General features: G+C 71.9%; 49 protein-coding genes and 1 tRNA gene (2 of these 50 cut by a window edge). 22 read left to right on the top strand and 28 right to left on the bottom strand.

The genetic code is table 11. The features are described 5' to 3' along the window. The 4 genes from ACLBYG_RS06660 to ACLBYG_RS06675 all read right to left on the bottom strand — a co-directional run. On the bottom strand, positions 1–1,672 hold the 5' portion of the coding sequence (locus tag ACLBYG_RS06660; protein ID WP_447680945.1) for a valine--tRNA ligase. The gene continues 1,046 nt to the left of window position 1, outside the view; 1,672 of the gene's 2,718 nt are visible here — the first part of the coding sequence; its start codon is at positions 1,670–1,672; the stop codon falls past the left edge of the window. A 113-nt stretch (positions 1,673–1,785) separates the two neighbouring features. Further along, the gene (locus ACLBYG_RS06665; RefSeq protein WP_447680946.1) at positions 1,786–2,328 is read right to left on the bottom strand and encodes a PopZ family protein; all 543 of its coding nucleotides are present in this window, start codon (positions 2,326–2,328) and stop codon (positions 1,786–1,788) included. 197 nt (positions 2,329–2,525) lie between these two features. Further along, on the bottom strand, positions 2,526–4,139 hold the full coding sequence (locus tag ACLBYG_RS06670; RefSeq protein WP_091679122.1) for a TolC family outer membrane protein: 1,614 nt from the start codon (positions 4,137–4,139) through the stop codon (positions 2,526–2,528). A 413-nt stretch (positions 4,140–4,552) separates the two neighbouring features. After that, entirely contained in the window at positions 4,553–5,311 is a 759-nt protein-coding gene (locus tag ACLBYG_RS06675) for a collagen-like protein (RefSeq protein ID WP_447680947.1), read from the bottom strand. 279 nt (positions 5,312–5,590) lie between these two features. Between ACLBYG_RS06675 and ACLBYG_RS06680 the strand changes: the two genes are divergently transcribed. Continuing rightward, a complete protein-coding gene (locus ACLBYG_RS06680) occupies positions 5,591–5,815 on the top strand; it encodes a hypothetical protein (RefSeq protein ID WP_447680948.1) in 225 nt (74 codons plus the stop codon). A 21-nt stretch (positions 5,816–5,836) separates the two neighbouring features. Here the strand turns inward: ACLBYG_RS06680 and ACLBYG_RS06685 are convergent, their stop codons facing one another. Continuing rightward, complete coding sequence (locus tag ACLBYG_RS06685) at positions 5,837–7,750, bottom strand: putative bifunctional diguanylate cyclase/phosphodiesterase (protein ID WP_447680949.1); 1,914 nt, start codon at positions 7,748–7,750, stop codon at positions 5,837–5,839. A gap of 306 nt (positions 7,751–8,056) precedes the next feature. Here ACLBYG_RS06685 and ACLBYG_RS06690 point away from each other — a divergent pair, with 306 nt between their 5' ends. Further along, positions 8,057–9,124 (top strand): spore photoproduct lyase family protein, encoded by a 1,068-nt coding sequence (locus ACLBYG_RS06690; protein ID WP_020090617.1) that lies wholly within the window; start codon positions 8,057–8,059, stop codon positions 9,122–9,124. A gap of 93 nt (positions 9,125–9,217) precedes the next feature. Continuing rightward, positions 9,218–9,676 (top strand): nucleoside deaminase, encoded by a 459-nt coding sequence (locus ACLBYG_RS06695; RefSeq protein ID WP_091925371.1) that lies wholly within the window; start codon positions 9,218–9,220, stop codon positions 9,674–9,676. A 16-nt stretch (positions 9,677–9,692) separates the two neighbouring features. Here the strand turns inward: ACLBYG_RS06695 and ACLBYG_RS06700 are convergent, their stop codons facing one another. Further along, on the bottom strand, positions 9,693–10,004 hold the full coding sequence (locus ACLBYG_RS06700; RefSeq protein WP_020090615.1) for an ETC complex I subunit: 312 nt from the start codon (positions 10,002–10,004) through the stop codon (positions 9,693–9,695). A 25-nt stretch (positions 10,005–10,029) separates the two neighbouring features. After that, positions 10,030–10,106 (bottom strand) — tRNA-Pro (locus tag ACLBYG_RS06705). A gap of 391 nt (positions 10,107–10,497) precedes the next feature. Between ACLBYG_RS06705 and ACLBYG_RS06710 the strand changes: the two genes are divergently transcribed. The 4 genes from ACLBYG_RS06710 (at position 10,498) to ACLBYG_RS06725 (ending at position 13,735) form a co-directional block, all read left to right on the top strand. Next, a complete protein-coding gene (locus ACLBYG_RS06710; protein ID WP_056531771.1) occupies positions 10,498–11,436 on the top strand; it encodes an SMP-30/gluconolactonase/LRE family protein in 939 nt (312 codons plus the stop codon). 115 nt (positions 11,437–11,551) lie between these two features. Beyond that, complete coding sequence (locus tag ACLBYG_RS06715) at positions 11,552–12,259, top strand: glutathione binding-like protein (RefSeq protein WP_132366017.1); 708 nt, start codon at positions 11,552–11,554, stop codon at positions 12,257–12,259. A 7-nt stretch (positions 12,260–12,266) separates the two neighbouring features. After that, positions 12,267–12,842: an NUDIX domain-containing protein gene (locus ACLBYG_RS06720; protein ID WP_082558041.1), complete on the top strand. Its 576-nt coding sequence runs from the start codon at positions 12,267–12,269 to the stop codon at positions 12,840–12,842. Beyond that, on the top strand, positions 12,839–13,735 hold the full coding sequence (locus ACLBYG_RS06725; protein ID WP_447680950.1) for an inositol monophosphatase family protein: 897 nt from the start codon (positions 12,839–12,841) through the stop codon (positions 13,733–13,735). Before ACLBYG_RS06720 ends, ACLBYG_RS06725 begins: the two co-directional genes overlap by 4 nt. Positions 13,736–13,829: 94 nt before the next feature. Here ACLBYG_RS06725 and ACLBYG_RS06730 read toward each other — a convergent pair whose 3' ends face one another. The 4 genes from ACLBYG_RS06730 to clpB form a co-directional block, all read right to left on the bottom strand. After that, the gene (locus tag ACLBYG_RS06730) at positions 13,830–15,779 is read right to left on the bottom strand and encodes a DUF4139 domain-containing protein (protein ID WP_447680951.1); all 1,950 of its coding nucleotides are present in this window, start codon (positions 15,777–15,779) and stop codon (positions 13,830–13,832) included. A 258-nt stretch (positions 15,780–16,037) separates the two neighbouring features. After that, positions 16,038–16,499: a hypothetical protein gene (locus ACLBYG_RS06735; protein ID WP_447680952.1), complete on the bottom strand. Its 462-nt coding sequence runs from the start codon at positions 16,497–16,499 to the stop codon at positions 16,038–16,040. 334 nt (positions 16,500–16,833) lie between these two features. After that, on the bottom strand, positions 16,834–17,283 hold the full coding sequence (locus ACLBYG_RS06740; RefSeq protein WP_447680953.1) for a hypothetical protein: 450 nt from the start codon (positions 17,281–17,283) through the stop codon (positions 16,834–16,836). A 182-nt stretch (positions 17,284–17,465) separates the two neighbouring features. Further along, positions 17,466–20,090 (bottom strand): ATP-dependent chaperone ClpB, encoded by a 2,625-nt coding sequence (clpB, locus tag ACLBYG_RS06745; protein ID WP_447680954.1) that lies wholly within the window; start codon positions 20,088–20,090, stop codon positions 17,466–17,468. A 199-nt stretch (positions 20,091–20,289) separates the two neighbouring features. On the opposite strand from clpB, the gene ACLBYG_RS06750 reads away from it, so the two are divergent. Next, positions 20,290–21,060, top strand: a complete 771-nt coding sequence (locus tag ACLBYG_RS06750; RefSeq protein WP_447680955.1) for an MOSC domain-containing protein — start codon at positions 20,290–20,292, stop codon at positions 21,058–21,060. A 144-nt stretch (positions 21,061–21,204) separates the two neighbouring features. Here ACLBYG_RS06750 and ACLBYG_RS06755 read toward each other — a convergent pair whose 3' ends face one another. Beyond that, the gene (locus ACLBYG_RS06755) at positions 21,205–21,795 is read right to left on the bottom strand and encodes a c-type cytochrome (RefSeq protein WP_447680956.1); all 591 of its coding nucleotides are present in this window, start codon (positions 21,793–21,795) and stop codon (positions 21,205–21,207) included. Further along, positions 21,795–23,069: a PQQ-dependent sugar dehydrogenase gene (locus ACLBYG_RS06760; RefSeq protein ID WP_447680957.1), complete on the bottom strand. Its 1,275-nt coding sequence runs from the start codon at positions 23,067–23,069 to the stop codon at positions 21,795–21,797. The genes ACLBYG_RS06755 and ACLBYG_RS06760 overlap by 1 nt, the downstream gene beginning before the upstream one ends. Positions 23,070–23,382: 313 nt before the next feature. Between ACLBYG_RS06760 and ACLBYG_RS06765 the strand changes: the two genes are divergently transcribed. Then, positions 23,383–24,036, top strand: coding sequence for a protein-L-isoaspartate O-methyltransferase family protein (locus tag ACLBYG_RS06765; protein WP_447680958.1), 654 nt, complete (start codon positions 23,383–23,385; stop codon positions 24,034–24,036). A 68-nt stretch (positions 24,037–24,104) separates the two neighbouring features. Here the strand turns inward: ACLBYG_RS06765 and ACLBYG_RS06770 are convergent, their stop codons facing one another. Genes ACLBYG_RS06770 through ACLBYG_RS06780 form a run of 3 tightly spaced genes read right to left on the bottom strand, consistent with a single transcriptional unit; the run spans position 24,105 to position 27,317 of the window. After that, on the bottom strand, positions 24,105–25,571 hold the full coding sequence (locus ACLBYG_RS06770) for a flavin-containing monooxygenase (protein ID WP_447680959.1): 1,467 nt from the start codon (positions 25,569–25,571) through the stop codon (positions 24,105–24,107). Further along, positions 25,568–26,470 carry an alpha/beta hydrolase gene (locus ACLBYG_RS06775; protein ID WP_091679093.1) on the bottom strand — a complete coding sequence of 301 codons (903 nt, stop codon included), beginning with the start codon at positions 26,468–26,470 and terminating at the stop codon, positions 25,568–25,570. The genes ACLBYG_RS06770 and ACLBYG_RS06775 overlap by 4 nt, the downstream gene beginning before the upstream one ends. 1 nt (position 26,471) lies before the next feature. Beyond that, a complete protein-coding gene (locus ACLBYG_RS06780; RefSeq protein ID WP_447680960.1) occupies positions 26,472–27,317 on the bottom strand; it encodes an SDR family NAD(P)-dependent oxidoreductase in 846 nt (281 codons plus the stop codon). Positions 27,318–27,391: 74 nt separating this feature from the next. Here ACLBYG_RS06780 and ACLBYG_RS06785 point away from each other — a divergent pair, with 74 nt between their 5' ends. Together ACLBYG_RS06785 and ACLBYG_RS06790 are read left to right on the top strand one after the other, a co-directional pair. After that, complete coding sequence (locus ACLBYG_RS06785) at positions 27,392–28,081, top strand: TetR/AcrR family transcriptional regulator (protein ID WP_447680961.1); 690 nt, start codon at positions 27,392–27,394, stop codon at positions 28,079–28,081. 57 nt (positions 28,082–28,138) lie between these two features. Next, the gene (locus ACLBYG_RS06790; protein WP_447680962.1) at positions 28,139–29,386 is read left to right on the top strand and encodes a NupC/NupG family nucleoside CNT transporter; all 1,248 of its coding nucleotides are present in this window, start codon (positions 28,139–28,141) and stop codon (positions 29,384–29,386) included. A 4-nt stretch (positions 29,387–29,390) separates the two neighbouring features. Here the strand turns inward: ACLBYG_RS06790 and ACLBYG_RS06795 are convergent, their stop codons facing one another. The 3 genes from ACLBYG_RS06795 to pqqA (ACLBYG_RS06805) form a co-directional block, all read right to left on the bottom strand. Continuing rightward, complete coding sequence (locus ACLBYG_RS06795; RefSeq protein WP_447680963.1) at positions 29,391–30,344, bottom strand: class I SAM-dependent methyltransferase; 954 nt, start codon at positions 30,342–30,344, stop codon at positions 29,391–29,393. Positions 30,345–30,503: 159 nt separating this feature from the next. Next, positions 30,504–30,593, bottom strand: coding sequence for a pyrroloquinoline quinone precursor peptide PqqA (gene pqqA / locus ACLBYG_RS06800; RefSeq protein WP_020090597.1), 90 nt, complete (start codon positions 30,591–30,593; stop codon positions 30,504–30,506). A gap of 80 nt (positions 30,594–30,673) precedes the next feature. Then, entirely contained in the window at positions 30,674–30,763 is a 90-nt protein-coding gene (gene pqqA / locus ACLBYG_RS06805) for a pyrroloquinoline quinone precursor peptide PqqA (RefSeq protein ID WP_007559223.1), read from the bottom strand. 393 nt (positions 30,764–31,156) lie between these two features. Here pqqA (ACLBYG_RS06805) and mgtE point away from each other — a divergent pair, with 393 nt between their 5' ends. Continuing rightward, positions 31,157–32,569, top strand: coding sequence for a magnesium transporter (mgtE, locus tag ACLBYG_RS06810; protein WP_447680964.1), 1,413 nt, complete (start codon positions 31,157–31,159; stop codon positions 32,567–32,569). A 15-nt stretch (positions 32,570–32,584) separates the two neighbouring features. Here mgtE and ACLBYG_RS06815 read toward each other — a convergent pair whose 3' ends face one another. The 4 genes from ACLBYG_RS06815 to paoA all read right to left on the bottom strand — a co-directional run bounded on the left by ACLBYG_RS06815 (position 32,585) and on the right by paoA (position 38,120). Further along, positions 32,585–34,126 carry an acyl-CoA synthetase gene (locus ACLBYG_RS06815; protein WP_447680965.1) on the bottom strand — a complete coding sequence of 514 codons (1,542 nt, stop codon included), beginning with the start codon at positions 34,124–34,126 and terminating at the stop codon, positions 32,585–32,587. Positions 34,127–34,234: 108 nt separating this feature from the next. After that, complete coding sequence (locus ACLBYG_RS06820; RefSeq protein ID WP_447680966.1) at positions 34,235–36,457, bottom strand: molybdopterin cofactor-binding domain-containing protein; 2,223 nt, start codon at positions 36,455–36,457, stop codon at positions 34,235–34,237. 21 nt (positions 36,458–36,478) lie between these two features. Beyond that, on the bottom strand, positions 36,479–37,453 hold the full coding sequence (locus ACLBYG_RS06825; RefSeq protein ID WP_447680967.1) for an FAD binding domain-containing protein: 975 nt from the start codon (positions 37,451–37,453) through the stop codon (positions 36,479–36,481). A gap of 10 nt (positions 37,454–37,463) precedes the next feature. After that, the gene (gene paoA, locus ACLBYG_RS06830) at positions 37,464–38,120 is read right to left on the bottom strand and encodes an aldehyde dehydrogenase iron-sulfur subunit PaoA (protein WP_091977717.1); all 657 of its coding nucleotides are present in this window, start codon (positions 38,118–38,120) and stop codon (positions 37,464–37,466) included. Between the two features lie 260 nt (positions 38,121–38,380). Between paoA and ACLBYG_RS06835 the strand changes: the two genes are divergently transcribed. The 9 genes from ACLBYG_RS06835 (at position 38,381) to lptB (ending at position 49,344) form a co-directional block, all read left to right on the top strand. Then, positions 38,381–39,205 carry an aldo/keto reductase gene (locus tag ACLBYG_RS06835; RefSeq protein ID WP_447680968.1) on the top strand — a complete coding sequence of 275 codons (825 nt, stop codon included), beginning with the start codon at positions 38,381–38,383 and terminating at the stop codon, positions 39,203–39,205. Positions 39,206–39,343: 138 nt separating this feature from the next. Continuing rightward, positions 39,344–40,360: a quinolinate synthase NadA gene (nadA, locus tag ACLBYG_RS06840; RefSeq protein ID WP_447680969.1), complete on the top strand. Its 1,017-nt coding sequence runs from the start codon at positions 39,344–39,346 to the stop codon at positions 40,358–40,360. After that, on the top strand, positions 40,357–41,871 hold the full coding sequence (locus ACLBYG_RS06845; RefSeq protein WP_447680970.1) for an L-aspartate oxidase: 1,515 nt from the start codon (positions 40,357–40,359) through the stop codon (positions 41,869–41,871). Before nadA ends, ACLBYG_RS06845 begins: the two co-directional genes overlap by 4 nt. Beyond that, complete coding sequence (gene nadC, locus ACLBYG_RS06850) at positions 41,868–42,740, top strand: carboxylating nicotinate-nucleotide diphosphorylase (RefSeq protein WP_447680971.1); 873 nt, start codon at positions 41,868–41,870, stop codon at positions 42,738–42,740. The genes ACLBYG_RS06845 and nadC overlap by 4 nt, the downstream gene beginning before the upstream one ends. A gap of 174 nt (positions 42,741–42,914) precedes the next feature. Next, complete coding sequence (locus ACLBYG_RS06855; protein ID WP_447680972.1) at positions 42,915–44,903, top strand: potassium transporter Kup; 1,989 nt, start codon at positions 42,915–42,917, stop codon at positions 44,901–44,903. A 131-nt stretch (positions 44,904–45,034) separates the two neighbouring features. Beyond that, positions 45,035–46,867 (top strand): molecular chaperone HtpG, encoded by a 1,833-nt coding sequence (gene htpG, locus ACLBYG_RS06860; RefSeq protein WP_447680973.1) that lies wholly within the window; start codon positions 45,035–45,037, stop codon positions 46,865–46,867. A gap of 229 nt (positions 46,868–47,096) precedes the next feature. Then, on the top strand, positions 47,097–47,816 hold the full coding sequence (gene lptC, locus ACLBYG_RS06865; RefSeq protein ID WP_042671243.1) for an LPS export ABC transporter periplasmic protein LptC: 720 nt from the start codon (positions 47,097–47,099) through the stop codon (positions 47,814–47,816). Next, complete coding sequence (locus tag ACLBYG_RS06870; protein WP_447680974.1) at positions 47,813–48,484, top strand: LptA/OstA family protein; 672 nt, start codon at positions 47,813–47,815, stop codon at positions 48,482–48,484. Before lptC ends, ACLBYG_RS06870 begins: the two co-directional genes overlap by 4 nt. Positions 48,485–48,492: 8 nt before the next feature. Continuing rightward, positions 48,493–49,344, top strand: coding sequence for an LPS export ABC transporter ATP-binding protein (lptB, locus tag ACLBYG_RS06875; RefSeq protein WP_419149853.1), 852 nt, complete (start codon positions 48,493–48,495; stop codon positions 49,342–49,344). Between the two features lie 39 nt (positions 49,345–49,383). On the opposite strand, the gene ACLBYG_RS06880 is transcribed toward lptB, so the two are convergent. Further along, positions 49,384–50,535: a dimethylmenaquinone methyltransferase gene (locus ACLBYG_RS06880; protein WP_447680975.1), complete on the bottom strand. Its 1,152-nt coding sequence runs from the start codon at positions 50,533–50,535 to the stop codon at positions 49,384–49,386. 179 nt (positions 50,536–50,714) lie between these two features. On the opposite strand from ACLBYG_RS06880, the gene ACLBYG_RS06885 reads away from it, so the two are divergent. After that, positions 50,715–52,028 carry an MFS transporter gene (locus ACLBYG_RS06885; protein ID WP_447680976.1) on the top strand — a complete coding sequence of 438 codons (1,314 nt, stop codon included), beginning with the start codon at positions 50,715–50,717 and terminating at the stop codon, positions 52,026–52,028. A 50-nt stretch (positions 52,029–52,078) separates the two neighbouring features. Here the strand turns inward: ACLBYG_RS06885 and ACLBYG_RS06890 are convergent, their stop codons facing one another. The 4 genes in view from ACLBYG_RS06890 to ACLBYG_RS06905 are tightly spaced (at most 1 nt apart) and all read right to left on the bottom strand, a layout consistent with a single transcriptional unit that may run on beyond the window. After that, the gene (locus tag ACLBYG_RS06890; protein WP_020090581.1) at positions 52,079–53,206 is read right to left on the bottom strand and encodes a glycosyltransferase family 4 protein; all 1,128 of its coding nucleotides are present in this window, start codon (positions 53,204–53,206) and stop codon (positions 52,079–52,081) included. Position 53,207: 1 nt separating this feature from the next. After that, the gene (locus ACLBYG_RS06895; protein WP_447680977.1) at positions 53,208–54,587 is read right to left on the bottom strand and encodes a right-handed parallel beta-helix repeat-containing protein; all 1,380 of its coding nucleotides are present in this window, start codon (positions 54,585–54,587) and stop codon (positions 53,208–53,210) included. After that, positions 54,584–55,525 carry a glycosyltransferase family 2 protein gene (locus ACLBYG_RS06900; RefSeq protein ID WP_447680978.1) on the bottom strand — a complete coding sequence of 314 codons (942 nt, stop codon included), beginning with the start codon at positions 55,523–55,525 and terminating at the stop codon, positions 54,584–54,586. The genes ACLBYG_RS06895 and ACLBYG_RS06900 overlap by 4 nt, the downstream gene beginning before the upstream one ends. After that, a protein-coding gene (locus tag ACLBYG_RS06905) for a lipopolysaccharide biosynthesis protein (RefSeq protein ID WP_447680979.1) crosses the window boundary here: on the bottom strand, positions 55,522–56,098 show its end. The gene runs 881 nt beyond the window's last position; 577 of the gene's 1,458 nt are visible here — the last part of the coding sequence; its start codon lies off the right edge, out of view — the gene reads right to left on this strand; it ends in the stop codon at positions 55,522–55,524. Before ACLBYG_RS06905 ends, ACLBYG_RS06900 begins: the two co-directional genes overlap by 4 nt.

Below are 56,098 nucleotides of genomic sequence, written 5' to 3' on the forward strand. Positions count from 1 at the left end.
CGACGACGTTCCCCTTCGACTTCGACATCTTCGCGCCCGACGCGTCCCGCACCAGGGTGTGCAGGTAGACCGTGTCGAAGGGCGCCCGGTCGGTGAGGTGCAGGCCCATCATCATCATCCGGGCGACCCAGAAGAACAGGATGTCCTTGCCGGTCACCAGGGTGTTGGTCGGGTAGAAGCGCGCGAGTTCCGGGGTCGAGTCGGGCCAGCCCAGCGTCGAGAACGGCCAGAGCGCCGAGGAGAACCACGTGTCGAGGACGTCCGCGTCGCGGGTGAGCGCGACCGGCCGGCCGTGCTGCGCCTCGGCCGCCGCCTGCGCCTCGGCCTCGCTCTCGGCGACGAAGATGCCGCCGGCGTCGTCGTACCAGACCGGGATCTGGTGGCCCCACCAGAGCTGGCGCGAGATGCACCACGGCTCGATGTTGGTGAGCCACTGGAAGAAGATCTTCTCGTAGTTCTCCGGCACGAACTTGGTCTGCCCGTCGCGCACCGCCTGGAGGGCGCGCTCCGCGAGCGGCTTGACGTTCACGTACCACTGGTCGGTCAGGTAGGGCTCGATGACCACGCCCGAGCGGTCGCCGTGCGGGACCGCGTGGGTGTTCGGCTCGATCGCGCGCAGCCGACCGCGCGCCTCCATCAGCGCGACGACCTCCTTGCGGGCCTGCGCCCGGTCGAGGCCGTGGAGCGCCAGGGCCTCCGGCTCGGGCGCGACGCCGTCGAGGAACTCGGCGTTGCCGTCGAGCAGCATCCGGCCCTCGGGGTCGAGGACGTTGATCAGGCCGAGCCCGTGGCGGCGGCCGACGTCGAAGTCGTTGAAGTCGTGGGCGGGCGTGATCTTGACCGCGCCCGTGCCCTTCTCGGGATCCGAGTAGGTGTCGGCCACGATCGGGATCAGCCGCCCGACCAGCGGCAGGCGCACGCGCTGGCCGACGAGCGCGGTGTAGCGCGCGTCCTCGGGATGGACCGCGATGCCGGTGTCGCCCAGCATCGTCTCGGGGCGGGTGGTGGCCACCGTGATGACGGCGCCGGTCTCGGCGCCGGCCTCGTCCACCACCGGGTAGTCGAAGTGCCAGAGATGGCCCCTGGTCTCGACCTGCTGGACCTCCAGGTCCGAGATCGCGGTCTGAAACTTCGGGTCCCAGTTCACCAGCCGCTTGTCGCGATAGATCAGGCCCTGCCGGTGCAGGTCGACGAAGGTCTTGAGCACGGCGCGGCTCAGCCCCTCGTCCATGGTGAAGCGCTCGCGGGACCAGTCGCAGGAGGCGCCCAGCCGCTTCAGCTGGTTGACGATCGCGCCGCCGGATTCCGCCTTCCAGGCCCAGACCTTCTCGACGAACGCCGCGCGGCCGATCTCGCGCCGGCCGGGCTCCTGGCGCTCCATCATCCGCCGCTCGACCACCATCTGGGTGGCGATGCCGGCATGGTCCGTCCCCGGCTGCCAGAGCACGTCCTTGCCGCGCATGCGCTCGAAGCGGCAGAGGATGTCCTGCAGCGTGTTGTTGAGGGCGTGGCCCATGTGCAGCGAGCCCGTCACGTTCGGCGGCGGGATCACGATGCAGTACGGCGGGGCCCCGGCGCGCTCGGGCCGGCCGGCACGGAAGGCGTCCGCCTCGGCCCAGGCGGCGGAGATCCGCGCCTCGACGGAGGTGGGCTCGAAGGTCTTGTCCATCATCGCGGGTACGGGCCGGCGCTTGTCCAAACGGGGGTGGCCCCGCTTTCGACCGTCACGCCGCTCCCGTCAACACGCGGACGGCGGCCCGCGGCCGCCGTACCCAGGCCGCCGGCTCAGCGGCCGCGCGACACCCGCTCGATCTCGGCGCGCACGAGGCGCTCGACCACGGCCGGGAGGTTGTCGTCGAGCCAGGATTTCAGCATCGGCCGGAGCATCTCCTTGACGAGATCCTCCAGGGTCCGGGCGTTCTGCGTCAGCACGGTGTGGGCCAGCAGGTTGAACGCGCCGCTGACGCTGGCATCCGTGGCCGGAGAGACCAGGGCCTCGGGCTCCGGCTCGGGCGAGCGGGCAGCCTGGAGCACGGGCTGCGGGGGCGGAGGCGGCGGCTCCGGGGCCGGCTCGGGCTCGGGCTCGGGCTCCGGTTCGGGCGCGGCGGTCACCGGGTCCTCGAAGTCGATCGCGTCGAAGTCGAGCAGATCCGGGGCCGGCTCGGGTTCCGGCTCCGGCTCGACGACGCGCGGGCGCATCACCGGCTCGGCGACCTCCGCGAGGTCGAGCACGTCGTCGGGCTCCGGAGCGGGCGCCGCGACCTCGGCCGGCTTGGCGGCCTGATCGTCGGCGATGATCCTCCGGATCGACGCGAGGATCTCTTCCATCGAAGGCTCGTGCGCCTTATCGGCAGCCTTGTCCTGGAATTTCGAGTCCGGGATCTTGGGGCTTGCTGCACTCATCGGCAGGCGCACTCGGGCATGGGAGACTGGAAAGCGACCCGAATGGATCGATGTTCAATCAGTATTCCATGCCGTTTCGTGACGGCAAGCGCGCCCACAACACACTCCCCGTGGAAAAGCCGTCAGCGACCGTCCGGGGTGCGCAGGCCGAACCAGAGATCCTTGACCTGATCGTAGTGAACCTTGGCGCTGTAGTATTCGACCGGGAGCGCCGTGAAGCGCGCGGTCAACTGTCCGATCGCCTGGACCACCCCGTAGGAGAAGATGACCCGGTCACGCTGGGCGACGATGAGGTTCACCCGGGAATTCAGCAGTTCCTGCTGCGCGTTGAGCACGTCGAGGGTCGTGCGCTGGCCGACGCGCGCTTCCTCGCGCACGCCGTTCAGCGCCACCTCGTTGGCCTGGACCTGGGCCTGGGCGGCGATGACCTGCGCCTTGGCGGCCTCGAGCCGGCCCCAGAAATCGACGATCTGGGCGCGGACCTGATCGCGGATCTGGTCGACCTGGATGCGGGCCTGGCCGACCGATTCCTTGGCCTGCCGGATCTGCGCGTAGGTCTGGCCGCCCTCGTAGATCGGGATCGAGAGCCGTCCGCCGACGAAGCCGACGAAGAAGCTCTGGTTCGGTCCGTTCTGGTCGTAGAGCTGGCTGAGCGAGCCCTGCAGGCTGAGCTGCGGGGCGAGCTGGCCTTCCAGGACTTTCACCTGGGCCTCGCTCGCGTCGACGTTGTGGATGGCCGAGACGACCTGCGGGTGCTCGCGCAGGCCGACGGCGATCGCCTGATCGAGGCTGCGCGGCACGAACCGGTCCAACGGCCGACCCGGCGCGAGCTGGCGCGGCTCGACACCGATATTCTGCCGGTAGACGCCGATGCTCGTGCGGAGAGTCGACTCGGCCTGGGCGACCTGCGATCGCGCGCCGGCCAGTCGGGCCTCGGCCTGGGCGACGTCGGTCCGGGTCACCTCGCCGACGTTGAAGCGGTCCCGGGTCTGGCGGAGCTGCTCTTCCAGAACCTCGACGTTGTTCCGGTTCAGCTCCAGCGTCGCCGTGTTGCTGAGCACGTTCATGTACGCCTGGACGGCGCTGTACAGAACCGACAGCTCGGTGAAGCGCAGGCTCTCGCGCTGGCTGTAGACCTGCGACTCCGCGCGCCGGACCGTGTTGTCGGTCTGGAAGCCGTTGAAGATCGTCTGCGTGACGTTCAGGCTGGCGGAGCTCGGCAGGTAGGTGGTGCGCGTCGTCCGCCGGGAGGTGATGACCTGGCTCGCGATGTCGGAGGTCGCGCCGCCGGACAGGCCCTCGCCGCCGGTCGCGGATCCCGCCGCCCCGGCACCTGAGGTTCCGATGCCGGTGGTGCCGCCCGCGGTCCCGATCCCCGTCGTCCCGATCCCCGTGGTCGTTCCGGTCCCGGTCGTCCCGGCGCCCGCCGTTCCGCCCAGGCCGCCGCCCGTCGTCCCGAGGGCCGATCCGGCGGTGGTCGCGGCCGTGCCGCCGGTGGCCGCCGACGCGACCGTGCTGGACGAGCGCGTCTGAAGGTACTGGACGCCGATCGCGGCGTTGACGTTGACGGTCGGCCGGTAGCCCGACTGCGCGATCGCCACGTTCTCGTCGATAGCGCGCACGCCCGCACGGCTGGCGTTCAGGCTCGGATTGCCCTGATAGGCCTTCGCGAGAGCGCTCTCCAGAGTCTCGGCCGATGCCGGCATGGCAGCCAGCATCGCGAGTCCGGACACCATCCCGGCCAGGCGGAACGTCGGGCAACTCGCTGGTGGACGTCGTGTCACGATGAACAAGCCCTTGCGGTCTCTTTCGGTCCGGAAGTCCGAGACGAAAACGGCCAAGGTACGGCGTTTCGCTCGTCTCCGATCAAGCCCGCCCCACCGTCACGCTTAGCGCAAACCGGGCGCTTTGGCTCGCCTCGGTGCGGGTCTGGCGGCGGAATGTGCGGCGTTGGGGCATTAAGGTGACACACCCGGCGCGGACAGCGCGGCACGCGAGCGAATTGAGTTGTTAAGTCGCATAAATACGCTCTTCCAAAGACTATTGCCGGCGTGCAGCCACGCGAGACTTGGGAGCCGACGCGTCGCCCCCGGCCGGGCACAGGGCGGCCCGTTCCGCGGCTGGCCCTGCGGTCGACACCGGTCCGCGCCTAGTAGCGGTCCATCCCGCCGCCACCGGCGTCGGGCTCCAGATCCAGCGGTCCCTCCGGCGCGGATTCCGGCTCGGGTGCGCGGCGCGCCCGCGCCGGCGGCCGCGGCTTCGGCGCCGGCCCCGCCAGCGCGGCCGACGGGTTCGGTTTCGGCGCGGCGCTCGGGGAAGTCGGCTGCCCGCGGGTGCTGCCGGGCGGCCCGGGCGGGCCGGGCGGGCCCATGGCACCCATCAGCCCCGGTGCGCCGGCCATGCCGATGGGTCCGCGCTCGCCCGGCGGGCCCGGCGGTCCGGCGACGCCCTCCGCGCCGGCTGGCCCCTGGGGTCCGGGCGGCCCGGGCGGTCCCATCGCGCCCCGCTCGCCGGGAGGTCCGGCCTCGCCCCGCGGACCCGTCTCGCCGCGCGGGCCGGCCGGGCCGGGGAGCCCGGGCGCCTGCGGCCCCTGCTGGCCGCACTCGCCGACCACGATGCTGCGGGTCTGTTTCGGCGTCCGCAGCGTCGCGATGCAGGTGGCCGGATGGTAGACGACGCGAAACTCGAAATAGCCGCGGCTGTCGGTCCGGTGGGGGAACTGGCCGTCGAGCGTGATCTCCACCCCCGGATCGTCGGCGTAACCGATGATCCAGAGATCACCGCCGGTGATCTTGGCGGCCTCGATGCGCATGTCCGCCGCCCGCGCCGGCAGCCCGCAGGCGGCCGACAGGGCCAGCATCGAACACAGCGCCCAGCGCTCGCGCCACAGGCGCTTGGCAGATCTCATGGCAGGTCACGCAGTCTTTTAGACGGTCAGAATGCCATAGCCCGCAAACTAAGCAATAAATTGCGGAGAAAGTTGGATGTGGAAAAGCGCGGCCGGTGGAAGGCCGTAGTCCGAAATGGGTATTCGAAGGGCGCGCGGCGGGGCCTGTAGCGTGACCGCGCTGGACCCGGTCAGGCGTGTGCGGACCGGGCCGGCAGAGGAGTGACGCGGACCGATTCACCGGTCACCGCCGCGCGAGCGCCCCGGGCCGCATTCGGACCCGCGGTGGAGGGTTCTGCCGTGGACAACGACGATCCGCCCTGGGACACGGACCCGCTCTGGTACGACCGGACCGAGTCCGGAACGCCGCCGGGACCCATCCTCGAGGCGCTGGCCTGGCTGTTCCTGCTGGCGATCGCCGGGTGCGCGGCGCTCGTGTGGCTCTACGGAATGCCGGACCGCCTGTGGCGCGCGGCGGCGCGCCGGCTGATGCGCCGCGATCCGGCGGATGCCGGGCGGTTCTGAGCCGCGCGCGCCGGCACCGGCTCAGGCCGCGGCGATGCGCGTGCTGAGCAGGGTGGCTTCCAGATCTTCCACCGGCATCGGGCGGCCGAGATGGTAGCCCTGCAGGAACGGGCAGCCCATCGCCTGCAGGATATTCAGGTCCTCGGCCGACTCGACGCCTTCCGCCACCACGTCGAGCCCGAGCAGCCGGCCGAGGCCGAGGACGGCGAGGACGAGCCCACGCTTGTCGTCGCTCGCCCCGAGGCCGGTGACGAAGCTCCGGTCGATCTTGATCCGGTCCGCCTTGAGCTGGCGCAGCGAGGAGAGCGACGAGTAGCCGATGCCGAAATCGTCCAGGGCGACCCGGATGCCGGCGCGGGACAGCGCCTGTAGCTTGCCCTGCACCGCGCCGATGTCGAGGGCCGTCTCCTCGGTGATCTCGATCTCCAGCATGGTGGGCGGCAGGCCGAGGAGGTTCAGGCGCCCGATGACGATCTCGTCCACGGGGACCTGCGCCATCTCCCGGGGTGAGACGTTCATCGCCACGCGCACGCCGCTCAGGCCGCGGCGATGCAGGATCTCCAGCATCGCGCAGACCTGCTCGAGGATGTAGCGGAGCAGCGATTCGGTCAGGCCGGCCATCGCGGCGGCGGCGATCAGGTCCGGGGGCGCGATCCAGCCGAGCCGCGGATGCTCCCAGCGGATCAGGGCCTCCAGCCCGACCAGGGTCCGGCCATCGGCGGCGTAGATCGGCTGGAACCAGACCTTCGGGGCGTTCTCGACCAGGGCCTGCGACAGGTCGCGCTCCAGGTCCCGCCGCATCTGCAGCCCCTCGCGCAGGCCCGAATCGAACACCCGGTAGCGGTTCCGCCCGGCGGCCTTCGCGGCGTAGAGCGCCTCGTCGGCGCAGCTCAGCATCTCGGTGAAGCTCGGCTCCGCGCTCGCGTGGACGCCGATGCTGACCCCGAGGCGACCCGCGTCGAAGCCGTCGAACGGCTGGGATACCGCGGCGATGAGGTTCGCCGCCATGACATCGTCGGGCACGCCCGACGTCACGGGATCGTACAGCACCGCGAACTCGTCGCCGCCCAGCCGGGCCGCGAGACCGTTCTCCGGCAGCGCGTCCTTCAGCCGGCGCGCCACCTCGACGAGCACCCGGTCGCCCGCCTTGTGGCCGTAGACGTCGTTGACGAACTTGAACCCGTCGAGGTCGAGCATCAGCAGGCTGAGGGTCCCGGTGCGGAGCCGGTTCTCCGTCGCCTGGAGGAAGCCCGCGCGGTTCAGCAGGCCGGTGAGATCGTCGTGCGTGGCGCGCCACCGCATCTCGTCCACGAGGGCGCTGGCGCTGGCATGGGCCTCGGCGCGGGACCGGGCGAGGGCGTGGGCCTCGTTCTTGAGCCGGCTCGCCTCGCGAAACACGGACTCGCTGCGGAACGCCGTGTGCGTCAGGGCGAGGAAGTAGAGCAGCACGCAGGCCGCGAGGCAGTTCCGGTCGAAGTCGCCAGCATAGGCGAGGCAGGCCACGACGGACAGCAGCGGAAGGGCGATGAAGGCGAGGGGGATGCGCGCGTACGCGATCCCGTGCGTCACCGCCCCCGCGGTCACGCCGCAAGTGATCGTCAGGTAGAACAGGGTCTCGGCGGTCGTGTAGCCGTCGCATAGGAGCGGCTGGCAGGCCCAGACCAGTCCGGAGAGGAACGCCGCGACCGTGAAGACGCACAGGTGCCGGTCGACAGAGCGCGCGGCGGCCGCGGCGAGGCTCGGCGTCATGTCGGCGGTCAGCGCCAGGCCGAGGCAGGGGATCCGGCAGAGGGCGATTCGCAGGAGGTTGACGCTGGTCGACGCCGCGAACCAGATGGCCCCCACGGTGCCGTGCCCGCTCCTGTATGCGACGAGCATGCTCGCCACGCCGAGCAGCATGTTGACCGGGATGGCCGCCAGCACGCTCCCGCGCATGGCCTCCAGCTGATCCCGCCGGATCAGCGCGCCCCACCTCGGATCTGCAGGGTCGAGAGATTCACCGGAGCCGGGTGAGCCCGGCTCGGATCTCTCCTGGTCCCGAACGATCATCGCACGTCCACTCGAAGATGAGGGACTCATGGCACCGAATCGTAAGATATCGTTGAACGATCAACGCGCGCCGCGCCCGATCCCGAGCTTTTCGCGCGCCGCGCGAAGAGAGACTCCGGGTCGCAAGGCATTCCGGCCGCGTCGCCGCGCACCATATCGGGTCCCGGGCCGCTCCCGGGCCCCGGATCGTCCATGGCCCTGACCCGCGACCTGCTCGATATCCGGACGATCTATCACGAGCCCACCGTCGGCGACTTCCCGCTGGGCCGGGACATCCTGGCGCGCTTTCCCGACGCCGCGCGCATCGTCGTGCCGTCGCACTGGAACATCCCGGAACTCCACGGCAACGCCGGCTCGGTGGAGGATTGGGTGCGGATCAAGCGCTCGACGCTGGTCCTCGGCGTGAAGAAGGGGCTGGCGATGCGCCCCAACGGCCGCAGCGCCCACTTCATCGCGCCCTCGACCTCCAACGGCTGCGCCATGGCCTGCGCCTATTGCTACGTGCCGCGCCGCAAGGGCTTCTCCAACCCGATCTCGCTGTTCGTGAACCTCGAGCAGGCCTGCGCGGCGATCGCCCGCCACGCCGGCCGCCAGGGGCGCCTGCCGGAGCCGGACCCGATCGATCCGGAGCACTGGGTCTACGATATCGGCGAGAACGGCGACCTCTCGGTCGACGCGGCAGTCAGCGACGGCGTGCGCGCCCTGGTCGCGCTGTTCCGCACCCTGCCCAACGCCAAGGCCTCCTTCGCCACCAAGGCCGTCAACCGCGACCTCCTCGCCTACGATCCGCAGGGCAAGACGCGCGTCCGCTTCTCGCTCATGCCGGCGCGGATCGCCCGGATCGTGGACGTGCGCACCGCCCCGATCGCCGAGCGGATCGCCGCCATCGACGAGTTCGTGGCCGCCGGCTACGAGGTCCACGCCAACTTCTCGCCCGTGATCCTCTACGAGGGCTGGGAGGCCGACTGGCGGGCGCTGTTCGCCGAGATCGACGCGACGCTGTCCGACGCCGCCAAGGCGCAGCTCAAGTGCGAGATCATCATGCTGACCCACAACGCGGATCTGCACGCGGTCAATCTCGGCTGGCACCCGAAGGCCGAGGACCTGCTCTGGCGGCCGGACATCCAGGAGGCGAAGGTCTCGGAGGGCGGGGGCACCAACCTGCGCTACCGGGCCGGCTGGAAGGGCCGCTGGCTCACCCGCTTCAAGGCCCTGCTCGCCGAGACGATGCCCTATTGCACGGTGCGCTACGCGTTCTGAGCGCGGAGCGCTGAACTTCCGGCCGCGCGCGGCGTTGGCGCGCCAGCGGAGGAAAGCTCAGCCATGTCGAGCCCGTCCATGTCGAGCCCATCCATGTCGACGCACGAGGACCATATCGGCGAGGCGGTGGCCCTCGCCGCCGCCAATGTCGAGGCGGGCGGTGCGCCCTACGGCGCGGTCATCGTGCGGGAGGGGACCGTGCTGGTCCGCGCGGCCAACACCGTGCACGCGACCAACGACCCCAGCGCCCATGCCGAGATGGTGGCGCTGCGCGAGGCCAGCCGCCTCCTCGGCCGCCGCGACCTCGGCGACTGCGTGATGTACGCGAGCGGCCGCCCGTGCCCGATGTGCCACGCCGCGATGCGCCTGGCCGGCTTCAAGGAGGGCTACTTCGCCTTCTCGGCCGAGGAGGCCGAGACCTACGGCGCCGGCAGCGCGTCGATCTACGCCGAGCTCTGCCAGCCCCTCGACGCGCAGCCGATGCGCGTCACGCAGCTGCGTCCGCCGGGCGATTCGCCCTACCCGGCGTGGAAGGCGCGCCGCGAGGCCTGACGCGGCGGCGACGGCCTCAATGGGTCCAGGGCGCCGTGCGGTTGAACTTGAAATTGTCCGAGTAGGACAGGCCCTTGCGCTGGACGGGCTTGGCCGGCTGCTCGACGCGGTAGGCGATCCCCTCGCGCTTCGCGTAGGCCACGGCCTCCTCCTCGGTGTCGAATTCCAGGCGCACCTGCTGGAGCATGTCCGAGGACCCGTTCCACCCCATCAGCGGATCGATCTCGCGCGGGCTGGTCCGGTCGAACTCCAGGATCCACTGCTTGGTCCGGGCGAGGCCCGACTGCGTGGCGTCCCGAGACGGACGGAAGATGCGGGCGCTCGGCATCTGACTCGACAAGCTCCTGATCGAATGGTCGGGGCGATAGGATTCGAACCTACGACCCCCTGGTCCCAAACCAGGTGCGCTACCAGACTGCGCCACACCCCGACTGCCACACGGCCTCAATGCCGTAGCGGTTCCGCCGTTCCCCCGCAAGGCGCGGCGCGGTGCGCGCCGACGCTTCCGGGATCGGCCCTTCGCGGCGGCCTGGCCGTCGCGTACCACTTGTCAGACAAATCAGGGCGCGGTAGCGTTCGGGCTGGGACGAGGACCGGGCCGCCCCGCTGTCGAACCGGCGCCTGCCATCACTGGGGGGTGGAGGATGGTGCGCCCGGATCGACGTGCCGGGCGGTTCCGGCCCTCGTCGCCGCAGCGTCGCCGCAGCGTCGCCGCAGCGTCGCCGCAGCGTCGCCGCGGTGCTGCGCCTGCGTCCGCGCGGCGGGCCTTGCCGGCCCGCGCCGGAACGGTGACGATCGCCGCGAGTGACAGGGACCTGCCCGTGTGGACACCGAGCCCGCGCTACCCGGACCCAGCGGTCGAGATTCTCGACGCCGCCTTCGCCCGCTACCGGGTGTTCAACGCGGCGGTCGAGCGCCTCGCGACCGGCTTCCGCTGGTGCGAGGGGCCGGTCTGGTTCGGCGACGGACGCTACCTGCTCTGGAGCGACATCCCCAACGACCGCATCCTGCGCTGGGACGAGGAGAGCGGGGCAGTCGGCCTCTACCGACGGCCGTCGGGCTTCGCCAACGGCAACACCCGCGACCGGCAGGGGCGGCTCGTCACCTGCGAGCACGGCGGCCGTCGGGTCACCCGGACCGAGCATGACGGCGCGATCACCGTCCTGGCGGACGCGTTCGAGGGCCGCCGGCTCAACTCGCCCAACGACGTGGTGACCGCGGCCGACGGCGCGGTCTGGTTCACCGACCCACCCTTCGGGATCGGCGGGTTCTACGAAGGCGTGCGCGCCGAGCCCGAACTGCCGCAGAACGTCTACCGACTCGACCCGGTCACCGGTGCGCTGGAGGCCGTGGCCACCGACCTCGCCGGCCCCAACGGCCTGTGCTTCTCCCCCGACGGCCGCGTGCTCTACCTCGTGGAATCGCGCGGGCAGCCGACCCGGCGGATCGTCGCCTACGACGTGGTCGCCGGCCGCACGCTCCGCGACCGGCGGGTCCTGATCGATGCCGGGCCGGGCACGCCGGACGGGCTGCGCTGCGACGTCGACGGCAATCTCTGGTGCGGGTGGGGCATGGGCGACGACGCCCTGGACGGCGTCATGGTGTTCAACCCCGACGGCCGGCCGATCGGCCGCATCCGGCTGCCGGAGCGCTGCGCCAATCTCTGCTTCGGCGGCCGGCACCGCAACCGCCTGTTCATGGCGGCGAGCCAGTCGCTCTACGCCGTCCACGTCGACGTCCAGGGCTGCGCCGGCGGGTGAGGCCCGGATGCCCAGCCCTGCATGCGCCGCCGGCGTCGTCGCCGGCACCATGCTTGACCGGAGCGGCGCGCCGACCCACTTCCCGTCCGCCGGGGGCATAGCGGGACACCAGCCGATGATCGAACTCCATTACTGGCCGACGCCGAACGGCCATAAGATCACGATGTTTCTCGAAGAAGCGGGCGTTCCTTACCGCATTCATCCCGTCAATATTGGCAAGGGTGAGCAGTTCAACCCGGATTTCCTCAAGATCGCGCCCAACAATAGGATGCCGGCGATCGTCGACGACGAGCCGGCGGGCGGCGGCGCGCCGGTCACGCTGTTCGAGTCGGGGGCGATCCTGCTCTACCTCGCCGAGAAGACCGGGCGCTTCATCCCGGGTGACGCGCGCGGCCGGGCCGAGGTGCTGCAATGGCTGTTCTGGCAGATGGGCGGCCTCGGCCCGATGCTCGGCCAGAACCACCACTTCTCGCAGTACGCGCCCGAGAAGATCGACTACGCGATCAAGCGCTACGTCAACGAGACCAACCGGCTCTACGGCGTCCTCGACCGGCGGCTGGCCGACCGCGCCTTCGTCGCCGGGCCGGACTACTCCATCGCCGACATGGCCTGCTATCCCTGGATCGTACCGTGGGAGAAGCAGGGGCAGAACCTCGACGAGCACCCGAACCTCAAGCGCTGGTTCACGGCGATCGCCGAGCGGCCCGCCACCAAGGCGGCCTATGCCCGCGCCCCGGAGGTCAATCCCGATTTCGGCAAGACCATGAGCGAGGATGCCAAGAAGGTGATGTTCGGCCAGACCGCCGCCAGCACCAAGCGCTGACCGGATCATGGTCGAGATCCCGCCCGCCCTGCCGCTGCAGGTGATCCACCGCGGCTGGAACACCTTCGGCATCGCCACGCTGACGCTGCAGGACGGCAGCACCGTGCGGCGGGCGCTGGAGGACCACGGGCAGGCGGCCTGCGTGCTGCCCTACGATCCCGAGCGGCGCGTGGCGCTGCTCGTCCGTCAGGCGCGGGTCGGGCCCGCCTTCTGGGGTGAGTCGGCCGAGTTCGACGAAGCCCCGGCGGGCGGCCTCGACGGGGGCGCCCCCGAGGCGACGGCGATCCGGGAGGCGATGGAGGAGGCGGGCGTCCGGCTGACCCGGCTGGAGCCGGTCGCCCACGCCTACAGCATGCCGAGCGTGTCCTCGGAGCGCCTCTGGCTCTACCTGGCACCCTACGCCGCGGCCGACCGGGTCGGCCCCGGCGGGGGTCTGCACGCGGAGGGCGAGCAGGTGGTGGCCGTGGAGATGCCGCTGGCCGCGCTGGCGGAACAGGCCCGGGCCGGCCGCCTGCCCGATCTCAAGACCCTGGTTCTCGTCCAGGCCCTGATGCTCCGAAGCCCCGAACTGTTCGCCGCATGACCCTCTCGCCCACCGCACCCGCGCCGGATGTCCTCGCGGCGATGCTCGCCTTCGCCGAGGAGGCGGCCCCGCTGGCCCTCGCCATGCGGGCGGGAGGCCTCGCGATGAGCAACAAGGGTCCGGATCTCGGCCAGGCGCTGACCGAGGCCGACCTCGCCGTCAGCCGGTTGATGCACGCGCGGTTCGGCCCCGACCTGATCGAGGAGGAGACCGCCGAGGATCTCGGACAGGCGGCGGCCCGGGCGCTGCTCGCCCGCGACGCCTGGACCTTCGTGGGCGACCCGATCGACGGGACCCGGCCCTTCGCGGGCGGCCTGTCGGGCTGGGGCGTGATGGTGGCGGCCTGCCGCGGTGGCTGGCCCCGGGCCTGCGTCATGAGCCTGCCGGCCTGGAACGAGGACCGCTCCGCACCGGCCGGGGGCGTACCGGCGGAAGCCACGGAGGGTCTCCTGCTGGCGGCGAGCGAGGGCCGCGCCTACTGGGCCCCGACCCGCGGCGGCCGCACGACGACGGCGCTGCGCCCGCTCGAGCGCCCGGAGCGCCGGACCGGCCATGTCGGCTGGCTGTCGGTGACGGCGCAGCGCTACACCCTGGATTACGGCCGCGGCTGGTTCCCCTGGAGCGAGGGCGGGGCGATCTCGGACGCCGCGCTCCTGGCCACCGGGCGCCTCGACGCGACCCTGAGCAACAACCGATTGTGGGACCTGGGCCCGATCCTCCCGCTGTTCGAGGCGCTGGGCTTCCGCCTGTTCCACTGGCCCGATCTCGGGGATCCGCCGGCGGACTTCGTGGACCTGTTCGACGCCGAGCTGTCGGCCCACGACGACCTCTGGCTGGTGTGCCGGGATCGCGCGCAGGCCGCCGATCTGGCGACGGCCATCCGCCCCGCCTAGGACAGGGCCCTGCCGGGCCGCGTCCGGGACGCGTCCGGGCCGGGATGGCCGTCGATCGGGCGGTCCCGGATCGCGCGGGGATCCGGGACCGCTCTCAGAGCGCCGCGATCAGCGACCGGATCCGCGCCTGCGACGCCCTGAGCCCGTCCTCGGCCTGGGTCCGGGCGGCATCGAGCTTCGCCAGCTCGTCCTCCTGGGCACTCATGCGGCTGAGATAGCGGCGCGCCAGCTCGCTGTCCTTCGGAACGGCGCCGAGATTGCTGCGGATGCGCTCCTGCTCCGCCTGCACCTTCGCCGCGCGCTCGCCGATCTCCTCGACGGTCCGGGTCGCCGCGGCGACCTCGGCGCGGGCCTGGGAGAGGGTCTTGAGCTTGCCGCCCAGCTCCGGGTCGGTCGCCAGGGAGGCCCACCGGACGAGCAGCGCCTCGTCGGCGTCGACGAGGTCGTAGGCGTCGATCCGGACGCGCTCGAGCACGGCCCGGGTCTCGGCCGTCCCGCCGGCGGGAACCGCGACCTTGAGGCGATAGGCCGTGGGGGTCTCGCTGTCGCGAGCGGACGCGGTGAGGGTCCAGCCATCCCGTCGGGGATGCTCGATGATCACGGAGCGGGCGGCGTCCGGCGCACCCTTGATCGTGTAGGTCGTGACCTCCCGGGCGATCACCGTCGCGCGCGCCACGCCGTCGACCACGGTGATCTTGGTCAGGGCGTCGCTCGGCGCGGTCTCCGCCTGGACGGCGACCTTGCGGTCGAGGGCGAAGCTGGCGAGCCGCTGCTCGCCGACGGGCGTCGCGGGCAGGCGGGCGTCCCCCAGGTAGCCGGCCTTGCGGTCGTAGAGGGTGATGAGGCCCGCCGGCAGGGTCGCGCCGGCGCTGTTGCGGATCCGGAGGGCCGCGATCGGGTGAACCCCCTGGCCTGGCTTCCAGAGGGCGACCCGCTCGGCCTCGATCTCGGTATCGAGGAACGGCACCGACAGCGTGCCGCCGGCGCGCAGATCGACCGGATGCGGCAGCGTGAAGTTCGCCGCGACATCCCCCTCGCTGGCGGCGGCGCCCGCGGTGGCGGCCGCGGCGTCGTAGCTCGGTTCCGCGGCCTCCATGCGGCTGTCGCGGGTGTCCATCCGCGCCATCGGGGCCGGAAGAGGCGCGGCGGCGGGGGCCGGGGCGCGCAGGCGCGCGACCGACTTCGACGCGACCGTGCCCGGGTCGAGGTCCGGCATGCCGACATCCTCGACCATCACCGGCGCCTCCGGTCTCTTGCGCCAGTAGCGCTTGTGCAGGCGCTGGAGGAGCGCCACCGGCGACCCGGACGAGAGGGTGACGTCGACGCCCGTCCAGTCGGCGCCCAGCGCGTTCTCGATGATGGCCCAGGCCTGCAGGTTCGCGCGGCCGCCGCCGCCATCGACGATGCGGTAGCTCGTCTTCCAGACGGGCGCGGCGACGACGTAGGTCAACCGGACCTCGCGCTGGCCCTGCCCGGAGACGGCGATCTCGACCCGGTGGGCGTCGCCGACCTTGGTCTTCCCGGCCGCCGCGATAGCCTCGGCGATCTTGGCCGCCATGGCCGGGTCGAGGATCGTCACGGAGGCGCCGTCCTCGATCGGCACGGATTCGAGCGTGCCGGTCGCGGTCAGGACGGTCAGGATCGAGACGTCGCCGGTCTCAGTCCCGGCATTCCGCTCGGAGACGCCGAGCACCCGCCCTTCGAGCGTGCGCCCGCCGCTCTGGACCCGGATCGGGACGCCCTGCAGCTTGCCCACGAGGCGGGTCGGCGCGGACAGGTCGTCCGCGGTGAACGGCATCGTCCGCAGGGTCTCGTCGGCCTGATCCACCCCGTCCAGGCGCAGGGCGCCGACGGTTCCGACGGGATCGCGCACGACGAGGCTCTTGAGGATGTCGTCGATCTGCTCGGGCCGGACGCTGAGCCCGATCGTCCCGTCGCCGTCGACGGCATGGACCAGGGTCACTTCGGCCAGGCCGCCGCTCGACAAGGTCACCGCGCGGATGCCGTCGGGCGCTGCCATCAGGGGCGGTGCGGCTGCAATCATGGACACGAGGACTCCGGCTAAGGTCAGATGCGATCGGATCAATTCGTCTGGCTCCAGTCAGGGCGCGCCCGCCGCACGCGGTCCCACCCTGGCCGACCGCGCGCCGTCCGGCAAAGGCTTCGTGACGCGCGCGGGCGTGAACCGATCGCGGGCGCCCCTCCCGTGCTGTCCGCGCCGGGGCGCGCCGGGTCGCGGCGCCGATGCGGCGGGACGGGAACGGCGGCGCGATGGGGGAAGGCTGCGGTCCGCGGATGCACCCTACCGTGTCCGGCCGAATGTCCTGCCGTTCCAGACGGCGATCGCGCCGCACGGATCCTGCCCGGATCGTCCGCACGTCGCCCCGGTCATATCGACGATGACCGCCGGGCGGCCTCCCACCGTGCGGAATCGGAGGTCGTGGGCGACGGCGTCGAAGGCGTCCACGAACCCGTCCGTCGTCGAGGCGAAGACCTGCATCTCGCAGGCCGCGGTGCCGCACGCGGCGGACTCGTCATCGCCGCATTGGACGGCCGCGAAATCCAGGATGAAGTCCGGTACAGCGTCGCCGTTCACGACCTGGCGGGTGATGAAGCCCGGCTTGAATGTGGTCGGCTCGGACCCGCAGGACGCCTCGGCCCGCGCGGCCGCCGCCGCGACCGGCTGCGGGAGATCGTCAGCCGCGGCGGTGAGCGGGACGGCGGGCGGGAGGGCGAGAGCCAGGGCGGCGAGGGCGCGACGCATGCGGCCAGGATCCTCAGGCCCGTCCGCCCTGTCCAGCGCACTAGCTCATCGCGGCCCCGATGGAGGCTACGCCCCGGGCCTTCCTCCGACCCAGGCGCGCAGCGCGTTCGCGCCGTCCGGACGGATGGTGACCGCGACGCTGTGGGCACGGTCGACAGCGGGAATGAGGGCGCCGCTCGACAGGGCGACGTCACCGGCGAGGGCGCCGAAGCCGTATCGGACATCCGCGCATCCAGCGAGGGTGGGCGACCGGTCCTGTGCTCTCCCGGCGCTTCCCGAAGCGTCGACCCGGGGAGCGACGGCCTGCGAGCGGCGCCGGAGAGCCAGACAACCTCTACTCGGCGCAGGCGAAGCGCGTCCCGTCCCACAGGAAGGTCGTGCGGCCCGGCCCCCTCCGGACCGAGCCGCAAGTCCATCCCTCGTCGTTCGCCGAAGCCGCCGGCCGGCCATTCAGCGCGCGAAACCGGAGGTCGTGCGCGTAGATGTCCAGCACCACGACGAACCCGTTCTTCGAGGATGCGAGGACGATCTTCGGGCATCCCATGAGGCCGCACTGGGAGACTTCTTCGTCGCCGCATCGGAGGCCGCCGACGTTGAGGATGAAGTCCGGCACCCCGTCACCGTTCACGTCCTGCCGGTCAATGACGAACGGATCGATCCTCGCCGGCGCGGATCCGCAGGCGGCCTCGACCTCGGCGATGGCCGCGGCCACCGGCGGCGGGAGATCGTCCGCCGCTGCGGCGAGCGGCACGGCGACGAGAAGGGCGGCGACGGCAGGGCGCATGGCGCCAGGATTCGGGCACCCGTCCGCCCTGTCCAGCGCACTAGCTCATCCCGGCCTCGACGGTCGGTGCCGCGCGCCCGTCCTCCCGCGGGGGCCGCCTCGTGAGGGCCCGTGTCCGAGAGGCGCGACGGACCGGGCGGCGCACCGAGTGCCGGTGCGCCACCCCTCGACCGTCCGGCCGATCAGTTCAGCGTCGCGTTGACCGGGCGGCGCTCGGCCCCGACCGTCACGTCGCCGATCATCAGGCCCATCGGCCCGAGGCGGACCGGCACCGTCTCGCCGTCGTGGACCTTGCCGGAGAGCACCAGCTCGGCCAGCGGATCCTGGACGTTCTTCTGGATCACCCGCTTCAGCGGCCGCGCCCCGTAGGCCGGGTCGTAGCCCTTGTCGGCGAGCCAGTTCTTGGCCTCCTCGTCGACCTCCAGGGTGATCTTACGATCGTCCAGGAGCTTCTGCAGGCGCCCGAGCTGGATCTCGACGATCGCACCCATCTCCGACCGCGCGAGGCGGTGGAACAGGATGATCTCGTCGACTCGGTTCAGGAATTCCGGCCGGAAGTGCCCCCGCACCACGCCCATCACCTCCTCGCGGACCGCGTCGGTGTCCTGGCCCGCGGGCTGGTTCACCAGATACTCGGCCCCGAGATTCGAGGTCATGATCAGCAGCGTGTTGCGGAAGTCGACCGTCCGCCCCTGGCCGTCGGTTAGCCGCCCGTCGTCGAGAACCTGCAGCAGGACGTTGAACACGTCCGGGTGCGCCTTCTCGACCTCGTCGAACAGCACGACCTGGTAAGGCCGGCGCCGCACGGCCTCGGTGAGGGCGCCGCCCTCCTCGTAGCCGACGTAGCCCGGAGGCGCGCCGATCAGCCGGGCGACCGCGTGCTTCTCCATGTACTCGGACATGTCGATGCGCACGAGCGCCGTGTCGTCGTCGAACAGGAAGCCGGCGAGCGCCTTGGTCAGCTCGGTCTTGCCGACGCCGGTCGGGCCCAGGAACATGAACGAGCCGATCGGTCGGTTCGGGTCCTGAAGCCCGGCGCGGGCGCGCCGGACTGCGGTCGAGACCGCCTCCACCGCCTCGCGCTGGCCGACGACGCGCTTGGACAGCGCCTCTTCCATGGCCAGCAGCTTCTCGCGCTCGCCCTCCAGCATCTTGTCCACCGGCACGCCGGTCCAGCGGGAGACGACCCCGGCGACGTGGGCGGGCGTGACCGCCTCCTCCATCATCGCGTCGCGGCCGTTCTCCGCCTTCGCCTCGATCTCGGCGAGCTGCTTCTCAAGGCCTGGGATGACCCCATAGGCCAGCTCGCCCGCGCGCTGGTACTGGCCCTGGCGCTGCGCCGCGGCGAGGTCGTTGCGGGCCTCGTCGAGCTTCTTCTTGAGGCCGGCCGCCGTGCCGAGCTTGTCCTTCTCGGCCTTCCAGCGGGCGGTGATCGCCGCCGAGCGCTCCTCCAGGTCGCCGAGTTCCTTCTCCAGCCGGACCAACCGGTCGCGGGAGGCGGAATCGGTCTCCTTCTTGAGCGCCTCGCCCTCGATCTTCAGCCGGACGATCTCGCGGTCGATGTTGTCGAGCTCCTCGGGCTTCGAATCGACCTGCATGCGGAGGCGCGAGCCGGCCTCGTCCACGAGGTCGATCGCCTTGTCGGGCAGGAACCGGTCGGTGATGTAGCGGTTCGACAGCGTCGCGGCCGCGACCAGGGCCGAATCCTGGATGCGCACGCCGTGGTGCTGCTCGTACTTCTCCTTCAAGCCGCGCAGGATCGAGACCGTGTCCTCCACGGTCGGCTCCGACACGAAGACCGGCTGGAAGCGCCGGGCAAGCGCCGCGTCCTTCTCGACGTGCTTGCGGTACTCGTCGAGCGTGGTCGCGCCGACGCAGTGCAGTTCGCCGCGGGCGAGGGCGGGCTTCAGGAGGTTCGAGGCGTCCATGGCGCCGTCCGCCTTCCCGGCGCCGACCAGCGTGTGCATCTCGTCGATGAACAGGATGATGCCGCCCTCGGCCGCCGTGACCTCGGAGAGCACACCTTTAAGCCGCTCCTCGAACTCGCCGCGATACTTCGCGCCGGCGATCAGCGCGCCCATGTCGAGGGCGAGCAGGCTCTTGTCCCGCAGGGACTCGGGCACGTCGCCGTTGACGATGCGCAGGGCCAGACCCTCGACGATCGCGGTCTTGCCGACGCCGGGCTCGCCGATCAGGACGGGATTGTTCTTGGTGCGCCGGGACAGGACCTGGATAGTCCGCCGGATCTCCTCGTCGCGGCCGATCACCGGGTCGAGTTTACCCTCCCGGGCGGCCTCGGTGAGGTCGCGGGCATACTTCTTCAGCGCGTCGTAGGCGTTCTCGGCCGAGGCGTTGTCGGCGGTACGGCCCTTGCGCAGGGCGTTGATCGCGGCGTTGAGGGAAGCCGGGGTGACGCCCGCCGCCTGGAGCGCGCGGCCGGCCTCGGAATCCTTCTCGACCGCCAGGGCAAGGAGCAGCCGCTCCACCGTCACGTAGGAATCGCCCGCCTTCTCGGCGGCCTTCTCGGCGGTGTCAAACAGGCGCATCAGCTCGCGCGTCGCCTGCGGGGCGGCCGCGTTGCCGGAGACCTTCGGCTGCTTTGCGAGCCACTGCTCGGTCTGTGCGAGCGCCACGCGCGACTGGCCGCCCGCGCGGTCGATCAGGCCGGCGCAGAGGCCTTCCGGATCGTCGAGCAGCACCTTGAGCAGGTGGCCCGGCTGAAGCTGGGGATGTCCCTCGCGCATCGCGAGGTTCTGAGCCGCCTGCACGAAGCCGCGGGCGCGCTCGGTGTACTTCTCGAAGTTCATGCACAACCCTCCCGTACCGGCATCCGCCGCCCGATGAGAGGCGCGGCGCCACCGAAACGTCGCCCTCCGGCTATCCGCCGCGCGAGGGCCCCGGCGCCGCTGGTGGCCGCCGGTAGACCCGATGTGGTGTTGCAATTGAGCACCACAAGGGGCGGCGAAGCTCTTGCGCGCCGGATCATTTCAGGGCCACGCTCCGCGCATGACCGCATTGATTCATGTCAGCGCCCTGTATCGCTACCCGGTGAAGGGCCTGAGCCCCGAACCCGTCGAGCGGGCGGCGCTCGAGACCAGCGGCCACTTCCCGGGCGACCGGCTCTACGCCATCGAGAACGGTCCATCGGGCTTCAACGCGGTTGCGCCCCGCCACCAGCCCAAGACCAAGTACCTGATGCTCATGCGCGACGAGGCGCTCGCCCGCCTGCGCACCCGCTACGACGATGCCACGGCGACGCTGACCGTGGAGGGGTACGGCGAACCGCAGGCCTTCCGGCTCGTCACCGAGTCCGGCCGCGAGGGGCTCGCGGAGCTGATGCGGCGCTACGTCCCCGAGAGCCTCCGGGGCGAGCCGAAGGTGCTGGCCGCGCCGCCGCAGTACCGGTTCACCGACTCGCCGACCGGCTACGTATCGCTGATCAACCGGGCGAGCGTGGCCGCGGTGGAGGATTACCTCGGCGCGCCCGTGGACCCGCTGCGCTTCCGCGGCAACCTGCTGGTCGAGGGGCTCGAACCCTTCGCCGAGCTGGAGATGGTCGGGCAGGTGGTCGAGGCGCCGAGCGGGCTGCGGCTCAAGATCACCAAGCGGACCGTGCGCTGCGCCGCCACCAACGTCGACCCGGTCAGTGGCGTGCGCGACTGCGACATCCCCTGGACCCTCGACGCGCGCCTTGGGCACCGCGACCTCGGCGTCTACGCGGAGGTGATCGCCGGCGGGCCGCTGGCGCGGGGCGACGCGCTGCGCGTGGTGGGATGACGCGCGACGGGTGATCCCAGCGCTGCCGTTGTTGCGAGAGCAGCGAAGCGAGCCAGGCAGCGCCACGCTGACACGCCGCGCGCCGCCCTGTGTCACTTCGCTGCGCTGGTGATGACGGGTGGACGCGGTCCAACGGATGTCATCTCAGAGCCGCGACACGTAGGCCGCGAGATCCTTGATGTCCGCCTCGCTCAGGCCCTGCGCGACCTCGTTCATGGCGGGGTCGTAGCCGGGCCGGGCGTTCGACTTGTAGCCGGCGAGCGCCTTGGCGAGATACTCCTCCCGCTGCGCGCGGATCCGCGGGATCGCGTCCCGGCCCGCGAGATCCGGCCCGTGGCAGGAATTGCACTGGTGCTTCGCCACCAGCGCCTGCGCGCGCTCCGTCAGAGCCGCGTCGGCCGGCGGCCCGGAGCGGTCGGGCGGCGGCAGCGTCGCCACCGCGTCAGCGTAGGCGCGCAGGTCGTCGTCGGAGAATCCGGCAGCGACCTCGTTCATCGGCGGCGCCTCCCGCTGCTTCTCCCGGAACTGGAAGAGCTGCGTGACCACGTAGTCCGGGAGCTGCCCGCCGAGCGAGGGCACGCCCTCCGTCGCCGACGTGCCGGCCCCGTGGCAGCCGATGCAGGGGGCGAGGCGCTCCTGCATCGCCGCGTCCGGGGCGGCGAGCGCCGCGCCCGCCAGCAGCAGCCCGCCGAGGGCGGGGACCAGTCCGCGGGCTGCCCGGGTGGGGCGGCGCATCACCGGCCGTAGCTGACGCGGTAGATCGCGCCGTTGTAGTCGTCGGAGACGAGCAGCGATCCGTCCTTGGCGACCAGCACGTCGACGGGCCGGCCGACATACTTGTTGTCCTGGAGGAAGCCGGTCAGGAACGGCTCAACCGCGGCGGTCTTGCCGTCCGGTCCGGGCTTGGCCACGACCACGTCGCCGCCGAGCTTGGTCGTGCGGTTCCACGAGCCGTGCCGGGCGACGAACATCGCGTCGCGGTAAGCCTCCGGGAACTGCGTTCCGGTGTAGAACCGCAGACCGAGCGAGGCCGTGTGCGGGCCGAGGAGCGCCGCCGGCGCGGTGAATTCCGAGCAGGCATGGCCCCAGCCGTATTCCGGATCCGTGAACGTGCCCTGGTGGCAGTACGGATAGCCGAAATGCTGCTTGCCCGGCTCCGTGAGCACGTTCAGCTCGTCGTTCGGGATGTCCTCGGAGACCCAGTCGCGGCCGTTATCGGTGAACCAGAGCTGCTTGGTCTTCGGGTTCCAGTCGAACCCGACGGTGTTGCGCACGCCGCGGGCGACCACTTCGGCGTTCTTGCCGTCGAGGTCCATGCGCCGGATCTGCGCGTGCGTGTCCGGCGGCATCACGATGTTACCCGGCGCGCCGACCGGGACGTAGAGCTTGTTGTCCGGGCCGATGGCGATGAACTTCCAGCCATGGGCCTCGTCCTTCGGCAGGTCGTCGTAGACCAGGGTCGGCTTCGCCGCGCCGTCGAGATGGTTCGCGATGTCGTCGTAGCGCCAGATCTTCGAGAGTTCGGCGACGTAGAGGGCGCCGTCGTGGTACGCGACGCCATTCGGCCGGTGCAGGCCCGTCGCGATGGTCTTCACCTCGCGCTTCCCGTCGCCGTCCGCCTTCGGCAGCACCGCGTAGACCTTCCCCACCGTCCGGGTGCCCACGTACAGCGTGCCGTCCGGCGCCTGGGTCATCTCGCGGGCGTTGGCGAGGCCGCTGGCGTAGACCTCGATCTTGAAACCCTCCGGGACCTTCAGCTTGTCGAGCGGCAGCTTGGCGGCCGCGGTCGCCAGAGGCGGTCCGGCCACCGGCGCGAGCTTGGCCGCGGCGCCGCCCTCGGGCCGGCCGTAGAGCGCCGAGCCGCGATCGACCTGGACGCTGGGCGGCGGGGCGGCGGTCGCGGGCGTCTCCTGCGCGACGACCGGGCCGGATCCCATCAGGCCGAGACTGAGTCCGGCGAGGGCGGCGGCGAGGCCGCGGGTCAGGATCGGCTGGCTGATCGGCGTCATGATGTCTCCCGGTGGCGGCGGCCTCGCGGACCGCCCGCTCTGCACTCTTTATTCAACGGTCCGCCGGGGAGTGCGACCGGCCCGGGCGGCAGGGAGGCGACACTCCGCGGCCACCGTAACGTCGGCCGGGATTCGGTGCACCGCCGCGTCCTCCGGGGCCATCTTCGGCTGTCGCGTCGGCTCACCTTGCGTTTTGGGCAATGATCTCCGAAAACGCCCCCCGTCCGGGAAGCTTAGGCTTGGCCGGGGCTGCCGGCCGTCCGCTGGAGCCCGGCCGACGCGGCGTTCCGATCCGGTTCGAGGACACGTATCGATGATCGATTACGCGCAGGCGCGGCGGATGATGGTCGACTGCCAGTTGCGGACCTTCGACGTGAACGACAACACGGTGCTCGACGCGTTCGACACCGTGCCGCGCGAGGCCTTCGTGCCGAAGGGCCGCGAGCCCTTCGCGTATATCGACCAGACCCTGAACCTGGGCGAGGCCGGCGGCGAGACCCGCTGCATGCCGGCCCCGATGGTCGTAGCCCGGATGATCCAGGCCCTGCGGGTCCGGCCGGGCGTCGCCGCCCTCGACGTCGCCACCGGCTACGGCTACGCCGCCGCCGTCATGACGGAACTCGGCGCGCAGGTGACGGCGCTGGAATCGGTGCCCGATCTCGCCGCGGCGGCGCGCACCCGGCTCGGCGCCGCCGCCCAGGTGATCGAAGGCCCGATCGCCGACGGTGCGCCCAAGCAGGGCCCCTTCGACGTCATCCTGATCAACGGCCGGGTCGAGGTCCGGCCGCAGGCGCTGCTGAACCAGCTCAAGGACGACGGTCGCCTGGTCTGCGTGTTCGGTCCGCACCGCAACGCCAAGGTCACGCTCTTCGTGCGTGCCGGCGACGCGTTCGGCGCTCGGCCGCTGTTCGACGCGTCGCTGCCCGGTCTCGAGGCCTTCGCGGCGGAGGCGGGCTTCGCGTTCTGACAGCGCGCGCCGGATCGCGTCCGCCCCCGTCGGCGCGGGCGGATCCGTGACGGCGCCGCAGGCCCCGATCAGCCGAGCCTGTAATCCCCCAGCCGGGCCCGGCGGGCGCTCCGGCGATAGGCCATCACCGAGTCGGGCCAGAGGGTGTTGTTGCGCCCGGTCGCGTCGAGGTACCAGCTGCGGCAACCGCCGGCCTGCCAGATGCTGTCGGCCATGCGGCTGTGGATCCGGTCCACGAACCGGGCCTGGGCCTCCGGCCGGACCTCGATGGTCTGCCTCCCGCGGCGCAGCGCCTTCAGGCAGTCGAGGACGTGCTGCACCTGGATCTCGATCATCGAGATGACCGAGTTGTGGCCCAGCCCGGTATTGGGCCCGAGCAGCATGAAGAAATTGGGGAATCCCGCGACCGTGATGCCCTGGTAGGCGCCCACGCCGCCGGACCAGGCCTCGGTCAGGCTCCGGCCGTCGCGGCCGACGAGGTGCATCCGCGCGAAGGTCGCGGCCACGTCGAAGCCCGTGGCGTAGACGATCACGTCGAGGTCGTGATGCCGCCCGGCCTCGGTGGTCACGCCGGTCTCGGTGATCCGGGCGATGCCGTCCGTCTCCAGGGTGACGTTCGGACGCTGGAGCGCGGGGTAGTACTCGTCGGAGATCAGCACCCGCTTGCAGCCGAGGCGGTAATTCGGCGTCAGCTTCGCCCGCAGGGCCTTGTCGGGGACCGCCTTGGCGAGATGGTGCCGCGCCAGGGACTCGGCCTGGCCGGTGAGCTTCGAGACCTTGGTGAAGCCGAGCAGCGCCCGCACCTCGTGCAGCCAGAACAGCCGCGCCCGCTCGAGCCGCCGGCTGAGCGGCAGGCGCCGGTAGCGCTCCCGGGCCCGCTCCGCGATGGCGTGGTCGTTCTTGGGCATGATCCAGGGCGGGGTGCGCTGGAACAGCGTCAGGTGCGACGCGACGGCGGCGAGTTCCGGCACCACCTGGATCGCGCTGGCGCCGGTGCCGATCACCCCGACCCGCTTGCCGGCCAGCGCCACGGAGTGGTCCCAGGCCGCCGTGTGGAAGGCGGGGCCGGCGAACGCGTCGCGGCCGGGGATATCCGGGTAGGCCGGATGGTGGAGCCCGCCCATGCCCGCGACGATCGCGCGCGCCGTGATCGGGCCCCGGTCGGTCTCCACGTGCCACAGGGCGCGCGCCGCGTCCCAGGTGGCGCCGGTGAAGGTCGTCCCGAGCTGGATCAGGGGTGTCAGGCCGTTCCGCTCGGCGGTGTCCCGGAGATAGGCCAGGATCTCCGGCTGCGGCGCGTACATCCGGCTCCAGTCGGCCTTCGGCGCGAAGGACAGCGAGTAGAGGTGCGAGGGGACGTCGCAGGCCGCCCCCGGGTATGTGTTGTCGTGCCACGTGCCGCCGATGCCGTCGGCCTTCTCGATCACCCGCAGCGGGCCGATTCCCGCCTGCCGGGAGCGGATCGCCATCGCGAGCCCCGAGAATCCGGCGCCGATGATCAGGACGGCCAGGGTCTCGTCCGCGGGCTCGGTCATCGCTGGGTGCTCCCGGACGGGGCGTGCGGCGCGTGCGCCGTCAGGAAGGCCGCGGCCTCATCGAGGGAGGTCCGCGCCTCCGGCAGCATGCTGGCGGCGAACTGCCATGCGTGGGACACGACCGGGAACAGCTTGAGCTCCGTCTCGACGCCGGCCCTGCGGGCCCGCTCCGCCATGCGCACGGAATCGTCGCGCAGGACCTCGCGGGCGCCGACATGGAACAGCAGCGGCGGGAAGCCGGTCGGGTCGCCGTAGAGCGGCGAGACCCGCGGATCGGCCGGATCGGCCGCGCCCAGATACATCGGCCGGATCGCCGCGAGCGCCTGCGGGTCGAACATGGCGTCGCGCCACGCATTGGTCACCCGCGATCCGTCCTCGGACATGAAGTCCGTGGCCGGCGAGAACAGGGCCGCCGCCCAGGGCATCGGCAGGCCGCGGGCGCGGGCCTCGCCCATCAGCACGAGGGCGAGGTTGCCGCCGGCCGACTCGCCCGCCACGCAGGCGGCGCCCTCGGCGCTGAACGCCGCCCAGACGGCGGTCACGTCGTCGACCGCCGCGGGGAAAGGGTGCTCGGGGGCGAGGCGGTACTCGGGCGCGAAGATCGTGAAGCCCCGGTTCGCCAGCGCGCCGGTGACGGGACGGTGCGTACGGGGCGAGCAGGCGATGAAGCCGCCGCCGTGGATGTAGAGCATCCGCCGACCGGGGCCCGCTTTCGGCCGGACCCACTCGCCCTTCACGCCACCGACGATGCCCGGCTCGTAGGTGACGCCCTTGGGGTCGGGGAAGGTCGGCGCCTCGAAGATCCGGCGGAACGCGGCCGCGTCCCGCGCCCGGGACAGGGGGCCGCGGACCCGGCTGCGGACCATGTAGGCCCCGAGATACGCGCGCAGGCTCGCCATCTCAGAGCGTCCCGCCGGACAGGCGCACGATCGTCTTCCAGTAGCCCACCGGCATCAGCCGCTGGATCAGCGCGGCGTTCTTCGCGTCCTTGCCGATGACGATCCGGGGCGCCCGGGCCTCGATGCCGCGGATGATGGCGGCGGCCGCGTCGGCGGGCGCCAGGGTCAGGAGCTTGCCGAACGCCTCCCGCGCCTCCTCGTCCTCTACGGCCGCGCGCTTCGCAGCCTCCGGATCGCTCGGCGGCCGCCGGCCGCGGGCGTTCCGGGAGATGGCGGTGGCGACGCCGCCCGGGTGGACCACCGTCACCCCGAGGCCGGTGCCGGCGTACTCGTGCCGCAGCGCCTCCGAGAAGCCACGCACGCCGAACTTGCTGGTGCAGTAGGCGACCTGGCCGGGCGGTGCGATCAGACCGAACAAGCTCGACAGGTTGACGATCTGCGCCGCCGGCCGGGCGCGGAGCATCGGCAGGAAGGCGTGGCACATCCGCACGACGGCGCGCAGGTTGATGTCGAGCAGCCACTCGAAATCGTCGAGATGCGTCTCGTCGAACCGGCCGCCCAGGGCGACGCCGGCATTGTTGATGAGGAGGTCGAGATGCCCGGACCGCTCCGCGACCCAGGCGGGCAGCGCGCGGATCCCCGCGGCATCCGTGAGGTCGAGGACGCGCGTCTCCACCGTGACGCCGCGGATCTTCGCGGCGACGGAAGCGAGGCCAGTCTCGTCTCGGTCCACCAAGAGAAGGGTGCAGCCCCTCGCGGCGAGGCCCTCGGCCAGCGCCGCGCCGATGCCGCTCGCCGCCCCGGTGATCAGGGCCACCGCGCCCGCGAGTTGGAACCGCTGTGCCAAACCGCGCCCCCCGTGCCGCCGATCTGGATCGGATCGTCCACGGGGGATAGGCCCCGTCGGCCGGATTGTCTAGGGTGGGCACCCTAGACGGGGACGGGGTCATGTCGCGGGGCGAGGGTCGGAGGGTCGAGCGCGAGCGGGAGGTCGGCCGGGAGCCCGGTCCCGCGGCCGCGTCGCCCGACACGCGCACCCGGATCCTCGCCGTCAGCCTCGCGCTGTTCAATGCCCGCGGCCTCGGCCACGTCACGACGGCGGAGATCGCGGCCGCGGCGGGGATCCGCGAGGGCAATCTGCAGTACCATTTCCCGCGCAAGCGCGGCCTCGTCGAAGCCCTGTTCGCGGCCTTCGAGACCGAGGCCGTGGCGGTGGCGGGCCGGATGCCCGCCGACCCCGCGGCGCCGGAGGCGCTGCTCGCCTACCAGAGGGCGTGGTTCGACCTGATGTGGCGCTACCGCTGCGTCTACCGCGACGGTATCGCCATGGTGGAGATCGCGCCGGCCCTGCGCGCCCGGGTGCACGCGCTGCGGGCCGAGACCCAGGCGCTGGCCCGCGCCGTGTTCGAGGCGGCCGTGCGGGCGGGGCGGCTGCGCGTTTCCCCGGACGCGCTCGGGCGACTCATCGACAACGCCTGGATCGTGTCGAGCCACTGGATGAGCCATCGTCTCCAGGGCGGCACCGCCCTGACGGAAGCGGATCGGGACTGGGGCTTCGCGCAGGTCCGCGACCTCTTCGCGCCCTATCTCGCGCCCGAGAGCCCTACTTGACGGCCACTGGCCCGATCCTTCCATGCGCTCCGGCCAAGCTCGGACCCGAAGGACGCGATGCTCGACCGCCTGACCCATGCCGGCCTCAGCCTGCTCGTGCTGCTCGCGGTCGCGTTCCTGTTCTCGACGGACCGGCGGGCGATCAGTCCCCGCATGGTCCTCACGGGACTGGCTTTGCAGGTCGGCCTCGGCGCGCTGGTCCTGTTCCTGCCCGCCGGGCAGGCCGCGCTGCGCGCCGCCGCGGACGCGGTCGTGACCGTGCTGTCCTACGGCGACCGCGGCACGGCCTTCCTGTTCGGCGGCCTCGTCGAGCCGAAGATGTTCGAGCTGTTCGGCGGCTCAGGCTTCATCCTGGCGCTGCGGGTCCTGCCGCAGATCCTCTACGTCTCCGCGCTGATCGGCGTGCTATACCATCTCGGCGTGATGCAGGCGCTCGCCCGCGGGCTCGGCGCCGTGCTCCGGCGGATCCTCGGCACCTCGCCGATCGAGTCGTTCTCGGCGGTGATCACGATCGCCATCGGCCAGAGCGAGATCGCCGTCGCCCTGCGCCCGTTCCTTGCCCTGCTGACCGGCGCCGAGCTGTTCGCCGTCATGTCGAGCGGCGCCGCGTCGACGGCGGGCTCGATCCTGGCCGGCTACGCGGCGCTCGGCGTGCCCATGACCTACCTGCTCGCGGCCTCCGTGATGGCGATCCCGGGGGGCCTCGTCTACGCCAAGATCCTGATGCCCTCGACGGAGCCGACCCGGATCGCCACCACCCGGGTGGAGTTCGGCGAGACGCGGGCGGCCAACATCATCGAGGCGGCGGCCGACGGCACTCAGAAGGGGCTCGCGGTGGCGGTCTCGGTGGGGGCCATGCTGATCGCCTTCGTCGGGCTGATCGCGCTGGCGGACGGCCTGTTCGCCACCCTCGGCGGCTGGATCGGCTACCCGTCCGCCTCGTTCGAGGGCGTTCTCGGCTGGGCGCTCGCCCCGCTGGCGTGGCTGCTCGGCGTGCCCTGGGACCAGGCGACCCTGGTCGGCGGGGCGATCGGCCAGAAGCTCGCCTTCAACGAGTTCCTGGCCTACGCCAACCTGTCGCCGGTCCTGAAAGCCGGAACCCTCGAGCCGCGGGCGCAGGCCATCGTCTGCTTCGCCCTGTGCGGCTTCGCGAATCTCGCGTCGATCGCGATCCAGCTCGCGAGCTTCTCCAGCCTCGTCCCGGAGCGGCGCTCGGAGGTCGCCCGATACGGCCTGCGGGCCATCCTCGCGGGGACGCTGTCGAACCTCACGAGCGCGACGATCGCGGGGCTGTTCGTGGCGTGACGGGTCAGGCCGCCTTGCGCGCCGCGAGCAGCAGCGCGTTCGGGCGGGTCCGCTTCGGCACCGGCAGGACGCGGTCGAGGACGGCGCCGACGCCGTACGCGAAGGCGAGCGCCGCCGCCCAGGACCATGTCCGCCGGAAGAAGCGGTCGCGGCAGCGGACGGGGCTGACCTTGGCCATCCAGTGGATCAGCGAATCGTGCCGGTCCATGCCGATGGCGTGGACGGCCTCGGGCGTGCAGCCGAGCGTCCCGGCCAGCGCCTCCAGGGCTCTGGGCGTCCACCACGTCAGGTGGTGGGGCGGCGCGTTGATGACGAAATTCGGGACCGTGGTGTTGGGCGAGGGCCAGAGCGGCGTGCCGATCAGGACCACGCCGCCCGGCTTGACGCAGGCCGCGAGAGCCCGGGCGAAACCCAGCGGGTCCGCCACGTGCTCGATCACTTGGAATGCGCAGGCGACGTCGTAGACCGGCCCGACGCGCGCCGCGTGCGCCTCCACGGTCTCGTTGAGGATCGCGCCAGTCGGGTCCTCGGCGGAGAAGTTCGGATCGAGGCCGGTATAGGTGGCGTCCGGCACGTAGGCGCGGAACCCGCCGTGGCCGCAGCCGACATCGAGCACCCGGGCTCCGGACGGGACGTGCGCGGCGGCCTGGCGGAATTCCAGGCGCTCCGTCTCCGGGCCGGCGAGCTTATCGTGCGCGGCGATCCGGCCGTAGAACGCCCGGTAGAAGGCCGCGTCGCCGGCCACCGGCGGATCGAAGAAGATCAGTCCCGTAGGAGATTCCCAGAGCCGGAACGTGCCGGCGGGGCGGAGCAGCGGCCCGACATCGACGCGGCCGGAATAGTGCCAGAGGAGCGTCAGGAAGCCGGCGTCCAGGCGCTCGACGCAGCGCAGAGCGGGGGCACCGGTGATCGGGCAGGGGGGGATCGACCGGTCGGCCGTGTGCGCGCTGTCCGCCAAACTGGTCCTCGCTCGCTCCGCAGGCCCGGCTGGTCCGGGGCGCCGCAGCGGCACAGGTTTGGTGCGGCCCGTCAAGCCGAGGCGCGGCGCGTGGCGAGCGCGCAAAGAAAAAGGCGCCGCTTCGGATGAAGCAGCGCCCGGAAACGTCAGAGCGACGTCTTAGTGGAACGTGTCGATCTCAGCGGACTCGTAGCTGGTGACTTCCATGCCGACGCAGATCTCGGAGACGACGGGGGCGGACCAAGCCATGATTTCCTCCAGGTAAGTTGATGCGATGGATAGAGAGGCCACGAACGCCGGAGCGAACCGCGCTCCGGACCGCGCGCGACTTAGTTGAACGTGTCGATCTCGGCGGACTCGTAGCTTGTGACTTCCATGCCGACGCAGATCTCGGACACGATCGGGGCAGACCAAGCCATGGCGTTTCTCCTCGCTGTTGCTGCGATCCATATAGGCAATATCTTGGACGCAATACAAGCGAGCACAACACTTATATTTCTCATAGGGAGCCTGGCCGTGGGCGGCGCGGGGTCGTTCCGTGGCCGCGCGGCCACCCGCCGGAGCCCTGTTCGGCATCGGCTGCGGATGGGCGCGGTTTCGGCTTGACGGGCCCCGCGCCCGGGCGCACGACGCACCCGCGCGACGGTGTCCTCGACGGTGTCGCGCTCCCATTCCAGCAGCGACCCGCGAAGCGACGTGCCCGACCGATCGTGCCTGCCGTGCCTGGCCCCGTGCCGTCGTTCCGCCTGAGCCGCTGAGAGGCCCGGCCGCGGGGCGACCGACGCGGCGGCCGGCCACGGCCCAGACCCAGGATGACCGGCGCCGCGTCGCCTCGTAACCCACGAGGCGAGGCCATGAACGAGATCGCCCCCTTCGATACGCGCGTCGATCCCTCCGTGCTGGCCGCCCGCCTGTCGGACGAACGGGCGCCCGACATCGTCGAGGCCCTGAACGACGAAGCACCCGAGGTCGCCGCCGCCATCCTGCTCGGCCTGCCGCTGGAGCGGGCGATCGAGGTGCTGGACCAGCCGGAACTCGACTGCGCCGCCGACATCATCGAGATGCTGCCGCGGGACCGGGTCGCGGGCTACCTGTCGGGCATGTCGGCCGACCGGGTCACGGACGTGTTCCGCGAGATCGAGGAGCCGGGCCGCTCCGACCTGCGCGCCCGCCTCGACGCGGAGACCCGCGGTGCTGTCGATCGCCTGTCGGCCTACGGCGAGGAGACCGTCGGCTCGCTGATGACCACCGAGTTCGTCACCGTGCCGGGGACCTGGACGGTGGGCCAGACGCTGGAGCACATCCGCCACGTCGAGAAGACCCGGGAGACGATCTACGCGATCTTCGTGCTTGACCCGCGTACCCGCGCGCTCACCAAGGCGGTGCCCCTGCGGCGCCTGATCTCGGGGGACCCGGGCGACAACGTGCTCAGCGTCGCGCCGGGACGCCGGCCGCTCGCGGTCTCGCCCACGGCGAGCCGCGAGGAGGCGGCCCGGCTGATCTCCAAGTACGACCTCCTGGCGCTGCCGGTCGTCGACGCGGTCGGCCACGTGATCGGCATCGTCACCGTCGACGACATGATCGACGCGATGATCGAGAAGCAAACGCAGGACGTGCAGCGCTTCGGCGGCATGGAGGCGCTGCCCGAGCCCTACATGGATATCGCCTTTTTCACGATGATCCGGAAGCGGGCCGGCTGGCTGTGCGCGCTGTTCCTGTCGGAGATGCTCACCGCCTCGGCCATGCAGGGCTTCGAGGGCGAGCTGGAGAAGGCGATCGTCCTGACCCTGTTCATCCCGCTCATCATGAGCTCCGGCGGCAATTCCGGCTCGCAGGCGACCTCGCTGCTGATCCGGGCGCTGGCGCTCCACCAGATCCGCCTGCGCGACTGGTGGCGGGTGGCGCTGCGCGAATTGCCGACCGGGATCTTCCTCGGCGCGATCCTCGGCGTGATCGCGGTGATCCGGATCGTCGCGTGGCAGAAGCTCGGCCTCTACGATTACGGCGCGCACTGGCCGCTGGTCGCCGCCACGGTCGGCGCGGCGCTGGTCGGGATCGTGACCTTCGGATCGCTCGCCGGCTCGATGCTGCCGTTCCTGCTCCAGCGGATCGGCTTCGATCCGGCCACCGCCTCGGCGCCCTTCGTGGCGACGCTGGTCGACGTCACCGGCCTCGTCATCTACTTCTCGGTGGCGCTGCTCATCCTGCGCGGGACGCTGCTGTAGGAAGGCCTCCGCGCATCATCCCGTGACCGCCTCGGCCAGCCGCTTCCTCTGGACCTTGCCGTTCGCCGTGCGCGGCAGGGCGTCGAGGAAGCGGATCTCCCGCGGGCGCTTGTAGGCGGCAAGCCGCTCGGCGCACCACGCGAGCAGGGCCTCCGCGTCGGGCTCGGCGCCCGCCTGCAGCACCACGAAGCCGCAGATGACCGAGACGTCCGCCCGCACCGGCAGCTCGGCGACGCCCACTTCCGCCACGGACGGGTGGGTCGACAGCACCGCCTCCACCTCGTTCGGCGAGACCCGGTAGCCCATCGCCTTCATCAGGTCGTTGTTGCGGCCCTCGAACCAGAGGTAGCCGTCGGCGTCGAGGCGGGCGAGATCGCCGCCGACGAACCAGTCGCCGCGCATGACCTCCGCCTCTTCCTCCGGCCGGTTCCAGTAGCCGAGCATCAGCGCCGGCTCGGTCCGGTGGACGGCGAGGAGCCCGCTCTCTCCGGCCGGGAGCGGCTCGGGCTCGCCCGCCACGGGCAGGATCGCCACCCGCCGGCCCGGCTGCGGCTTGCCGGGCGAGCCGGGGCGCACCGGGATGGTCGGGCCGCTGGAGATGTAGGTCGAGATCTCGCTCATCCCCAGCGCCTCGTAGAGGGGCTTGCCGGTGGCCTGCCGCCAAGCCTCCAGCAGCTCCACCGCGAGGGGCTCGCCGGCCGTGCAGCCGTGGCGGAGGCTCGACAGGTCGTGGGCGCCGAGGTCGCCGTACTTGAGGATCTGGCGGTAGAGCGTCGGGACGGCGGCGAACAGGGTCGCGCCGTACGCCGCGATCAGGCGCGGCCAGACCCCGGGATCGCGCGGGCCATTGTAGAGCACCGCGGTCGCGCCCACCGACCAGGGATCGCTCAGGCCGACGCCCAGCGTGTAGGTCCAGTTCATGGTGCCGGCGTGGAGCATCACGTCGGATTCGGTGAGCCCGAGCCAGTGGTCGAGCATGGGGCGGCGGCCATAGGCGGCGCGGTGCGCGTGCAGCACGCCCTTCGGCCGGCTGGTCGTGCCGGACGTGTAGATCAGCATCGCCGGGTCGTCGGCGGCGGTGTCGGCGTAGTCGGGCAGGGGCGCGCCAGCCTTCAGGGCGGAGACCGCGGCGGCGTCGAGCAGGAGGCGCCCGCCCAGGGCCTCGGGCGCGACCGTGCAGCCGCTTCCGATCACCACGGCGGCGGCCCCGGAATTGTCCATGAGGAACGCCGCCTCGCTCTCGGTGAGCTGCGGCGAGGACGGCAGCGCCACGAGGCCGGCCGTCAGGGCACCGAAGTAGACGAGGACGTAGTCGGCCTCGTTGCCCATCCGGATCATCACCCGGTCGCCGGGCCTCAGGCCGAGGCCGAGGAGACCCGCCGCGATGCCGCGCACCGCCCGCTCGACTTCGCCGAAGCTGAGGCGGTCCGCCGTGCCTTCGCCGACCATCACCAGGGCGGTCTTGTCGGGACGCAGGCGCGCGTTCTCGGCGAGGCAGTACCGCGCCGCGTTGAAGCGGGCCGGCGGACGGCGGTCATCGTGCTGGCTGTCGGACACCGGGCGCTCCCCGCGGGCGGCTTTTCGCCGGGTGTCCCGCCTGGGCGCGCCTGCGTCAACTGGGGCCGTCGCTCCGCCGGCGAGCGCGGCCCCCGGGCAGTCTGGCCCTCAGGTCCGCCGCTGCGCCTGGCCCTCCTGCTCCTCGAAGCCCTTGAGCATCTTGTCGAGGGTCATCGGGTAGTCGCGGACCCGGATCCCGGTGGCGTTGTAGATCGCGTTGGCGAGCGAGGCGCCGGCGCCGCAGATGCCGAGCTCACCGAGCCCCTTGCTCTTCAGCGGGTTCGCCTTGTCGTCGAGCTCCGGCAGGAACACCGCGTCGATCTCCGGGAGGTCGGCGTGGACCGGCACGTGGTACTCGGCCATGTCGTGGTTGACGAAGAAGCTGTAGCGCGGATCGACCACGGCATCCTCCATCAGCGCCGCGCCGACGCCGAAGGTCATGCCGCCGATCGCTTGGCTGCGCGCGGTCTTGGCGTTGAGGATGCGCCCGCCGGTGAACACGCCGAGCATCCGCCGCAGCCGGATCTCACCGGTATCGACGTCGACCCCGACCTCTGCGAAGTGCGCCCCGTACGAGTACTGCGAGAACTTCTGCTTCATGTCTCCAGGCTTGATCTCGCCGGAGGCCTCCAGCCCGGACTTGGCGAGATCGGTGAGCGACTCGGTGCGGTTGCCGGACGTGACCGCGCCGTCGCGGAAGGTGGCGCCGTCCGGGTTGAGGTCGCCGGCCTTGAGCAGGGCCTGCCGGAGGTTGTCGCAGGCGACGTAGAGCGCCGAGCCCGCCGAGCCGGCGCCGAAGGATCCCCCGGAGCCGGCCGCGAACGGGAACTCGGTGTCGCCCATCTCGACCCGCACGCGCTCGGGCGGCAGCCCCAGCATCTCGCCGGCGATCTGGGTGAGGATCGTGTAGGTGCCGGTGCCGGGATCGGTCATCGCCATCCGCACCACCAGCACGCCGTCCGGCCCGAGGCGGACCTTCGCGGCGGACGGCATCAGCGGGTTGAGGCGCGCGGCCGCCGACATGCCCATGCCGACGAGCCAGTTGCCCTCGCGCCGGGAGCCCGCGGCCTGCCGCCTGTCCCAGCCGAACAGGCGCGCGCCCTCGTGCATGCAAGGCACCAGCTTGCGGGTCGAGAACGGGACTTTCTTCTCGGGATCCTCGGCCGGCTCGTTGCGCACCCGGAGTTCGATCGGGTCGATCTTCAGCTGCTCGGCGAGCTCGTCCATGGCGCACTCGAAGGCGAGCTGGCCTACGGCCTCCCCGGGAGCGCGCATCGCCGAGGCGATCGGCATGTTGAGGTTCACCAGCCGGTGCCGCGTCACGCGGTTCTGCGCGGCGTACAGAGAGCGGGTGACATTGGCGGAGGTCTCGAAGAACCCGTCGCCCTCGGCGGTGTCGGACCAGGATTCGTGGCTGATCGCGGAGAGACGGCCGTCGCGGTCGGCGCCGAGGCGGATCCGCTGGATCGTGTCAGTCCGGTGGGTCGCGACGTGGAACTCCTGCTGCCGGGTGAGCGCGACCTTCACGGGACGCTGGATCACCTTCGAGGCCAGGATCGCGAGCGTCGCCTCCGGCTGGACCTGCAGCTTCGCGCCGAATCCGCCGCCGATATAGGGGCTGACGATGCGCACCTTCTCGGGGGGGAGCTTGAGCACCGAGCCGAGGGATTTCTGGCCCCGGTTCGGCATCTGGTTGGCCGTGTAGAGCACGACCCCGTCGCCCTCCCAGGACGCGATGGTGGCGTGCGGCTCCATCTGCGCGTGGATCTGGTTCGGCGTGACATACTCCACGTCGAGCTTGACCGGTGCGGCCGCGAAGGCGGCGTCGAAGTCGCCGAGCTTGGAATCCGGCGGCGAGTTGACCGGCTTCGGCTCGTAGGCCGCCGCCAGGCTGTCCTTGAGCCGCCCCTTGGGCTTGGCCGCGTCGTACCGGACCTTGACCAGCATCGCGGCGGCGCGCGCCTGCTCGAAGGTCTCGGCGACCACGAAGGCGACCGGCTGCCCGTAGAACCGGACCTCCGTCCCCTGGAGCTGCGGCCAGACCTGCTCCTTCTTCTCGCCCTGCTCGGGCATGTTCTCGTGGGTCATCACCAAGATCGCGCCGGGCGCCTTGCGGGCGGCCTCCGCGTCGATCGACCGGATCGTGCCGGCCGCGATCGTGGCCGCCACGATGAAGCCGTAGGCGGGGTTCTTCAGGGCCCGGGTCTCGTACGCGTAGGGCGCGTGACCCGTGACCTTGAGCTTGCCTTCGACCCGGTTCAGCGGCTTGCCGACGAGCCCGTCGGGCCGGTCGTCGAGGGGCGTCCGGCCGATCGGCTGGTTCATCTCCATGGGAACGGTCCTTGCCGGGATCTACGCGCGGGTCGCCTGCGCCACGACGGCCCGAAGGGTCCGGCGCGTCAGCGGGATCTTGAAGTCGTTGCTGCCGTAGCCGCGGGCGCCCTTGAGCACCGCGTCGGCGGCGGCGTCGGCCGAGCCGGTCTGCACCAGCGCCGTCTCTGCCTCGGCCACCCGCCAGGGCTTGTGCGCCAGGCCGCCGAAGGCGAGCCGCGCGGCCTGGGGCTTGCCACCCTCGGCGCCCGCGATCACGGCGGCCACCGACACGGTCGCGAACGCGTAGGACGCCCGGTCGCGGACCTTCCGGTAGATGTGCGTGCCGGCCACCGGCTTCGGCAGCGTCACGGCCGTAATGATCTCACCCCTGCGCAGCTCTGTCTCGATCTGCGGCGTGTCGCCCGGCAGCCGGTGGAAGTCGGCGATCGGTATGCTGCGTGCCTGCCCGTCCGGGTTCACCGTCTCCACCGTCGCGTCGAGGGCGCGCATGGCGACGTTCATGTCGGACGGGTTGGTGGCGATGCAGGCCTCGCTCGCCCCGACCACCGCCATGATCCGGTTGAACCCGCCGATCGCCGAGCAACCGGAACCGGGCTCGCGCTTATTGCAGGGCATGGCCGTGTCGTAGAAGTAGTAGCAGCGCGTCCGCTGGAGGAGGTTGCCGGCGGTGGTCGCCTTGTTGCGTAACTGCCCCGAGGCGCCGGCCAGCAGCGCCTTCGCCAGCACGGCGTAGTCCTTTCGGACCCGCGTGTCGGCCGCGAGGTCGGCGTTCCGCACCAGGGCGCCGATGCGCAGGCCGCCGTCCTGCGTGGCCTCGACCGTGTCGAGCGGCAGCCGGTTGACGTCGATCAGCGTCGCCGGGGTCTCGATCTGAAGCTTCATCAGGTCAAGGAGGTTGGTGCCGCCGGCGATGAACTTGGCGTTCGGCCGCTCGGCCGCGAGCTTCGCGGCGTCCTGCACGGTGGCGGGGCGCTCGTAGGCAAAGGCCTTCATCTGCGCCTCCTCAGAGTTTGGTGGCGGCGGCGTCGCGAATCGCCGCGACGATGTTCGGGTAGGCGCTGCAGCGGCAGATGTTGCCGCTCATCCGCTCGCGAATCTCGGCGTCGCTGAGCGTCGGAGTCGCCGCGACGTCCTCGGTGACGTGGCTCGGCCAGCCGGCCTTGGCCTCGCTCAGCATGCCGACCGACGAGCAGATCTGGCCCGGCGTACAGTAGCCGCACTGGAAGCCGTCATGCTCCAGGAACGCCGCCTGCATCGGGTGGAGCTTGTCCCCGTCCGCCAAGCCCTCGATCGTGGTGATCGGGTCGCCCTCATGCATCGCCGCGAGCGTCAGGCAGGAATTGATCCGCCGGCCGTCGACCAGGACCGTGCAGGCCCCGCACTGGCCGTGATCGCAGCCCTTCTTGGTGCCGGTGAGCGCGAGGTGCTCGCGCAGAGCGTCGAGGAGCGTCGTGCGGGTGTCGAGGACGAGATCGTGCGGTTGGCCATTGATGCTGAGCCGCACCGGCATGGTCTGCGGAGCCGGATCGCCCGGCGCCGCCGCGGACATCGCGGGACTGGGCCGGAACCCGAGGGCACCGAGTGCGCCGGCCACCGCACAGCCCTCCACCACGGCACGCCGCGTCAGCGCGAGCGGCTTCGTCGGAGTCGCGTCTGTCATGCTGCCATCCAGCCCGTGCACCGCGCGTGGGACGCCGCGCGCAGCTTGGAATCTGGTCCGCCAACGTCCGGCCGGCTGGATTAGATCCTGTCCAGACTGCGCCCGTTCAGCGCGGCTCCGCCGCTAAGGGCGCTGGGCCCAGGTCGTGACCCGATCGCTCCTTCCTTGCTCCGCTGCGCTCGCGAGAACGGGGACGCCTTGGAACGCGTCCCGCTGCGAGCGTTTGGGTTGATCGGACCACGACACCGGAGCCTCGCCTCATGGCTATCCCGACCCTGCCGCTCAACGACGGCCGACACATCCCGCAGATCGGCTACGGCTGCTGGCAGCTCTCGGACGCCCAGGCTCCGGATCTCGTCGGACAGGCCCTCCGCGCCGGCTATCGGCTTATCGACACGGCCGCGGCGTACGGCAACGAGGCGGGCGTCGGGCGCGGCATCCGGGACGCGGGGATCCCCCGCGAGGAGATCTTCCTCACCACGAAGCTCTGGAACGATCGCCAGGGCCGCGACGAGGCGCGGCGCGCCTTCGACGAGAGCCTGCGGCAACTCGGTCTCCCATATGTTGACCTGTACCTGATCCACTGGCCGTGCCCGCAGCGTCGTCTGTTCGTCGAGACCTGGAAGACGCTGATCGAGCTCCGGAAGGAGGGCCGTGCGAAGTCCATCGGCGTGTCGAACTTCTCGCCCGAGCATCTCGCCACGCTGATCGGCGAGACCGACGTGGCCCCGGCCGTCAACCAGATCGAGCTGCACCCCTATTTCCAGCGCAAAGAACCGCGCGCGGAGGACGCCCGTCACGGGATCGTGACCGAGTCGTGGAGCCCGCTGGGCCGGGGCAAGGAGCTGAACGACCCGGCCATCCTCGCGATCGCGGAAGCGCACGGGAAGACGCCCGCCCAGGTGGTGCTCCGCTGGCAGATCCAGATCGGATGCGTGGCGATCCCCAAGACCGCCACCCCGCGGCGCATCGCCGAGAACATCGCGCTGTACGATTTCGAGCTCGGCGCGGACGAGATGGCGCGGATCGCCGGCCTCGACCGGGCCGACGGCCGGATCGGGCCGGACCCGGCGACCTTCTGCTGAGCGCTCGAGCCTTCGGCGGCGCAGCGTAACATCGCACCGCAAAAGATTTATGCTCACAGCTAGCATATCTGGACAGGCGCGTCCGGCCCCCATAAGTTAGACGGCACAATGCTCAAACTGAGCATAATGGAGGACGCCATGACGGCGACCGTTGCACCCGTCTCCCGCTCGACGATCCCGGGCCTGCCCCTTCCGGATCTGTACGCACGCGTCAGCCGGCACGTCCCCGCGATCGAGTGGCCGGCGCTCGCCCCCGACATCGAGGCGATCCTGCGCCTGAAGCGGGAGCGCAACGCCGTGATCCTGGCGCACAACTATCAGGCGCCCGAGATCTTCCACACGGTGGCCGACATCGTGGGCGACAGCCTCGCGCTGGCCCGCGAGGCGGTGAACGTGAACGCTGACGTGATCGTGCTGGCGGGCGTCCACTTCATGGCCGAGACGGCCAAGCTCCTGAACCCGAGCAAGACCGTGCTCATCCCCGACATGGGCGCCGGCTGCTCGCTGGCCGATTCGATCACCGCCGCAGACGTGCGCGGCCTGCGCGCCAAATACCCGGGCGTGCCGATCGTGACCTACGTGAACACCTCGGCGGCCGTGAAAGCCGAGTCCGACCTGTGCTGCACCTCCGGCAACGCCGTCGCGGTGGTCAGGTCGCTGAACGCACCCCGCGTCCTCATGATCCCCGACGAGTTCCTCGCGCAGAACGTCCAGGCCGAGATCCCGGAGGTCGAGATCCTGACCTGGGCCGGCCACTGCGAGGTGCACGAGCGCTTCACCCCGGCCGACATCCGCGACGTCCGCGACAGCTATCCCGGGGTGACCGTGATCGCGCACCCGGAATGCCCGCCGGACGTGGTGGCCGAATCGGACTTCTCGGGCTCCACCGCGATGATGATGGACTTCGTCGTCGAGAAGCGGCCGAAGCAGGTGGTGCTCGTCACCGAGTGCTCCATGGCGGACAACATCGCGGCGCAGAACCCGGACATCGAGTTCATCAAGCCCTGCAACATGTGCCCGCACATGAAGCGGATGAGCCTGCGCAACATCCGGCGGTCGCTCGAGACGATGACCCACGAGGTCACGGTCGACCCGGCGCTCGCCGACCGCGCCCGGGCCGCGGTCGAGCGCATGCTCGAGGTGCGCACACGATGAACGCGATCTCCCCGAACAGCGCCGACCGCGTCGTCGTGGTCGGCGGCGGCGTCGCGGGCCTCAGCGTCGCGCTGCGCCTCGCGCCCCGCCCGGTGACGCTGGTCACGGCCTCGGCCCTCGGCCTCGGCACCGCCACCGGCTGGGCCCAGGGCGGCATCGCGGCCGCGGTCGGCGCCGACGACGCGGCGGCGCTCCACGCCGCCGACACGGAGGCCGCCGGCGCCGGGCTCACCGAGCCCGACGTGGCGCTCCGGGTCGCCGCGGAGGGCCCCGCGCTGATCGACTGGCTCGTGCGGATCGGCGTCCCGTTCGACCGCACCGACGACGGCGCGCTGGCCCTCGGGCTCGAGGCGGCCCACGGACGCCGCCGCATCGTCCGCTCCGGCGGCGACGCCACCGGCGCCCGCGTCCTCGAAGGGCTCGTGCGGGCCGTGCTGTCGGCGCCGTCCGTGGAGGTCGTCACGGCGCGGGCCTGCGACCTGCTCCGGGACACGCGCGGGGCGGTGGCCGGCATCGTCGCCGAGCGCGACGGCGCGCTGTTCCGCATCCCGGCCCGCGCGGTGGTGCTCGCCACCGGCGGCGTCGGCGCCCTCTACGCGGCGACCACCAACCCGCCGGGCGCCGTCGGCCGCGGGCTGGCGCTGGCCGCCCGGGCCGGCGCGGTGATGCGCGACATGGAGTTCGTGCAGTTCCACCCGACCGCCATCGCGGCCGGCGCCGACCCGATGCCGCTCGCCACCGAGGCCCTGCGCGGCGAGGGCGCCCGCCTCATCGACGAGACCGGCGCCGCCGTGATGGCCGGCATCGCGGGCGGCGACCTCGCGCCGCGCGACGTGGTCGCCCGCGGCATCTTCCAGGCGCTGCAGCGGGGCCGCACGGTCTATCTCGACGCCCGCGGCGCGCTCGGCGCCGCGATGCCGACGCGCTTCCCGACCGTGGCGGGGCTCTGCGCCGCCGCCGGCATCGACCCCGCCGTGCAGCCGATCCCGGTCCGCCCGGCGGCGCACTACCACATGGGCGGCGTGAAGGTGGACGCGTACGGTGCCACCTCGGTGCCGGGCCTCTACGCCTGCGGCGAGGTCTCCTCGACGGGCCTCCACGGCGCCAACCGGCTCGCCAGCAACTCCCTGCTGGAGGGCCTCGCCTACGCGCGCTTCATCGCCGACGGGCTCGACGCGCCGCCGCCCGCCGCGATCGTGCCCGAGGCCGTGTCTGTCCGTGCCGCCGGCGACCTGCCGGCGATCCGCGCGCTGATGGAGCGCAGGGTCGGCGTCGTGCGCGACGCCGCCGGCCTCGAGGAAGCCGTCGCCGTCCTCGAGGCGGGGGCTGAGACCTGCGACGCCGCCCTCGTGGCGCTGCTCATCGCCCGCGGCGCGCTCGCCCGCCGGGAGAGCCGCGGCGCCCACTGGCGCAGCGACTTCCCCCACCTCGCCCCGGCCGCGCACACCGAGGCCGCGCTGGCCGACCCGATCGCCGCGACCCCGTCCGCCGAGGAGGCGCTGACGCCATGACCCAGTCGGTTCTCTCCGATGAGATCCTCCCCCTGCCGCGGCTCCTCGTGGAGCCCGTGGTGCGCGCCGCCCTGCTGGAGGATCTCGGCCGGGCCGGCGACATCACCACCGACGCCATCGTCCCCCCGGGCGAGCGGATGCGCGGCGTGATCGCCTCCCGGCAGGACGGCGTCATCTCGGGCACCGACGCCGCCGCCATCGCCTTCGCGCTGGTGGACCCGGCCGTCACCGTGACGGTCGAGCGCGGCGACGGCGCCCGCGTGGCGCCGGGCGACGTGGTGCTGCGCCTCGAGGGGCCGGCGCGGGCGATCCTGACGGCCGAGCGCGTGGCGCTGAACCTGCTCTGCCGGATGTCGGGCGTGGCCACCGCCACCCACGGCCTCGTCGAGGCCGCGCGCCCGCACGGCAAGGCCTCGATCGTCTGCACCCGCAAGACGACGCCGGGCCTGCGCGCCCTGGAGAAGCACGCGGTCCGGGCCGGCGGCGGCTCGAACCACCGCTTCGGCCTCGACGACGCGGTGCTGATCAAGGACAACCACGTGGCGGTGGCCGGCGGCATCGTCCCGGCGATCGAGCGCGCCCGGTCCCGGGCCGGCCACTTGGTGAAGATCGAGTGCGAGGTCGACAGCCTGGAGCAGCTGGAGGAGGCCCTGTCGGTCGGGATCGACGCGGTGCTCCTCGACAATATGGGGCCCGACCTGCTCCGCCGCGCCGTGGCGATGATCGACGGCCGCGCCCTCGCCGAGGCGTCGGGCCGGATCACCCGCGAGACGGTGGGCGCGGTCGCGGCCTCGGGGGTCGACCTGATCTCCTGCGGCTGGATCACCCATTCGGCGGCGATCATCGACCTGGGGCTCGACGCCGCCTGACCGGCGGGCCCCGCGCGCCGCCGGCGCGGCGGGGCCGAAGCGTTCGCTCGACTGTCATCACGTTCGGGTGACAAGTCTTCGCCGCGGTCGCTCGGGAGATCTGCCGAGTCTATCGCCGCGCGACCGACGCGCTAAGATTTCGGCCAACCGCGACGCCATCGACCGGACCCGACCGTGAGCCAAGCCCTGCCTTCCGCGGCTGCCCCGGCGGTCGATCGTCCGGCGGCGCCGGTGGCGCGCAAGCCCGGCGCGGTCCGGCACGGGCCCGGCGGCGCGCTGATGCTGGGCGCGCTGGGCGTCGTGTACGGCGATATCGGCACGAGCCCGCTCTACGCGTTCAAGGAGGCGGTGAAGGCCGCGACCAGCGGCGGCGCCTCGGTGCCGGCGGCGGCCACCGGCGCGGTGTCGCTGATCCTGTGGTCGCTGATCCTGATCGTGTCGCTGAAATACGCGGTGCTGATCCTGCGCGCCGACAACCGCGGCGAGGGCGGCATCGTCGCCATGCTGGCGCTGCTCGGCGCGCGGCATGCCAGGCCGGGGACGTGGAAGGCGCTGCTGCTGGTGGTCGGGCTGGTGGGCGCGGCGCTGCTCTACGGCGACGGCGCGATCACGCCGGCGATCTCGGTGCTGTCGGCGATCGAGGGGTTGAAGATCGACGCGCCGGCGCTCGGGCCGTACGTCGTGCCGATCACGCTGGTGATCCTGGTCGGTCTGTTCTTGGTCCAGCACAAGGGCGTCGCCGCCATCGGCCGGGTGTTCGGGCCGGTCATGCTCGTCTGGTTCGTCGTCCTGGTCCTGCTCGCGGTCCCGAGCATCCTGCACGCGCCGGAGATCCTGGCGGCGGCCAACCCGTTCCGGGCGGTGGACTTCCTGATCCATGCCGGCTGGCACGTCAGCTTCCTGATGCTCGGCGCGGCCTTCCTGGCGGTGACCGGCGGCGAGGCGATGTACGCCGATCTCGGCCATTTCGGCGCCCCGGCGATCCGGATCGCGTGGTTCGGCCTCGTGCTGCCGGCGCTGCTGATCCACTATTGCGGCCAGGGCGCGCTGATCATCGCCGACCCGAGCGCGATCGAGAACCCGTTCTACCGGCTCGCGCCGGACTGGGCGCATTACCCGCTGGTGGCGCTCGCCACGATGGCGACCGTCATCGCCTCGCAGGCGGTGATCTCGGGCGTCTACTCGCTCACCCAGCAGTCGATCCAGCTCGGCTTCATGCCGATGATGCGGGTGGTGCACACCGATGAGGACGAGCGCGGCCAGATCTACGTGCCGGCGGTGAACTGGCTGCTCGCCGTGGCGACCCTGACGGCCGTGGTGGTGTTCGGCTCCTCCGACGCCCTGGCCGGCGCCTACGGCATCGCGGTCTCGGCGCTCATGGGCATCACCACGCTGCTCGCCGCGCTGATCGCGCTCCGCTGGGGCTACAACCCGGTCCTGGTCCTCGCGGTCAACGGCTTCTTCCTCGGCATCGACCTCGTGTTCTTCTCCGCCAACAGCGTGAAGCTGTTCGAGGGCGGCTGGTTTCCGCTGCTGCTCGCCGGCGTGGTCGCCTTCCTGATGCTGACCTGGATGAAGGGCAACCACGTCCTCGAATCCGTCCGCCAGACCATGCGCATGTCCGAGGCCTCCTTCCTCTCCAGCCTCGGCTCGCACCCGCCGGTGACGCTGCCCGGCACCGCGGCCTTCCTGACCGCCGCCACCGAGGGCATCCCGATGGCGCTCGGCCGCCTGCTGGAGCGCAGCCGCTGCCTGCACGAGCGGATCCTGCTGATCACCGTCGTCTACGAGGAGGAGCCGGTGATCCCGGCGAGCGAGCGGGCGCAGGTGACGCTGGTGGCGCAGGGGATCCGCAAGGCGATCTCGAAGTACACGCCCGGCATGGAGCGCGTCGTGCTGCGCTACGGCTTCATGCAGACCGCCTCGATCCCCGAGGGGCTGCAATGCGCGGTGGCGAGCGGGCTGCTGCCGCCGGAATATCTGGAGGACATGACGTATTTCGTGGGCCACGAGGTGGTGATCCCGTCGCCGACCCATCCCGGCATGGCGCCGTGGCGGGAGGGCCTGTTCGCCTTCATGAAGCGGAACGCCGAGCGCACCGGCGCCCATTTCGGCCTGCCGACCCGGCAGATCGTCGAGGTGGGCACCGAGATCGAGATCTGACCGGCCGCGGCGCGCGGGGGCGCTGCCCGAGGCGCGCGTCGGAGGCCGGGGCCGGCCGTCTTTCGCATTGAAAACGGCCCCGTTCGCCAGCATATCGCCACCGCAATTTCCCCACAGCGGAGGCATCACCCGTGAGCGAGACGATCGAGCGGCACGAATTCGGGGCGGAGGTGGGACGCCTCCTCGACCTCGTCGTGCACGCGCTCTACTCCGACCGCGAGATCTTCCTGCGCGAACTCGTCGCCAACGCGGCCGACGCCATGGACCGGCGGCGGTTCGAGGCCCTGACCTCGGCGGCGAGCGCGCTGCCGCCGGACGCCAAGGTCCGCATCGCGCCCGACAAGGAGGCGCGGACCCTCACCGTGTCGGACGCCGGCATCGGCATGACCAAGGAGGATCTCGCCACCAACCTCGGCACCATCGCGCGCTCCGGCACGCGGGCCTTCTCGCAGACGCTCGAATCCGCCAAGGCCGAGGACCGGCCGAGCCTGATCGGCCAGTTCGGCGTCGGCTTCTACTCGGCCTTCATGGTCGCCGACCGCGTCACCGTCACGTCGCGCCGCGCCGGCAGCGACGAGGCCTGGACCTGGGCCTCGGAGGGGCAGGGCAGCTACACGCTGGAGCCGGCGACGCGGGCCGAGCCCGGCACCGACATCGTGCTGCACCTCAAGGCGGATGCCGACGAGTACCTCGAGCCCTACCGCCTCGACCATCTCGTGCGGAAATGGGCCGACTTCATCACGGTGCCGATCGCCGTCGTGCGCGACGGCAAGGACGAGTCGGCCAACCAGGGCACCGCGCTCTGGCGCAAGGCGAAGTCCGAGGTCACCGAGGAGCAGTACGAGGAATTCTACCACTCCATCGGCATGAACTTCGACAAGCCGTGGGCGACGCTCCACTGGCGCGCCGAGGGGCAGCTCGAGTTCTCCGCGCTTCTGTTCATCCCCGGCTCGAAGCCGTTCCAGGCCCTCGAGAACGAGCGGCAGAGCAAGGTCCGGCTGCATGTCCGGCGGATGTTCATCACCGACGAGGCCGAGCTGCTGCCGCCGTGGCTGCGCTTCGTCCAGGGCGTGGTCGACACCGAGGACCTGCCGCTGAACGTCTCCCGCGAGATGCTGCAATCGACCCCGGCGCTCGCCCGGATCCGCCGCGCGGTCACCGGGCGCGTCGTCTCCGAACTCAGCACCCGCGCCAAGGACGCGGAGGGCTACCAGTCCTTCTGGGAGAATTTCGGCCCCGTCCTCAAGGAGGGCATCTACGAGGATTTCGAGCGCCGGGGCGAGATCGCGCCGCTCCTGCGCTTCCGCTCCTCGGCGGTCGAGGGCTGGACCTCGCTGCCCGACTACGTGTCCCGCATGAAGGACGGCCAGGAGGCGATCTACTACCTCGTCGCCGACGACGCCGAGGCGCTCAAGTCGTCGCCGCAGCTGGAGGGCTTCCGGGCCCGCGGCCTCGAGGTGCTGCTCCTCTCCGACCACGTCGACGCCTTCTGGCCCGATCAGCTCGGCACCTTCGACGAGAAGCCGCTCCGCTCGATCACCAAGGGCGGCCTCGACCTGTCGAAGTTCGCGCCGGAGGGCGAGCAGCCGGAGGCGCCGGAGGGCATCGACGCCTTCGTCGCCGCCGTGAAGGCGGCCCTCGGCGCCGAGGTCTCGGACGTGCGCACCACCGACCGGCTCGTCGATTCGGCCGTGGTCCTCTCGGCCGGCACCGGCGGGCCGGACCTGCAGATGCAGCGGCTCATGCGCCGGGCCGGGCGGGCCGGTGCGGGGCAGCCGGTCCTAGAGATCAACCCGCGCCACCCGCTGATTCGGGCGCTGGCCGCGGCACCCGAATCGGAGGTGCCGCAGGCCGCCGGCACGCTCCTCGACCTCGCCCGCATCCAGGACGGCGACAGCCCCCGCGACCCGGCGGCCTTCGCCCGCACGGTGGCGGCGGCGCTCGCGGCCGCGCGGGGCGCGTAGGACTACGGAGACCCGCGCCGCGCGCTGCCGGGACGCCGCGCGCGGCGTGTGTCTGCACACACATCCGTTCGGGATGATTGTGGGTTCGGTTGATCATTCGGAAATGGTCGAGCCATAACTTCGCCACCGGTCGGGATCATTGCCCGGCCGAAGGCGCGGGCGCGGTGGGGGCCGCAGGCGTCTGAGCCGAACCCTCTCGCGCGCCTCGGGCGCGCCTCACGGACGCTGCATGAACCCGGTCGAGGCTGAAGCCGGCAACGGACAGGCGGTCGCGGCGGCGCGGACCCGGGCCCACGCCCGGGCGTACCGCCACAGCGGACGCGTGCGCACCATGCGTCGGCTGATCCCGGTGGTCGCCGGCGGCGCGGTGGCGCTGCTGCTGGGCTACCTGTTCAATCCCTTCGCGGCGCAGCTGCCGGGCGTCTCGGTCGGCCCGGTGACGCTGGCCGGCTCCAAGGTCCGCATGGAGAACCCGCGGCTCTCGGGCTTCCGCCAGGGCACGCGCGGCTACGAGGTGACGGCCGACGCCGCCCTCCAGGACGTCCGCAAGCCGAGCCAGATCGAGCTGCAGCAGATGCGCGGCCACATCGCCACCGACGACCAGGGCGGCATCGCCCGCCTCTCGGCGACGTCGGGCCTGTTCGACACCGCCCGCGAGGCGCTCGACCTGAAGGACGACATCCGCATCTGGACCGACAAGGGCGAGGAGGCGCGCCTGCGCTCCGCCGCCGTCGCGTTCAAGACCGGCTCCATCAGCTCGCAGGAGCCCGTCACCGTCTCGAGCGCGCGGGCCAACGTGAAGGCCGACACCCTCGACGTCGTCGAGAACGGCAAGCGGATCTCCTTCGTGGGCAACGTCCACGTGGTCATCGTCAGCGACGCGCCGGGGGAGAAGCCGCAGGCCCGCATCCTGACCTCGGACGCCGAAGCCGCGGACGGTGCCCGATGAGCGCCGCCCGCCTCCTCTGCGCCGCCCTGGCGGCCGGGGTGGTCCTCGCCGGTCCGGCGCTGGCCGAGAAGCCGGCGCGCAAGGATTCGCCCTTCGGCAATATCGGTGGCGGCGGCAAGGATCCGATCAAGATCGACGCCGACCGGCTCGACGTGTTCGACCGGGAGAACAAGGCGGTCTTCGCCGGCAACGTCGTGGCCGTGCAGGGCGACAGCACCATCCGCTGCTCGACCATGACGGTGACCTACAAGCGCGGCAAGGATGCGCCGGGCAAGGGCGCCAAGGGCGACGCCAAGACCGAGGCGCGGGACGAGGGCGCCGACGCGGCGCCGCGGAACCCCGCCGAGAACGGGATCCAGAAGGTCGACTGCGCCGGGCCGGTGACGGTGGTGCAGAAGGACCAGGTCGCCACGGGCGATCACGCGGTGTTCGACCAGGACGCCAAGCGGATCGTGCTGACCGGCAACGTCGTCCTGAGCCAGTGCCAGAACGTCACCCGCGGGCAGCGGCTCGTCTACGACATGAACACCGGGCGCGCGAACATGGACCCGGTGGCGGGCGGCCGCGTCTCGGCCCTGTTCGTGCCCGGCGAGAAGTCCGACGCCAAGGACGGCAAGGCGAAGGGCTGCAGCCAGCCGCCGCCCAGGCCGAAGGCGCAGGTCGATTGAGCGGCGCCGTGGCGTTCCAGGCGGGCCCGCAGGAGCCGGCCCGGACGGGCTGGCTCGGCCGGCTGTTCGGCCGGCGCGCGCGGCAGGCCGAACAGCCGGCCGAGGCCGACGGCTGGTCCGCGGCCGAGGAGGGCGGTCTCGGCATCCTCAGCGTGCGCGGCCTGCGCAAGAGCTACGGCGCCCGCACGGTCGTCCACGAGGCCGGCCTCACCGTGCGCACCGGCGAGGCCGTCGGGCTGCTCGGGCCGAACGGCGCCGGCAAGACCACGATCTTCTACATGATCACCGGGCTGGTCGCGGCCGATCGCGGCCACATCACCCTGGACGGCCTGCCGATCACGCACCTGCCCATGTACCAGCGGGCGCGGCTCGGGATCGGCTACCTGCCGCAGGAGGCCTCGATCTTCCGCGGGCTCACCGTGGAGGACAACATCCGGGCGGTGCTGGAGGTGGTCGAGCCGGACCGCAAGGCGCGCGCGCGCAAGCTCGACTCGCTGCTCGAGGAGTTCGACATCGCGCGCCTGCGCAAATCGCCCTCGATCGCGCTCTCGGGCGGCGAGCGGCGGCGCTGCGAGATCGCCCGGGCGCTGGCCTCGTCGCCGACCTTCATGCTGCTGGACGAGCCCTTCGCGGGCATCGACCCGATCGCGGTCGGCGACATCCAGGACCTCGTGAAGCACCTGAAGCAGCGCGGCATCGGCGTGCTGATCACCGACCACAACGTCCGCGAGACGCTGGGCCTGATCGACCGCGCCTACATCGCCCATTCCGGCCGCATCCTCACGGAGGGCACGCCCGAGGAGATCGTGGCGAACCCGGACGCGCGCCGGCTCTATCTCGGCGAGGATTTCCGGCTCTAGGGCCGTCGCCGCGCCCGCGGGAACGGGGCGGCCGGCCGCTCAGCCCTTCCAGTTCTTCAGCGCCGCGAAGGGGCTGTCCGAGCCGGCCGGCTTCTCCGGGTTCAGCACCGGCTCCACCTGGGCGATCGCGTCCGCCATCGAGAAGGCCGAGCCGCTCTGGAGCCGGCCGCCCGCCGCGTCGCGGTGGCCGCCGCCGCGGAACAGGCGGGCGCCGTCGAGCGCCGTGCCGTCGTTGGACCGGAACGACAGCGTGCCCATCCGCTGGACGTTGACCACGCGCTTGGCCCGGCCCGCGTCCATGATCAGGTCGGAGACCCGCTGGAAGGTGCCCGAATCGAGGGCGAAGGACAGGAGCGTGCCGTCCTTGAGCGGGCGGAACAGGGAATCCGAGCGGGCGAGCGCCCGGGCGAGCCGCATGCGCGTCGTCAGCGCTGGGTCGTCGTCCGGCGCGTCGCGCAGCAGGGTGTCGACCACGCCCGCGCGCAGCGCCGAGGCGCGGCGCTCCAGCTCGGCCGGGCTCGCCCCGTCCCGCAGGGCGGCGGCGGCCGCGAGCAGGATCTCGGACACGAACCGGTCGTGCCAGGGATGCCCGACCGGCACGTAGCTCGACACGACCTCCCAGAACAGCTCGTCCAGGGCGAGGCCGCCCCGGAAGGCGGGGCTCTCCTTGCGCCAGAGGTCGAGGGCGTCGACCGCGGTGAGCAGGCTCGACAGGTCGGTCGCGGCCTCGTGCGCGGCGAACAGGGCGCGGTGCTCGAAGGCCATCCGCGTGGCGCAGATGTCGTCCTCGATCAGCACGGCGATCTCGGGGTCGCCCAGGTCGATCCGGTGGAGCGCCGGCCGCGCGGCGTCGGGCGCCGCGTCCAGGCCCAGGCGCCGCATCTGGTCGAGGGAGGAGGCGTGGTGGTCGAGGACCACGAGGCGGTGCTTCTGCCCGTCCTCGCGGCGCCGGTTCATCGCGGCGAACTTCTTCAGGCCCGCGATGGTCTGCTCCTCCAGTCCGAGGTCGGTCATCAGCAGGATCTCGCGCTCCGCCGCGCGGCCGAGGCGCCGGATCTCGTCCTCGAAGACCGGGCCGACATCGCTGTAGCGGGGCACGTGGACGACGCGCTCGACCGGGGCGCAGGCGGCGGCGACCGTCGAGGCGCCGTAGCCGTCGAGGTCGTGGTGGGTGATCTGGATCAGGCGCAACGGGCGGACTCGGAGGGTGACGGAGCGGCCCGTCTACGACGCCCGGCGCCGCGAGGCGAGGGGCGGCGGCCCTTCCGTCCGGCGGCGTTCGGTGCAGAATGCTCCGCGGCCGCCACGAGTCGCGAAGGACCGGCCGGCCGCGGAGACCCCCAAGGGGCCCGTCATTCGGGGAGGACACGATGGCCCTGGCCGCAACGCCGCGCGTGCGCCGCATCCAGACGATCTCGCTCGCCCTGCTGGTGACCGCGGGCGTCGTCAACTACGTCGACCGGGCCACCCTGGCGGTGGCCAACCCGCTGATCCGCGAGGATCTCGGCCTCTCGATCCCCGACATGGGCCTGCTGCTCTCGGCCTTCCTCTGGGCCTACGCCTTCGCGCAGCTGCCGGCCGGGGCGCTCGCCGACCGGCTCGGCCCGCGCCTGACGCTGACGCTCGGCCTGACCTGCTGGTCCTTCGGCCAGATGCTCGGCGGCGCGGTGACGTCGTTCTGGCAATTCGTGAGCGCACGGATCGTCCTCGGAATCGGCGAGGCGCCGCATTTCCCGACCTGCGCCCGCGTCTCCCGGGACTGGTTCAACATCCGCCAGCGCGGCACCGCCACGGGGATCTGGAACTGCGCCTCCTCGCTCGGAACCTTCCTGGCCCTGCCGCTGCTCACCTTCCTGATGGTGAGCTTCGGCTGGCGGGCGATGTTCGTCATCATGGGCGCGGCCGGCCTCGTCCTCGCCGCGATCGTCTACCTCGTGTTCCGCAACCCGCGCGAGACCGACCTGACGCCGGGGGAGCGGGCCTTCCTGGAGGAGGGCGATGCCCCGAACGCCGGCCGCGCGGTCACCTGGAGCGCGTGGCGGCGGCTCTTCGGGTTCCGCACCAGCTGGGGGATGATCGTCGGCTATTTCGGCTGCATCTACATGACGTGGCTCTACACCGCGTGGCTGCCGAGCTACCTCGAGATCGAGCGGCACTTCACCCTGCAGAAGACCGGCCTCGTCGGCTCGATCCCCTTCGCCTTCGGCGTGCTGGGCGGGATCCTGGGCGGTCGCGTCGTCGATGTCCTCGTCCGCCGCGGCGTCGACCCGATCCGCAGCCGCAAGATCCCGATGGTCGGCTCCCTGGTGGCGACCGCTGCGTTCACGGTGGTGGCGGCGCTGACGCCGAGCGACACCCTCGCGATCGCCTGCATCTCGGCCTCGCTGTTCCTGGTCTACATGAGCTCGTCGTCGGCCTGGGCGATGGCCTCCGTGGCGGCGCCGGCCAGCTGCACGGCGTCGCTCGGCGCCATGCAGAATTTCGGCGGCTACATAGGCGGCGCCCTGGCGCCGACCGTGACGGGCTTCATCGTCGGCAGCACGGGCCATTTCTCCATGGCCTTCATCACCGGCGCCGTGATCGCCCTGGTGGCGGCCCTGGGCTACTGGACGCTGATCCAGGATCCCATCGCCGACGAGGGTCCGGAGAGCCCCGCCGTCGGCGCGCTCGGGGCCGCGCGCTAGGCCGGCCGACGGCGCCCTCTCGCGCCACCCCCGCGCGTCACCCCCACGCTTCACCCCCGCAGGTTCGGCGCGGCCAGGATCAGGTCGCGCAGATGCGTGCGGGCCGTGAAGCTCCGGCGCATCAGGTCGACGAAGGTGGCGGCCGGCCCGTCCCAGTCGTGGCGCGCCGCGTGGGCCCGCGCCGCGCAGGCGTCGAAGGGCAGCCGCCCCTCGACCGCCGCGCCCATCAGCTCCGCGAGACGGTCGACCCGGTCGGGCGCGTCCGGGTCGAAGTAGCTCGCCGCGCTGCCGCCGGCTTCCGGGATGGCCGTCAGGCTCGAGGCGATGACGGGGGTTCCCCGGGCGAGGCTGTCGAGCACCGGGATGCCCCAGCCCTCGCCGCGGCTCGGGAAGACCAGGGCGGCGGCCCGGGCGTAGAGGTCGGACAGGCCCCGGTCGTCGATGCCGGCGATGTGCACCGCGTCCGGCGTCCGGGCGAGGCGGTCGAGAGTCTCGGGCCGCTCGCCGTCGCCCTTGCCGACCACGATCAGCCGGGCCGCGCCCTGCGGCAGCCGCGCGAAGGCGTCGAGGACGAGGCCGAGGTTCTTCCGCGGCTCCAGCCGGCCGACCATCAGCAGGTAGGGGCGCCCGTCGGCGAGCGGCGTCCGCTCCGTGACCGCCTGCGGCGGCGTGGAGCCGCAGCGCACCTCGGCGATGCGCTCCCGCGCGATGCCGTAGACGTTGGCGATGGAGTCGCGGCTGTAGTCGGAGATGGTCAGGACCAGCTTGGCGCGCCGCGCCGAGAGCCGGGTCAGGATCTTGTTCCGCCAGCGCATCGACCAGGGGAAGAACTCGGGATGCGTCTCGAACAGGATGTCGTGGACCACCACCACCTGCCGGTCGCCCGGCACCAGCGGCGGGGCGATGTAGGTGGTCAGCAGCGTGTCCAGACGGTCGCGCAGGAACAGCCACGGCCAGACCAGGGTCAGCCGCACGGTCGCGGGCACGCGCGGCAGCCGTTGGTGCTCGATGTTGTCGCCCGAGACGATGCGGGCGCAGGCCTCCGGGTCGCCGGAATAGACCACGTAGGTGGCGTCCGGGTGGCGGGCGGCGGCCCGCCCGATGATGTTCACGAGCCAGGTCCGGCTGCCCTGGGGCTTGCCGGTGAGCACGTGCGCGTCGATGCCGATGCGAAGCATGTTACGGGCTCCTGTAGGCGCCGAAGGTCGGGGCCTCGCCGGGGGCGTAGGCCTGGCCGGCGATGTCGCGGGTGGCGCCGAGCGGGATGCCGGCGCGGGCCGGGGGCGCCGTCAGGGCGAGCCCGCCGGCCATGGGGTTCGCGGGATCGCGGAAGGCGGGCGTGCCGGTGAGGTCGGGACCCTGGCCGTTGAGCGGCAGGCTCGCCCCGTCGCCGGTGGCCTGCGTGCCCCAGCGGTAGAGCGGGGCGCCGACGGCGCTGCCGAGGAAGTTCGGCCCGATCGCGTTGTTGTTGTCGGTGGTGGTCGCCTCGACCACGATCGCGGCCACGTTCGGCCGGGTCGCGTAGGCGATGTTGTTGAGCACCCGGTTGTTCGACGTGCGGTCGACCTGCTTGGTGTAGTCGGAGGCCAGCACGATCTCGCCGCGATAGACGTGCTTGCCGCCGGAATCGCGCATGTTGCCGGTGGTCGTGTTGTTGACCACCGTGTTGGAGCCGGCGTCGAACAGGTTGATCCCGGCGCCGTCGTTGTCGGCCGCGACGTTGAACGCGACGATGTTGCCGTCGCACCACTGGTCGATCTGGATGCCGTTGCCGTCCTGGCCGGTGGTCTCCTTCTGGCCGGTGACGATGTTGTACCGGATGATGTTGCGGTCGCCGGCGTCCTGGGCGGCGTCCTTGGCGTAGACGTGGATGCCCGAGGTGCCCGACATCCCCACGCCGTTGCCCGAGACGCGGTTGCCCTCCACGACGTAGCCGGAGCCGTTGATCTCCATCCCGTGGATGCCGTTGCCGGTCACGGTGTTGTCGAGGATGTAGCTCGGATCCTCCGCGGGCGCGTTGATCACGTCGACGGCCACGCCGTGGGTCTGGTTGTCGGCGAGGGTGTTGCCGGTGATGCGGTGACCCGCCCCGGCACCGTCGCCGATCCAGATCCCCAGGCCGGAGCGGGACACGGTCGAGCCCGCGACCGTGACGTGGCTCGATCCCCGCCGGATGATGAAGCCGGAATTCACCGCGCCCTGGATGCTCAGGCCCGTGACCGTGACGTAGGCGGCGTTCTCGAACACCACGGAGTTGGACAGGCGCGGCTGCGTGCCGGGCTCTGCCGCCACCGTCACGGGCGCCGCCGCGGTCCCGCGGGACCCGACGAACACGACGTCGCCGTAGCTGCCGCCCCGGACCAGCACGCTCGATCCGGGACCGAGACTGGCGAAGGGCACGTCGGCGAGCCGCGCCACCGTGGTGTAGCCGGGCTTCGCGCCGCCGGCGGGATCGACCAGGATGTTCTGCTGCACCTGCGCGCCGGCCGGCCCGCAGGCGGACAGGACCGGCAGGAGCAGGGCCGACAGGGCGCCGAGGATCGTGCGGGGCCACTTCATGCCGCGAGCGCCCGGGCGATGGCGAGGCGCTTGCGCCGCTGGAACAGCCGCCGCCACACGCTGCGGCCGGCCTCGGGGCTGATCCGCGTCAGCGCGCGCGCCGCCATCTGCCAGCCGGGCAGGAGCGCCTGCGGCATGGCGAGGTCGGCGACCCGGTGGCGCGCCGCCGCGCCCAGCGGCGGCGGCCCGACGAGGCCGAGCCGGCCGAGATCCGCCACGAGGTCCGGGCGCTTGCGGTACCACAGCACCAGCGCCGCGCCCTCGCGCTCAGCGATCCGCAGGTAGGCCGCCTCGTCCAGGAGGTGGTGGTGGTAGCCCAGCGCCTCGGGCGCGTAGAACAGGCGCATGCCGCGCCGGGCCAGCCGCTCGCCGAGCTCGATGTCCTCGTGCCAGAACAGCTTCGGGTCGAAGCCGCCCGCCTCCTCCAGGAAGCGCCGGTCGACGCTGACGTTGCAGGTCAGGAACGCGTCCCAGCCGACCGCGTCGCGGCCCGCCAGCGCGTCGTAGGAGGCGTCGTGGTGGAGCGCCGAGAAGGGCGAGAAGGGCAGGGCGGGGTCGATCGTCATCCGTCCGAGGATCGCTGTCTCCCGGCCGCCCCGCCGGGCGTGGGCGAGCCGGTGCGCCTCGACGAGGCTCGGGACCGGGATCGTGTCGTCGTTGACGATCAGAAGGCGCTCGCCCCGCGCCGCCGCGATGGCTCGGTTGCGGGCGGCGTTCGCCCCGGCATTCTCCTGGCGCAGGTGCACCACGGGGATACGGGCCGTAGCGACGGCGCGGCTGACGACCGTCCCGGTGTGGTCGGCCGAGCCGTCGTCGCAGACGACGATCTCGAAGGGCGCGTCCGTCTCCTGCCGGTCGAAGGCCCTCAGGCACAGGCGCAGCGTGTCGGCGCGGTTGTAGGTCGGGATGATGACCGAGAGCACGGGTCGATCGCTCATGAGGAGGCTTCCGGGAGCGGGAGGTCGAGGGGATCGGTCGGGGCGCGGCGCAGGCACAGCCACCCCGCGAGGGCGGCCGAGAGGGCCGCGGCGGCGGGCACCGCCGCGGGCGCCAGGGCGGCGGGACCGGCGGCCCAGGCGAGGGCGGTGAGGAGGGCCGGCGCGGCGAGGATCGGCACGTCGGCCAGGGCGAGGGGCGGTCCGGCCTCCCGCCAGAAGGCCTGGGCCAGGACGCCGAGCATCGCGGCCTCGGCGAGCAGCGCGGCGATGCCCGCGCCGAGGAGCGGGTCCCAGGGGATCAGCAGCGTGCAGGCGAAGAGGTTCGTGGCGCAGGCCGCCGCGCTCCCGCGCACCGCGAAACCGGTCCGGCCCAGCGGGACGAGGCCCGCGAACAGGATCGTGGCGGCGATCAGCAGGACGCTCATCCCGGTGGCGATGCGCAGCACCGGGACGGCGCGGCCGAAATCAGGGCCGCAGGCGAGGCGCACCAGCGGCTCCGCGAGGGCGCAGGTCGCCACCGCTCCGGCGCAGGACGCGGCGAGGATCGGGACCAGCGCGCCGCGGACCCGCGCG

It is taken from the genome of Methylobacterium sp. D53M (assembly GCF_053345625.1).

What these genes read in the sequence shown, in the direction of transcription:
- ACLBYG_RS06695 (WP_091925371.1), top strand. Translation starts at nt 9,218, where the DNA reads ATGTCGACGCACGAGGACCATATCGGCGAGGCGGTGGCCCTCGCCGCC.
- ACLBYG_RS06775 (WP_091679093.1), bottom strand. Translation starts at nt 26,470, where the DNA reads ATGGCGAGCCTGCGCGCGTATCTCGGGGCCTACATGGTCCGCAGCCGG.
- ACLBYG_RS06870 (WP_447680974.1), top strand. Translation starts at nt 47,813, where the DNA reads ATGAGCGCCGCCCGCCTCCTCTGCGCCGCCCTGGCGGCCGGGGTGGTC.
- nadA (WP_447680969.1), top strand. Translation starts at nt 39,344, where the DNA reads ATGACGGCGACCGTTGCACCCGTCTCCCGCTCGACGATCCCGGGCCTG.
- ACLBYG_RS06825 (WP_447680967.1), bottom strand. Translation starts at nt 37,453, where the DNA reads ATGAAGGCCTTTGCCTACGAGCGCCCCGCCACCGTGCAGGACGCCGCG.
- ACLBYG_RS06765 (WP_447680958.1), top strand. Translation starts at nt 23,383, where the DNA reads ATGATCGATTACGCGCAGGCGCGGCGGATGATGGTCGACTGCCAGTTG.
- ACLBYG_RS06665 (WP_447680946.1), bottom strand. Translation starts at nt 2,328, where the DNA reads ATGGAAGAGATCCTCGCGTCGATCCGGAGGATCATCGCCGACGATCAG.
- ACLBYG_RS06740 (WP_447680953.1), bottom strand. Translation starts at nt 17,283, where the DNA reads ATGCGCCCTGCCGTCGCCGCCCTTCTCGTCGCCGTGCCGCTCGCCGCA.
- ACLBYG_RS06845 (WP_447680970.1), top strand. Translation starts at nt 40,357, where the DNA reads ATGAACGCGATCTCCCCGAACAGCGCCGACCGCGTCGTCGTGGTCGGC.
- ACLBYG_RS06895 (WP_447680977.1), bottom strand. Translation starts at nt 54,587, where the DNA reads ATGAAGTGGCCCCGCACGATCCTCGGCGCCCTGTCGGCCCTGCTCCTG.
- lptC (WP_042671243.1), top strand. Translation starts at nt 47,097, where the DNA reads ATGAACCCGGTCGAGGCTGAAGCCGGCAACGGACAGGCGGTCGCGGCG.
- ACLBYG_RS06835 (WP_447680968.1), top strand. Translation starts at nt 38,381, where the DNA reads ATGGCTATCCCGACCCTGCCGCTCAACGACGGCCGACACATCCCGCAG.
- pqqA (WP_020090597.1), bottom strand. Translation starts at nt 30,593, where the DNA reads ATGGCTTGGTCCGCCCCCGTCGTCTCCGAGATCTGCGTCGGCATGGAA.
- ACLBYG_RS06750 (WP_447680955.1), top strand. Translation starts at nt 20,290, where the DNA reads ATGACCGCATTGATTCATGTCAGCGCCCTGTATCGCTACCCGGTGAAG.
- paoA (WP_091977717.1), bottom strand. Translation starts at nt 38,120, where the DNA reads ATGACAGACGCGACTCCGACGAAGCCGCTCGCGCTGACGCGGCGTGCC.
- nadC (WP_447680971.1), top strand. Translation starts at nt 41,868, where the DNA reads ATGACCCAGTCGGTTCTCTCCGATGAGATCCTCCCCCTGCCGCGGCTC.
- ACLBYG_RS06755 (WP_447680956.1), bottom strand. Translation starts at nt 21,795, where the DNA reads ATGCGCCGCCCCACCCGGGCAGCCCGCGGACTGGTCCCCGCCCTCGGC.
- ACLBYG_RS06720 (WP_082558041.1), top strand. Translation starts at nt 12,267, where the DNA reads ATGGTCGAGATCCCGCCCGCCCTGCCGCTGCAGGTGATCCACCGCGGC.
- ACLBYG_RS06685 (WP_447680949.1), bottom strand. Translation starts at nt 7,750, where the DNA reads ATGCGCGGGAGCGTGCTGGCGGCCATCCCGGTCAACATGCTGCTCGGC.
- ACLBYG_RS06715 (WP_132366017.1), top strand. Translation starts at nt 11,552, where the DNA reads ATGATCGAACTCCATTACTGGCCGACGCCGAACGGCCATAAGATCACG.
- ACLBYG_RS06885 (WP_447680976.1), top strand. Translation starts at nt 50,715, where the DNA reads ATGGCCCTGGCCGCAACGCCGCGCGTGCGCCGCATCCAGACGATCTCG.
- mgtE (WP_447680964.1), top strand. Translation starts at nt 31,157, where the DNA reads ATGACCGGCGCCGCGTCGCCTCGTAACCCACGAGGCGAGGCCATGAAC.
- ACLBYG_RS06690 (WP_020090617.1), top strand. Translation starts at nt 8,057, where the DNA reads ATGGCCCTGACCCGCGACCTGCTCGATATCCGGACGATCTATCACGAG.
- ACLBYG_RS06760 (WP_447680957.1), bottom strand. Translation starts at nt 23,069, where the DNA reads ATGACGCCGATCAGCCAGCCGATCCTGACCCGCGGCCTCGCCGCCGCC.
- ACLBYG_RS06770 (WP_447680959.1), bottom strand. Translation starts at nt 25,571, where the DNA reads ATGACCGAGCCCGCGGACGAGACCCTGGCCGTCCTGATCATCGGCGCC.
- ACLBYG_RS06890 (WP_020090581.1), bottom strand. Translation starts at nt 53,206, where the DNA reads ATGCTTCGCATCGGCATCGACGCGCACGTGCTCACCGGCAAGCCCCAG.
- ACLBYG_RS06700 (WP_020090615.1), bottom strand. Translation starts at nt 10,004, where the DNA reads ATGCCGAGCGCCCGCATCTTCCGTCCGTCTCGGGACGCCACGCAGTCG.
- ACLBYG_RS06820 (WP_447680966.1), bottom strand. Translation starts at nt 36,457, where the DNA reads ATGGAGATGAACCAGCCGATCGGCCGGACGCCCCTCGACGACCGGCCC.
- ACLBYG_RS06730 (WP_447680951.1), bottom strand. Translation starts at nt 15,779, where the DNA reads ATGATTGCAGCCGCACCGCCCCTGATGGCAGCGCCCGACGGCATCCGC.
- ACLBYG_RS06675 (WP_447680947.1), bottom strand. Translation starts at nt 5,311, where the DNA reads ATGAGATCTGCCAAGCGCCTGTGGCGCGAGCGCTGGGCGCTGTGTTCG.
- clpB (WP_447680954.1), bottom strand. Translation starts at nt 20,090, where the DNA reads ATGAACTTCGAGAAGTACACCGAGCGCGCCCGCGGCTTCGTGCAGGCG.
- ACLBYG_RS06790 (WP_447680962.1), top strand. Translation starts at nt 28,139, where the DNA reads ATGCTCGACCGCCTGACCCATGCCGGCCTCAGCCTGCTCGTGCTGCTC.
- pqqA (WP_007559223.1), bottom strand. Translation starts at nt 30,763, where the DNA reads ATGGCTTGGTCTGCCCCGATCGTGTCCGAGATCTGCGTCGGCATGGAA.
- ACLBYG_RS06735 (WP_447680952.1), bottom strand. Translation starts at nt 16,499, where the DNA reads ATGCGTCGCGCCCTCGCCGCCCTGGCTCTCGCCCTCCCGCCCGCCGTC.
- ACLBYG_RS06900 (WP_447680978.1), bottom strand. Translation starts at nt 55,525, where the DNA reads ATGAGCGATCGACCCGTGCTCTCGGTCATCATCCCGACCTACAACCGC.
- ACLBYG_RS06725 (WP_447680950.1), top strand. Translation starts at nt 12,839, where the DNA reads ATGACCCTCTCGCCCACCGCACCCGCGCCGGATGTCCTCGCGGCGATG.
- ACLBYG_RS06670 (WP_091679122.1), bottom strand. Translation starts at nt 4,139, where the DNA reads ATGGTGTCCGGACTCGCGATGCTGGCTGCCATGCCGGCATCGGCCGAG.